This window comes from Blastococcus sp. SYSU D00813 (assembly GCF_054050735.1).
The window spans coordinates 1-56,699 of sequence record NZ_JBJGZX010000009.1; the positions used below are offsets into that span (position 1 = coordinate 1).

At 75.5% G+C, this 56,699-nt stretch carries 52 protein-coding genes and 1 riboswitch (1 of these 53 running past the window's edge); of the genes, 35 read left to right on the top strand and 17 right to left on the bottom strand.

Annotated features, from left to right (window positions below; all coding sequences use genetic code 11):
* The first annotated feature begins 144 nt into the window (after window positions 1-144).
* The 3 genes from ACI8AX_RS08255 (at window position 145) to ACI8AX_RS08265 (ending at window position 3,109) form a co-directional block, all read left to right on the top strand.
* The gene (locus tag ACI8AX_RS08255) at window positions 145-780 is read left to right on the top strand and encodes a TetR/AcrR family transcriptional regulator (protein ID WP_456549315.1); all 636 of its coding nucleotides are present in this window, start codon (window positions 145-147) and stop codon (window positions 778-780) included.
* A gap of 82 nt (window positions 781-862) precedes the next feature.
* Complete coding sequence (locus ACI8AX_RS08260) at window positions 863-2,431, top strand: MDR family MFS transporter (protein WP_456549316.1); 1,569 nt, start codon at window positions 863-865, stop codon at window positions 2,429-2,431.
* Window positions 2,432-2,491: 60 nt separating this feature from the next.
* Window positions 2,492-3,109: a GDSL-type esterase/lipase family protein gene (locus tag ACI8AX_RS08265; protein ID WP_456549317.1), complete on the top strand. Its 618-nt coding sequence runs from the start codon at window positions 2,492-2,494 to the stop codon at window positions 3,107-3,109.
* 7 nt (window positions 3,110-3,116) lie between these two features.
* Here ACI8AX_RS08265 and ACI8AX_RS08270 read toward each other — a convergent pair whose 3' ends face one another.
* Complete coding sequence (locus ACI8AX_RS08270; protein ID WP_456549318.1) at window positions 3,117-4,409, bottom strand: hydroxyacid-oxoacid transhydrogenase; 1,293 nt, start codon at window positions 4,407-4,409, stop codon at window positions 3,117-3,119.
* Window positions 4,410-4,469: 60 nt separating this feature from the next.
* Window positions 4,470-4,871 carry a cupin domain-containing protein gene (locus ACI8AX_RS08275; protein WP_456549319.1) on the bottom strand — a complete coding sequence of 134 codons (402 nt, stop codon included), beginning with the start codon at window positions 4,869-4,871 and terminating at the stop codon, window positions 4,470-4,472.
* Between the two features lie 251 nt (window positions 4,872-5,122).
* Here ACI8AX_RS08275 and ACI8AX_RS08280 point away from each other — a divergent pair, with 251 nt between their 5' ends.
* Window positions 5,123-5,854 carry a class I SAM-dependent methyltransferase gene (locus ACI8AX_RS08280; RefSeq protein WP_456549320.1) on the top strand — a complete coding sequence of 244 codons (732 nt, stop codon included), beginning with the start codon at window positions 5,123-5,125 and terminating at the stop codon, window positions 5,852-5,854.
* Between the two features lie 90 nt (window positions 5,855-5,944).
* On the opposite strand, the gene ACI8AX_RS08285 is transcribed toward ACI8AX_RS08280, so the two are convergent.
* Window positions 5,945-7,192 (bottom strand): lipopolysaccharide biosynthesis protein, encoded by a 1,248-nt coding sequence (locus ACI8AX_RS08285; protein ID WP_456549321.1) that lies wholly within the window; start codon window positions 7,190-7,192, stop codon window positions 5,945-5,947.
* Window positions 7,193-7,259: 67 nt separating this feature from the next.
* Complete coding sequence (locus tag ACI8AX_RS08290; RefSeq protein WP_456549322.1) at window positions 7,260-8,618, bottom strand: glycosyltransferase family 4 protein; 1,359 nt, start codon at window positions 8,616-8,618, stop codon at window positions 7,260-7,262.
* Window positions 8,619-8,692: 74 nt separating this feature from the next.
* On the opposite strand from ACI8AX_RS08290, the gene ACI8AX_RS08295 reads away from it, so the two are divergent.
* The 8 genes from ACI8AX_RS08295 to ACI8AX_RS08330 all read left to right on the top strand — a co-directional run bounded on the left by ACI8AX_RS08295 (window position 8,693) and on the right by ACI8AX_RS08330 (window position 22,129).
* The gene (locus ACI8AX_RS08295; RefSeq protein WP_456549323.1) at window positions 8,693-9,421 is read left to right on the top strand and encodes a class I SAM-dependent methyltransferase; all 729 of its coding nucleotides are present in this window, start codon (window positions 8,693-8,695) and stop codon (window positions 9,419-9,421) included.
* Window positions 9,422-9,523: 102 nt separating this feature from the next.
* Window positions 9,524-10,489, top strand: a complete 966-nt coding sequence (locus ACI8AX_RS08300; RefSeq protein ID WP_456549324.1) for a DUF3068 domain-containing protein — start codon at window positions 9,524-9,526, stop codon at window positions 10,487-10,489.
* An 18-nt stretch (window positions 10,490-10,507) separates the two neighbouring features.
* Window positions 10,508-14,725 carry an alpha-(1->3)-arabinofuranosyltransferase gene (locus ACI8AX_RS08305; protein WP_456549325.1) on the top strand — a complete coding sequence of 1,406 codons (4,218 nt, stop codon included), beginning with the start codon at window positions 10,508-10,510 and terminating at the stop codon, window positions 14,723-14,725.
* A 17-nt stretch (window positions 14,726-14,742) separates the two neighbouring features.
* Complete coding sequence (locus ACI8AX_RS08310) at window positions 14,743-15,996, top strand: DUF4185 domain-containing protein (protein ID WP_456549326.1); 1,254 nt, start codon at window positions 14,743-14,745, stop codon at window positions 15,994-15,996.
* A gap of 70 nt (window positions 15,997-16,066) precedes the next feature.
* Window positions 16,067-17,386 (top strand): MFS transporter, encoded by a 1,320-nt coding sequence (locus ACI8AX_RS08315; RefSeq protein WP_456549327.1) that lies wholly within the window; start codon window positions 16,067-16,069, stop codon window positions 17,384-17,386.
* 60 nt (window positions 17,387-17,446) lie between these two features.
* Window positions 17,447-19,003: a gluconokinase gene (locus tag ACI8AX_RS08320; RefSeq protein ID WP_456549328.1), complete on the top strand. Its 1,557-nt coding sequence runs from the start codon at window positions 17,447-17,449 to the stop codon at window positions 19,001-19,003.
* A gap of 15 nt (window positions 19,004-19,018) precedes the next feature.
* Window positions 19,019-20,500, top strand: a complete 1,482-nt coding sequence (locus ACI8AX_RS08325) for a GntP family permease (protein ID WP_456549329.1) — start codon at window positions 19,019-19,021, stop codon at window positions 20,498-20,500.
* Between the two features lie 54 nt (window positions 20,501-20,554).
* Window positions 20,555-22,129: an FMN-binding glutamate synthase family protein gene (locus ACI8AX_RS08330; RefSeq protein ID WP_456549330.1), complete on the top strand. Its 1,575-nt coding sequence runs from the start codon at window positions 20,555-20,557 to the stop codon at window positions 22,127-22,129.
* A gap of 61 nt (window positions 22,130-22,190) precedes the next feature.
* On the opposite strand, the gene ACI8AX_RS08335 is transcribed toward ACI8AX_RS08330, so the two are convergent.
* The 3 genes from ACI8AX_RS08335 to ACI8AX_RS08345 form a co-directional block, all read right to left on the bottom strand.
* Window positions 22,191-22,811, bottom strand: a complete 621-nt coding sequence (locus ACI8AX_RS08335) for an FMN reductase (protein WP_456549331.1) — start codon at window positions 22,809-22,811, stop codon at window positions 22,191-22,193.
* Window positions 22,808-23,968: an LLM class flavin-dependent oxidoreductase gene (locus ACI8AX_RS08340; RefSeq protein WP_456549332.1), complete on the bottom strand. Its 1,161-nt coding sequence runs from the start codon at window positions 23,966-23,968 to the stop codon at window positions 22,808-22,810. The genes ACI8AX_RS08335 and ACI8AX_RS08340 overlap by 4 nt, the downstream gene beginning before the upstream one ends.
* A gap of 85 nt (window positions 23,969-24,053) precedes the next feature.
* Window positions 24,054-24,803 (bottom strand): TetR/AcrR family transcriptional regulator, encoded by a 750-nt coding sequence (locus ACI8AX_RS08345; protein ID WP_456549333.1) that lies wholly within the window; start codon window positions 24,801-24,803, stop codon window positions 24,054-24,056.
* A gap of 162 nt (window positions 24,804-24,965) precedes the next feature.
* Here ACI8AX_RS08345 and ACI8AX_RS08350 point away from each other — a divergent pair, with 162 nt between their 5' ends.
* The 11 genes from ACI8AX_RS08350 (at window position 24,966) to ACI8AX_RS08400 (ending at window position 36,655) form a co-directional block, all read left to right on the top strand.
* A complete protein-coding gene (locus ACI8AX_RS08350) occupies window positions 24,966-26,243 on the top strand; it encodes an amidohydrolase family protein (RefSeq protein ID WP_456549334.1) in 1,278 nt (425 codons plus the stop codon).
* A 204-nt stretch (window positions 26,244-26,447) separates the two neighbouring features.
* Window positions 26,448-27,719 (top strand): amidohydrolase family protein, encoded by a 1,272-nt coding sequence (locus tag ACI8AX_RS08355; RefSeq protein ID WP_456549335.1) that lies wholly within the window; start codon window positions 26,448-26,450, stop codon window positions 27,717-27,719.
* 150 nt (window positions 27,720-27,869) lie between these two features.
* The gene (locus tag ACI8AX_RS08360; RefSeq protein WP_456549336.1) at window positions 27,870-28,763 is read left to right on the top strand and encodes an enoyl-CoA hydratase; all 894 of its coding nucleotides are present in this window, start codon (window positions 27,870-27,872) and stop codon (window positions 28,761-28,763) included.
* On the top strand, window positions 28,760-29,608 hold the full coding sequence (locus tag ACI8AX_RS08365) for an acyl-CoA thioesterase (protein WP_456549337.1): 849 nt from the start codon (window positions 28,760-28,762) through the stop codon (window positions 29,606-29,608). Before ACI8AX_RS08360 ends, ACI8AX_RS08365 begins: the two co-directional genes overlap by 4 nt.
* Before the next feature lie 262 nt (window positions 29,609-29,870).
* Window positions 29,871-30,656, top strand: coding sequence for a hypothetical protein (locus ACI8AX_RS08370; protein ID WP_456549338.1), 786 nt, complete (start codon window positions 29,871-29,873; stop codon window positions 30,654-30,656).
* 219 nt (window positions 30,657-30,875) lie between these two features.
* Window positions 30,876-31,036, top strand: a riboswitch (cyclic di-AMP (ydaO/yuaA leader).
* Window positions 31,037-31,250: 214 nt separating this feature from the next.
* Entirely contained in the window at window positions 31,251-32,054 is an 804-nt protein-coding gene (locus tag ACI8AX_RS08375) for an aggregation-promoting factor C-terminal-like domain-containing protein (protein ID WP_456549339.1), read from the top strand.
* 49 nt (window positions 32,055-32,103) lie between these two features.
* On the top strand, window positions 32,104-32,736 hold the full coding sequence (locus tag ACI8AX_RS08380; RefSeq protein ID WP_456549340.1) for a class I SAM-dependent methyltransferase: 633 nt from the start codon (window positions 32,104-32,106) through the stop codon (window positions 32,734-32,736).
* A gap of 60 nt (window positions 32,737-32,796) precedes the next feature.
* Complete coding sequence (locus ACI8AX_RS08385; protein WP_456549341.1) at window positions 32,797-33,477, top strand: TetR/AcrR family transcriptional regulator; 681 nt, start codon at window positions 32,797-32,799, stop codon at window positions 33,475-33,477.
* Between the two features lie 111 nt (window positions 33,478-33,588).
* Entirely contained in the window at window positions 33,589-35,088 is a 1,500-nt protein-coding gene (locus ACI8AX_RS08390) for a flavin-containing monooxygenase (protein ID WP_456549342.1), read from the top strand.
* A complete protein-coding gene (locus ACI8AX_RS08395) occupies window positions 35,088-35,927 on the top strand; it encodes an SDR family NAD(P)-dependent oxidoreductase (RefSeq protein WP_456549343.1) in 840 nt (279 codons plus the stop codon). The genes ACI8AX_RS08390 and ACI8AX_RS08395 overlap by 1 nt, the downstream gene beginning before the upstream one ends.
* Window positions 35,924-36,655 carry a DUF72 domain-containing protein gene (locus ACI8AX_RS08400; RefSeq protein ID WP_456549463.1) on the top strand — a complete coding sequence of 244 codons (732 nt, stop codon included), beginning with the start codon at window positions 35,924-35,926 and terminating at the stop codon, window positions 36,653-36,655. Before ACI8AX_RS08395 ends, ACI8AX_RS08400 begins: the two co-directional genes overlap by 4 nt.
* Here ACI8AX_RS08400 and ACI8AX_RS08405 read toward each other — a convergent pair.
* Window positions 36,645-37,013 (bottom strand): DUF2784 domain-containing protein, encoded by a 369-nt coding sequence (locus tag ACI8AX_RS08405; RefSeq protein ID WP_456549344.1) that lies wholly within the window; start codon window positions 37,011-37,013, stop codon window positions 36,645-36,647. The genes ACI8AX_RS08400 and ACI8AX_RS08405 overlap by 11 nt on opposite strands.
* 84 nt (window positions 37,014-37,097) lie before the next feature.
* Here ACI8AX_RS08405 and ACI8AX_RS08410 point away from each other — a divergent pair, with 84 nt between their 5' ends.
* The 4 genes from ACI8AX_RS08410 (at window position 37,098) to ACI8AX_RS08425 (ending at window position 39,109) form a co-directional block, all read left to right on the top strand.
* Window positions 37,098-37,505, top strand: coding sequence for a hypothetical protein (locus ACI8AX_RS08410; protein WP_456549345.1), 408 nt, complete (start codon window positions 37,098-37,100; stop codon window positions 37,503-37,505).
* A gap of 55 nt (window positions 37,506-37,560) precedes the next feature.
* Window positions 37,561-37,770, top strand: a complete 210-nt coding sequence (locus ACI8AX_RS08415; RefSeq protein WP_456549346.1) for a DUF4177 domain-containing protein — start codon at window positions 37,561-37,563, stop codon at window positions 37,768-37,770.
* 221 nt (window positions 37,771-37,991) lie between these two features.
* The gene (locus tag ACI8AX_RS08420; protein ID WP_456549347.1) at window positions 37,992-38,582 is read left to right on the top strand and encodes a pentapeptide repeat-containing protein; all 591 of its coding nucleotides are present in this window, start codon (window positions 37,992-37,994) and stop codon (window positions 38,580-38,582) included.
* On the top strand, window positions 38,579-39,109 hold the full coding sequence (locus tag ACI8AX_RS08425; RefSeq protein ID WP_456549348.1) for a DUF4334 domain-containing protein: 531 nt from the start codon (window positions 38,579-38,581) through the stop codon (window positions 39,107-39,109). Before ACI8AX_RS08420 ends, ACI8AX_RS08425 begins: the two co-directional genes overlap by 4 nt.
* Here the strand turns inward: ACI8AX_RS08425 and ACI8AX_RS08430 are convergent.
* The 4 genes from ACI8AX_RS08430 to ACI8AX_RS08445 are packed head-to-tail and all read right to left on the bottom strand — an operon-like array spanning window position 39,066 to window position 42,925.
* Window positions 39,066-39,482 carry a hypothetical protein gene (locus ACI8AX_RS08430; RefSeq protein WP_456549349.1) on the bottom strand — a complete coding sequence of 139 codons (417 nt, stop codon included), beginning with the start codon at window positions 39,480-39,482 and terminating at the stop codon, window positions 39,066-39,068. The two genes, ACI8AX_RS08425 and ACI8AX_RS08430, sit on opposite strands and share 44 nt — an antisense overlap.
* Before the next feature lie 49 nt (window positions 39,483-39,531).
* Window positions 39,532-39,939 (bottom strand): hypothetical protein, encoded by a 408-nt coding sequence (locus ACI8AX_RS08435; RefSeq protein ID WP_456549350.1) that lies wholly within the window; start codon window positions 39,937-39,939, stop codon window positions 39,532-39,534.
* Window positions 39,939-41,348: a Re/Si-specific NAD(P)(+) transhydrogenase subunit beta gene (pntB, locus tag ACI8AX_RS08440; protein ID WP_456549351.1), complete on the bottom strand. Its 1,410-nt coding sequence runs from the start codon at window positions 41,346-41,348 to the stop codon at window positions 39,939-39,941. Before pntB ends, ACI8AX_RS08435 begins: the two co-directional genes overlap by 1 nt.
* Window positions 41,345-42,925 (bottom strand): Re/Si-specific NAD(P)(+) transhydrogenase subunit alpha, encoded by a 1,581-nt coding sequence (locus ACI8AX_RS08445; protein ID WP_456549352.1) that lies wholly within the window; start codon window positions 42,923-42,925, stop codon window positions 41,345-41,347. The genes pntB and ACI8AX_RS08445 overlap by 4 nt, the downstream gene beginning before the upstream one ends.
* A gap of 286 nt (window positions 42,926-43,211) precedes the next feature.
* On the opposite strand from ACI8AX_RS08445, the gene ACI8AX_RS08450 reads away from it, so the two are divergent.
* Entirely contained in the window at window positions 43,212-45,314 is a 2,103-nt protein-coding gene (locus tag ACI8AX_RS08450; RefSeq protein WP_456549353.1) for a putative bifunctional diguanylate cyclase/phosphodiesterase, read from the top strand.
* On the top strand, window positions 45,311-46,135 hold the full coding sequence (locus ACI8AX_RS08455) for an HDOD domain-containing protein (protein WP_456549354.1): 825 nt from the start codon (window positions 45,311-45,313) through the stop codon (window positions 46,133-46,135). Before ACI8AX_RS08450 ends, ACI8AX_RS08455 begins: the two co-directional genes overlap by 4 nt.
* A gap of 93 nt (window positions 46,136-46,228) precedes the next feature.
* Here ACI8AX_RS08455 and ACI8AX_RS08460 read toward each other — a convergent pair whose 3' ends face one another.
* Window positions 46,229-47,395 carry an acyl-CoA dehydrogenase family protein gene (locus tag ACI8AX_RS08460; protein ID WP_456549355.1) on the bottom strand — a complete coding sequence of 389 codons (1,167 nt, stop codon included), beginning with the start codon at window positions 47,393-47,395 and terminating at the stop codon, window positions 46,229-46,231.
* Window positions 47,396-47,399: 4 nt separating this feature from the next.
* Window positions 47,400-48,575, bottom strand: coding sequence for an acyl-CoA dehydrogenase family protein (locus ACI8AX_RS08465; protein ID WP_456549356.1), 1,176 nt, complete (start codon window positions 48,573-48,575; stop codon window positions 47,400-47,402).
* A gap of 182 nt (window positions 48,576-48,757) precedes the next feature.
* On the opposite strand from ACI8AX_RS08465, the gene ACI8AX_RS08470 reads away from it, so the two are divergent.
* Window positions 48,758-49,168, top strand: a complete 411-nt coding sequence (locus tag ACI8AX_RS08470; protein ID WP_456549357.1) for a TFIIB-type zinc ribbon-containing protein — start codon at window positions 48,758-48,760, stop codon at window positions 49,166-49,168.
* An 88-nt stretch (window positions 49,169-49,256) separates the two neighbouring features.
* Window positions 49,257-50,087 (top strand): hypothetical protein, encoded by an 831-nt coding sequence (locus tag ACI8AX_RS08475; protein WP_456549358.1) that lies wholly within the window; start codon window positions 49,257-49,259, stop codon window positions 50,085-50,087.
* A gap of 13 nt (window positions 50,088-50,100) precedes the next feature.
* Here the strand turns inward: ACI8AX_RS08475 and ACI8AX_RS08480 are convergent, their stop codons facing one another.
* From ACI8AX_RS08480 to ACI8AX_RS08490, 3 genes are read right to left on the bottom strand one after another with little or no spacing between them, the layout of a single operon-like run.
* Complete coding sequence (locus tag ACI8AX_RS08480) at window positions 50,101-51,522, bottom strand: MFS transporter (RefSeq protein WP_456549359.1); 1,422 nt, start codon at window positions 51,520-51,522, stop codon at window positions 50,101-50,103.
* Window positions 51,519-52,694: a 4-hydroxybenzoate 3-monooxygenase gene (locus tag ACI8AX_RS08485; RefSeq protein ID WP_456549360.1), complete on the bottom strand. Its 1,176-nt coding sequence runs from the start codon at window positions 52,692-52,694 to the stop codon at window positions 51,519-51,521. Before ACI8AX_RS08485 ends, ACI8AX_RS08480 begins: the two co-directional genes overlap by 4 nt.
* A 50-nt stretch (window positions 52,695-52,744) precedes the next feature.
* Window positions 52,745-53,515 (bottom strand): IclR family transcriptional regulator, encoded by a 771-nt coding sequence (locus ACI8AX_RS08490; RefSeq protein ID WP_456549361.1) that lies wholly within the window; start codon window positions 53,513-53,515, stop codon window positions 52,745-52,747.
* Between the two features lie 68 nt (window positions 53,516-53,583).
* Between ACI8AX_RS08490 and pcaH the strand changes: the two genes are divergently transcribed.
* The 4 genes in view from pcaH to pcaD are tightly spaced (at most 34 nt apart) and all read left to right on the top strand, a layout consistent with a single transcriptional unit that may run on beyond the window.
* Entirely contained in the window at window positions 53,584-54,354 is a 771-nt protein-coding gene (pcaH, locus tag ACI8AX_RS08495; protein WP_456549362.1) for a protocatechuate 3,4-dioxygenase subunit beta, read from the top strand.
* Entirely contained in the window at window positions 54,351-55,010 is a 660-nt protein-coding gene (pcaG, locus tag ACI8AX_RS08500) for a protocatechuate 3,4-dioxygenase subunit alpha (RefSeq protein WP_456549363.1), read from the top strand. Before pcaH ends, pcaG begins: the two co-directional genes overlap by 4 nt.
* A 34-nt stretch (window positions 55,011-55,044) precedes the next feature.
* On the top strand, window positions 55,045-56,373 hold the full coding sequence (gene pcaB / locus ACI8AX_RS08505; protein WP_456549364.1) for a 3-carboxy-cis,cis-muconate cycloisomerase: 1,329 nt from the start codon (window positions 55,045-55,047) through the stop codon (window positions 56,371-56,373).
* A protein-coding gene (pcaD, locus tag ACI8AX_RS08510) for a 3-oxoadipate enol-lactonase (protein ID WP_456549365.1) crosses the window boundary here: on the top strand, window positions 56,370-56,699 show its beginning. The gene runs 444 nt beyond the window's last position; the window shows 330 of its 774 coding nt (coding positions 1-330); the start codon lies at window positions 56,370-56,372; its stop codon lies off the right edge, out of view. Before pcaB ends, pcaD begins: the two co-directional genes overlap by 4 nt.

Genomic DNA, 56,699 nt, shown 5'->3' on the forward strand with positions numbered 1-56,699 from the left:
CCGGGGGGGGTGGCCGTATGGCCTCACCCCCCACCACCCGCGTCGGGGCGGGGCGGCCCCCCGGCGGGGGGGCCCGGCCGCGTCCGGCGGACGCGACACGCTGCACACTGGGAAACGTTGCAGTGTGTGCAGTGACGTGGTGCCATGGACGGCGTGACGGGGCTGCGCGAGCGCAAGAAGGCCGAGACGCGGGCCGCGCTCGCCGCGGCGACCCTGCGGCTGACCGGCGAGCTGGGCTGGGCGGCCGTCACGGTGGAGCGCATCGCCGCCGAGGCCGACGTCTCCTACCGGACCTTCTTCAACCACTTCGCCTCCAAGGAGGAGGCGCTGCTGCAGCCGCAGGAGGCCGAGCCGGGCCGCTTCGCCCGGCTGCTCGCGGAGCAGGACGCCCGCCTCTCCCCGCTCGAGGCCGCCCGCCGCGTGCTGCGCGCCGAGCTGGCCGAGGCCGCCGTCGACGCGGCCGGGCTGCGGCTGCGGATGGCCGTGGTCGGCACCGACACCGGCCTGCTGGCCCGCGCCGTCGAGACCGCCGCGACCGGCGAGCGGGAGATGACGGCCGCCCTCGCCGCGCGCTGCGGCCAGGACGCCGAGCGCGACCTCTACCCGGCCCTGCTCACCGCGGTCCTCTGCGCCGCCGTCCGGGTCGCCCTGACCCGCTGGGCGGCCGCCGGAGAGGCCCCCGACGAGGCGCCGGCCGGCGCCCACGACCTCCCGGCCCTGCTCGACGAGGCGGTCGACCTGCTCGGCCGCGGCTTCCCGGCACCCGTCCCGCACGGCTGACCCGGCGGGGGAGTGCGGCCGCCGCCGCCCGCCCGTCCCCGCACCACCGCTCACCCCCGAACCGAGGAGTCCCGTGTCCGCGATGGCCGAAGCCGTCCCGACCGATCCGGCGGAGCCGACCGCACCGGCGCCGATGAGCCGCCGCCAGGTGCTGTCGGCGCTGTCGGGCCTGTTCATGGGCATGTTCGTGGCGATCCTGGCCGCCACGATCGTGTCCAACGCCCTGCCGACGATCATCGCCGAGCTGCGCGGCAGCCAGTCGGTCTACACCTGGATCGTCACCTCCGAGCTGCTGGCGATGACCGTGTCGGTGCCGCTGTGGGGCAAGCTCGCCGACCTGGTCAGCCAGAAGCTGCTGATCCAGCTGGCCCTCACCTTCTTCGTGGCCGGCTCGCTTCTGGCCGGGCTGTCGCAGGACGTCGGCACGCTCATCGCCGCCCGGGCGCTGCAGGGGCTCGGCGCCGGCGGCCTCACCGCGCTCGTGCAGATCGTGATGGCGGCGATGATCCCGCCGCGGGAGCTCGGCCGGTACGCGGGCGTCTTCGGCGCCATCTTCGCCGTCGGCACCGTCGCCGGCCCGCTGATCGGCGGCGTCCTCGTCGACACCTCGTGGCTGGGGTGGCGCTGGTGCTTCCTGCTCGGCGTCCCCTTCACGCTCGTCGCCATGGTGCTCATCCAGCGCACGATGCACCTGCCCGCCGTTCCCCGGCGCCGCGTGCACGTCGACTGGCCCGGCGCCCTGCTGCTGACCGCCGGCATCAGCACCCTGCTGATCTGGGTGACGCTGGCCGGCGACCGCTTCGACTGGCTGTCCGGCCCGACCGCGCTCATGGTCGGCGCCAGCGTCGTCCTCCTGGCCCTCGCGGTCGTGGTCGAGGCCCGGTCGCCGGAGCCGGTCATCCCGCTGGGGCTGTTCCGCAACCGGACGGTGACGCTCTCCGTCGTCGCCAGTGCCCTGGTGGGCATCGCCATGTTCGGCGGCACCGTCTTCCTGTCGCAGTACTTCCAGGTGGCGCTGGGCTACTCGCCGACCAAGGCCGGGCTCGTGTCCCTGCCGCTGGTCGCCGGGCTGCTCGTCTCCTCGACCGTCGCCGGGGCGCTCATCACCCGGACGGGCCGCTGGAAGGGCCACCTCGTCGCCGGCGGCGTGCTGATGACCGTGGGCTTCGGGCTGCTGGCGACCATCGACGCCGGCACGCCCATGGTGCTGCTGGGCCTGTACATGGTCGTGCTCGGCACCGGCGTGGGACTGCTCATGCAGAACCTCGTCCTCGCCGCCCAGAACGACGTCCCCGCCGCGGAGTTGGGCACCACCACCTCGGCGGTGTCGTTCTTCCGCAGCCTCGGCGGCACCGTCGGGGTCAGCGTGCTCGGCGCCGTCCTGGCGGCACGGGTGGCCGACGGCCTCGGCACGCCGGCCGGCGGCGGGCACGCCGAGGCCGCGGCGCCGGACCTGTCCGCGCTGCCGCCCGAGGCGGTCGCGCTGATCCAGGACACCTATGCCGACGCGACGGCGGAGCTGTTCCTCATCGCCACGCCGCTGTCGCTGCTCGCGCTGGTGGTCGTCCTGTTCATCCAGGAGAAGGCGCTCAAGACGACGACGGGCGCCGAGCGCCTGGCCGAGGAGCGGCGGGCCCCGGCCCTGCACTGAGGTGCGCAGATCACGCCGGCCGGCGGGCACAGCGCCCCGCCGGCCGGCGTTGTCGCTGACGTGACGCGCTCCCCCCTCCGGCTCGCCGTCCTGGGCGACTCCATCGCCTTCGGCACCGGCGCCACCCGCCCCCAGGACACCCTGGGCCGTCGCCTGGCCGACGCGCTGCGCGCCGACGGCTCCGACGTCGAGCTCACCGTGCTGGCCGTGCCGGGCGCGGTCTCGGCCGACCTGGCCGCCCAGGTGCGGCGCGCCGTCCCCGCCCCGGACCTGGCGGTCGTCGTGGTCGGCGCCAACGACCTCGCCCGGCTGGTGCCGACCGAGCGGTCGGCCGCCGCGCTGGGCGACGCCGTCCGCGCGCTGCGGGCGGCCGGCGCCGACGTGGTCGTGGTCCCGGCGCCCGACATGTCGAGCATCCCCTTCGTGCCGCCGGCGTTCCGCCCGGTCGTCCGGGCGGCCTCGGCCGTGCTGCAGCGCCGGCAGGAGGAGGTGGCCGCGGCCGCCGGGGCGCGGGTCGCCTCCGTGGCCGCCCACGTGGGCCGCTCCTTCGAGACCGACCCGGCGATGTTCGCCGGCGACCGCTTCCACCCCTCCTCGGCCGGCTACGCCGCCATCGCCGCGGCGCTCACCCCGTTCGTCCTCCGGGCCGCCCGGGAGCGGCGCGACGCCGCCGCCTGAACCGGCGTCACCACAGGGACACCGACCGCCGGAAGATGCCGGCGAGGTCGTCCTCGGTCACCGGCTTCGGGCAGGTGGCCAGCAGCCGCTGCTGCTTCATCGACCCCTCGACGAGGTCCGGGACGTCGTCCTCGCCGTAGCCGACGGCGCCGATGCCGGCCGGGATGTCGATGTCGCGCATCAGCCGCACCAGCGCCCGGGGCAGGACCTCGGCCGGCTCGCCACCGTGGTCCCCACGGGGGTCCAGCAGCTCGGCGGCGCGCAGGTGCCGCTCGGGCGCGGCGTCGAAGGTGAAGCGGAAGGCCTCCGGCGCGGTCAGGGAGACCGACATCCCGTGCGGGACCATCGGCTCGTCGGCCGGGTAGTCCTTCGGGTGGAAGTCCCGCACCCGCCCGGCGATCGGGTAGGCGTTGGCGTGCGGGACGTGCACACCGGCGTTGCCGAAGCCCAGCCCGGCGAAGGTGGCGGCCATGGCCATGTCCGCGCGGGCGGCGTCGTCGTCCCCGTCGCGGACCGCGCGCCGGAACGACGTCGCCAGCAGCGACAGCGCCTTCTCCGACCACATGTCGGCGATCGGGTTGGCCCCGCAGTAGGGCACCCGCTGCTCGGGCCGCTTGCGCTCGAAGGTGTCGTAGGGCCGGGCCGTGTAGCTCTCCAGCGCGTGGCAGAGGATGTCCATGCCCGAGGAGGCGGTGACCCCCGAGGGCTGGGTCCGGGTGAGGGCCGGGTCGATCACGGCCAGCGTGGGCCGCAGCCGCGGGTGGCTGATGCCGGTCTTCACCTTCAGCGCCAGCACGTCGAGCACGCAGATGGTCGTGCTCTCCGAGCCGGTGCCCGTGGTCGTGGGGACGGCGACGAGCGGCTTGAGCGGGTTGACCGGCGCGCGGCCGCCGCCGACCGGGGCGTTGACGTAGTCCATGAGCTCACCGGGGTTGGTGGTGAGCAGGTCGACGGCCTTGGCGGTGTCGATGCTGGACCCGCCGCCGACGGCGACGAAGGCGTCCCAGGGGCCGCCGGCCCGGGCGGACTCGACGGCCGCGGCGAGGCTCTCGTCGGTCGGCTCGACGTGGACGCCGTCGAAGACGTGCGCCTCGATGCCGAAGCGGGCCATCTGGTCGGCGACCCGCTGCGGCGAGCCGGTGGCGGCGACGCCGGGGTCGGTGATGACGAGGACGCGGCGGGCGCCGGTCTGGCTGAGGTCGTAGCCGACCTCGTCGGCGGCGCCCGCGCCGAACTTCAGCTGGGGGGCGCCGTAGGTGAACACGCTCTCGGGGCTCGCGGGCGCCGTGATCGAGGTCATGCCCGATCCTGGCGCGCCGGGGCGGGCGGGGCCACCCACGCGGGCGGCCCCGCCCCCTGCTCAGCCGGACGTCGGCGGCTCGTCCTTGCCGGCCTCCTCCAGCTCGTCGGCCTCCTCCTTGGTCTTGTGCACCGCACCGTCGGCGTGCTCCGGCGGGCCGTAGACCGTGTAGAGGACCAGCGGGTTGGGGCCGGTGTTGACGAAGTTGTGCTTCGTCCCGGCCGGGACGACGACCAGGTCGCCCTGCGCCACCTTCTTGGTGGACCCGCCGACGCGGGCCTCGCCGGTGCCGCTGACGAAGGTGAGGATCTGGTCGATCCCCTCGTGGACCTCCTCGCCGATCTCGCCGTCCGGCGGGATGGTCATGATCACCAGCTGGGTCTTCTCGCCGGTCCACAGGACCCGGCGGAAGTCGGCGTACTTCTCGGCCTCGGTGGCGATGGTGTAGTGGATGACGGCCATCGACGGCTCCTCTCTCCTCGGGTGGTCTCGTGGCCGCCCGGGACTCCGGCCCGGACGGCGAACGCCCTGCTCCTGCCCGGTACGGCCGCCCGTTACTCGTCGGCCCGCCGGCGTCCCCCGGCGGTGGGCGAGCGGTCCCGGGCGGGCCGGTGCCTCACCACCTCGGGTGGGTCGGCCGGGCACGGGGCCGCGGCGGGCCCGGCGACGGGTAGCGTCTGCGCGGTTGTGACCCGCAGGTGATGGGAGTGTTGGTGCAGGAGTCTCCGTCGACGTCCTCCTCGGAGGACCGCTTCCCCGAGGTCTGGGCCCTCGCCGACCGCATCCCCGGATGGCTGTCCCGGGACCAGGCCGCCCTGCTCGACGAACAGGCCCGGGCCCTGCCCGCCGGCGCCCACGCGCTGGAGATCGGCTCCCACCAGGGCCGCTCCACCGTCGTGCTCGGCACCGTGCTGCAGGGCAAGGGGGGCCGGCTCTACGCCGTGGACCCCTTCATCGACGGCAAGCTTTTCGGTGGCCGCAAGACCCGGGACTCCTTCGAGCGCAACGTCGCCGAGGCCGGGGTCGCCGACACCGTGGAGCTGGTCTGCGACTACTCCACGGAGATCCGCGGGTCCTGGGAGAAGCCGTTCCAGCTGCTGTACATCGACGGCAAGCACGACTACTGGACGTTCTCCGACGACCTCAAGTGGCGCGTGCACCTGCCCGACGGCGCCGCCGTCCTGGTGCACGACTGCTTCTCCTCGATCGGCGTGACCCTGGGCGTGCTGGCGCACGTCCTGTTCGCCGGGGACCTCCGCTACGAGCGGCGGGCCGGCTCGCTGGCGCTGTTCCGCGTCGGCCGGCCGACCCTGCGCGACCGGGTGCGGATCCTGGGCGAGATGCCGTGGTGGATCCGCAACGTCTTCATCAAGGTCCTGCTGCGGCTGCGGTTGCGGCCGGTGGCGCGGCTGTTCGGGCACGACTCGCCGTACGACCCGTACTGACCCGCGAGGGGCCCCGCACCACGACACCGCCGCGGCGGGCCGGCTGTCCGGCCCGCCGCGGCGGCGTTCGCGCGCGCGTGGTCGCGGGGGTCAGGCGGGGACGGCGGTGTGGGAGCGCCACAGCCGCACGAGGCCGGTGGCGACGAGCAGGACGCTGGCCGCCAGGGCCGTGCCCGCCACGCTCAGCACCGACAGCCGGTCGGCGGCCACGAGCAGCTCCACCGTGACGGCCTCGAGCACGACCGCGCCCCAGACGGCGACGGCGGCCACCCGGTCGGCCGCGGCGATCCCGGAGTAGAGCAGCAGCTGGGCCAGCGCCAGCAGGGTGCCCAGCAGGGCGAAGACCCACGTCCAGCCGCCGAGCGCGGCTCCGTAGTCGGCGCCGCCCACCAGCGGGAGGGCGCGGGCGCCGAGCACCGCGGTCGCGGCCGTGAGCACCAGACCGGTGCCGGAGACCAGCACCACGGCCGCGGGCAGCAGCCGGCGGCGTCCGCCGGCGCTGGCCAGACGGGGCAGCAGCACCACGCTCACGCCCTGGGGCAGCCAGAAGGCCACCTTCGCGAAGATCGAGGCCACGGCGTACTCGCCGGCGAGCTCGCCGGGGAGGTGGTGGCGGGCCAGCAGCACGTCCAGGTTCACCAGCAGCACCAGGCCGAGGAGCGCGCCCGCCGCCCGCGCCGCCGCGAGCACGTGCGGTCGCGCGCCGCGGGCGACGCCGGGACGCCCGGTGACGACCCAGCCCAGCAGCGCGCTCGCGGTGCAGCCCAGCGCCATCCCGACGAGCGCGGCCTCGGGGGTGCCGCCGACCAGCAGGCCGGTGATCCCGCCGCCGGTCTTGGCGACCCCGAACAGGCCCGTGACGACGGCCAGCCGCCCGTACCGGCCCGAGCCCTGCAGCAACCCGTCGTAGCCGCCGATCATCGTGTGCGGCACCAGGACGGCGACCAGCCACAGCACGGTCGAGGGGCTCTCCAGGTGCAGCAGCGACACCAGCGGGCCGACGGCGAGCAGCCCGACGACGCCGACCGACACGGCGCCGGCCAGCATCGCGGCGTGCAGCCGGGCGGTGACCAGCCGCGGGTCGTCCGGGCGCGAGCCCAGCGTGAGCGCGGCCGCCGTCTGCAGGCCGGTCATCGGGACCACGCCGATGAACATGACGCCGAGCAGGGCGGCGAGCTCGCCGTAGGCCTCGGGGGCGAGCAGCCGGGCGGCGACGACGGTGAAGACGTAGGCGAGCCCGTTCACGCCCAGCAGCGCCAGCGACACCAGGGCCGCGGGCACGGCGGCCTGGCGCCGGACCCGGGGGATCCCGGGGACCGTCGCCGGGGCGGCCGTCATCCCGGCGCCCCGCGCCGCGCCGGCCGGCCGGCCGACGGCGCTGGGCCCCCCGGCCGGGCGCCCCGGGTCACGCCGTCCCCGCCCGGGTGACCGGCGCGCCGTCTACCCTGCCGTCCGTGCCCCGTCCCGGCGTCCGCAGGCCGTGCCCGCGGTGAAGAAGCAGCTCGTGGCCCTCCTCCTGGCTCTGGCCGCCGGTGCCGCCGTGGGCGCGGGCGCCGTCGCCGCCGTCGCCGCGCACGACCCCGACCGCGACGCGGTCGAGCGCGCTCGCCAGGTCCCCGAGAGCGAGCTCGGGGTGGGCGCCGGTCGCGGCTGACTCGCGGACCGAGCGGGCCAGGACGCCGGCGAAGTTCCGGACGGTCTCCGGCCACTCCAGCGATGCCGCGTGGCGGACGGCCGCGGCACCCATGGCCTCGCGCTCGGCGTCGTCGGCCAGCAGGCGCGCGGTGGCGGCGGTCATCTCGTCCAGGTCGTCGACGAGCACGCCGCTGACGCCGTCGACCACCGACTCGCGCAGGCCGCCGGCCGAGCGGTAGCCGACGGTCGGGACGCCGTGGCCACCGGCCTCGTTGACGACGAGTCCCCAGCCCTCCTTGATCGAGGGGCACAGGTGCACCCAGCCCGCGGCGAGCAGCTCGTGCTTGGCCTGCTCGTCGACGAAGCCGGCGAAGGTCACCCGGTCGGCGACGCCCAGCCGCTCGGCCTCGGCGCGCAGCTGGTCCTCCCACCAGCCGTCGCCGATGACGGTCAGGGTCATGTCCGGCCAGCGGTCGCTGAGCCGCGCCAGGACCTCGAGGGCGTGCTCCACGCGCTTGTGCGGCACCAGCCGGCCCAGCGCGACGAGGTGCGGGGTGGGGGAGCGCCGCGTGGTCACGGCAGGGAACGGCTCGATGCCCACCGGGACGACGGTCACGCGCGCGGGGTCGATGCCCAGACCCGCCATCTCGCCGCGGGTGGCCTCGGAGATGGTCACGTAGCGGCACCGGCGGTAGATGCGCGGGGCCACCCGCGACTCCAGCCACCAGCCGACCCGGCCCATCACCTTGCCGAAGACGATCGGCCACTGCTCCTTGTGCACGTGGTAGACGACCGCGGTGACCGGCCGGCCGCGGCGCACCAGGGTGCTGCTGAACGGGATGCCGTTCTGGACGTCGACCACCAGGCGGGGGCGGGTGCGCCGGACGAAGGCCAGCGCGCGGGGGTAGACACCGAGCCGGCTGCCGCGCCGCACGATGCGGACGCCGTTGACGACCTCCTCGGCGGGCGCCCGGTCGTGCGCGGCGCAGAAGAGGGTGACACGCAGGCCGGCGGCCGCCAGCCCCTCGGCGACCTGGTGCACGTACCGTTCGGACCCGCCGCCCTCCGGGTGGCTCAGGTCGCGCCAGTTCACGAAGAGGACGTCGGTGTCCGCGGGTCGGTCGAGCACCTGAGGCACGTTAATGCACGTGACACAGTCCATCTAACTCTCGAACACCCTGCTACCCCGAACGGAGTGCCCGCATGGATCGATCGGCCACCCTCTCGCGGTCGGTCACACTCTTCCGGGCGTTCCGGCGCGAGCAGACCGACCCGGACGGGTTCTACGGCGTCCTCGCGGCCGACTCCGTCGCCCAGCTCTCCCGCTGGGCCGCCCTGGAGGGGGCCACGGTGCTCGACGTCGGGGGCGGAGCGGGGTACTTCGCGGACGCCTTCCGCGGTGCCGGGGCGACCTACGTGGGCCTGGAGCCCGACGCCGGCGAGATGGCCGCGCGGGGGGAGCCCGAGCCCGGGACGCTGCGCGCCAGCGGCGAGGAGCTGCCGATCCGCACCGGCGCCGTCGACGTCTGCTACTCGTCGAACGTCCTCGAGCACGTCCGCCGGCCGTGGGTGATGGCCGACGAGATGGTGCGCGTCACCCGCCCGGGGGGCACGGTCTTCCTCTCCTACACGCCCTGGCTGTCGCCGTGGGGCGGGCACGAGACCTCGCCGTGGCACTACCTCGGCGGGCACCGTGCGCGCCGCCGGTACCGCCGGCGGACCGGTGCCGAGCCGAAGAACCGGTACGGGGAGTCGCTGTTCGCCGTCTCGGCCGGCGGGGCGGTGCGGTGGGCGCGCGCGTGCGCCGACGCCGACCTGCTCGCGGTCTTCCCGCGCTACCACCCGTGGTGGGCCGCCTGGGTGGCGCGGGTGCCGGGGCTGCGCGAGGTCGTCTCCTGGAACGTCGTCCTGGTGCTGCGCAAGCGCGGCTGAGCCCGGCGGCTCGTCGGCGGCTCGTCGGCGGCCGCACCCGGTTACCGGGCGGTACTGTGGCGTGGTTCCAGCGGAGGCGGGCACGGCGGCGAGAGGACCTGCATGGGGGCACGTGTCGTCGGGCTGACACTCGTCGGTCTCGGGGGCTGCGCCCTGGCGGTCGCGGTGCTGGTGGGCACGTGGCTGGCGGCCGCCCCGACGGAGCTCGCCCTGGACGAGTCGCACCGCACCGTCGCCGCCGGCGAGGTCACGTACCTGGACCCGGCCTCGCTGACCGTCCGGACGGGCGACGAGGTGACCGTGTCGGTCCGCGTGCGGGGTGACGCGGCCTCCGGGGACGCCGACGGCGACACCGCGGTCTGGGCCACCGAGTCCAGCACCGCCGACGCCGACGGCACGCTGGTCGCCACGACGACGACCGTGGCCTGCCTGGACCGCCGCACCGCCGAGGCGCAGGCGTGCGCCGCCGCGTCCGTCGACGGCGAGCCGGCGCAGCTGGGCGGCCTGGTGCTGGCCTTCCCCCCGGACACCCCCGCCCGGGACCTCGACGTCTGGGACGGCACGACCGGCCAGGCGCTGCCCGCCCGGTACGCGGGCACCGAGGAGTTCCGCGGGCTGGAGGTCCTCCGGTTCGAGCAGGAGGTCCCCGAGCAGGTCGTCGGGACCGCGACCGTGCCGCGCACGCTGGCCGGCGGCGGTGCCGGCACCGTGTCCGCGGACGTGGTGCACCGCAACAGCCGCACGCTGCTCGTCGAGCCGGTCAGCGGCGTGGTCGTGCGCACCGAGGAGAGCCCGGTGACGGTGCTCCGCGGGCCGGACGGCACGCCCGGGGCCGTGCTGCTGTCCGGGACGCTCACCACGACGGAGGAGTCGGCCGGCGACGCCGTGGACCGGGCGCAGGAGGTCCTCGACCAGCAGCAGCTCACCGGCACCGTCCTGCCCTGGACGCTCGGCGGCGCCGGCGTCGTCCTGACCGCCCTGGGCGTGCTGCTGGTCGCCCGCAGCCGCCCGGCGGCCGCTCCCCAGGTGGAGGACGAGCCCGCCCGGGTCCCCGTCCCCACCGCCTGAGCGGCGGGTCGGTCCCCCATGGCGACGATGGTCACCGGCCCGCCCGCGGGTCCCGCGGCGGCGGACGCCCCGCCCCCGGCGCGGTCCCGCGTCCCGCTGCGGACGACGGCCGGCCGGCTGCTGTCCCGGTGGCGCTCGCCGCTGGTCTGCCTCGGCTTCGTCGTCCTCGCGCTGCTGCAGGCGCCGGGACGGGTCGTCGGCGACACCAAGCTCGACCTCGCCGTCGACCCGCTGGGCTTCCTGGGCCGGGCGCTGACCCTCTGGGAGCCGCTCGGCTCGGCCGGGCAGGTGCAGAACCAGGCCTACGGCTACTTCTTCCCGATGGGCCCGTTCTTCGCCCTCGGCGACCTGGCCGGGCTGCCGGCGTGGGTGGTGCAGCGGCTGTGGTGGGCGGCGCTGATGAGCGTCGCCTTCCTCGGCGTCGTCGCCCTCGCCCGCCGGCTCGGGATCGGCACGCCCGGGACGGCGCTGGTCGCCGGGATCGCCTACGCCCTGGCGCCGCGCATGCTCACCGCGATGGGGGAGACCTCGGTCGAGCTCGTCCCGATGGCGCTGGCGCCGTGGGTGCTGGTGCCGCTGGCCGGCGCGGCGCGGTCGGGCCGCGTGCGCCGGGCCGCGGCGCTGTCCGGTCTGGCGGTCTTCTGCGTCGGCGGGGTCAACGCCGTCGCCACCGCCGCCGTCCTCCCGCTGGCCGCGCTGTTCCTGCTCACCCGGCCGGCCGGGCCGCTGCGCCGCCGGCTGGTCCTGTGGTGGGGGGTGGCGGTCGCCCTGGCCTCGGCGTGGTGGCTGGGCCCGCTCGTGCTGCTCGGGCAGTACAGCCCGCCGTTCCTGTACTACATCGAGAACGCGCAGGCCACGACGGGGCCGACCGACGTGCTCAGCGTGCTGCGCGGCACCTCGCACTGGATCGCGGAGATGGCCAGCCCCGCCGGCCCCGAGTGGCCCGCCGGGTGGGCGCTGGTCCACGAGGTGCTGCCCGTGGCCGGCACCGTCGTCCTCGCGGCCGCCGGGCTGGCGGCGCTGTGCTCCCGGACCCTGCCCGAGCGCCGCTGGCTGGCCCTGGGCGTGCTGGCCGGCGTCGGCCTCGTGTCGCTCGGGCACCTGGCCGCCGTCGACGGGCTGTGGGCCGGACCGCTGCACGACGCGCTCGACGGCGCGCTCGCGCCCCTGCGGAACCTGCACAAGTTCGACCCGGTGCTGCGGCTGCCCCTGGCGCTGGGGCTCGCGCACCTGGGCGCGGTGCTGCTCCGGGCCGCGCGCCGCCACGACGGCGCCCCGGCGCCCCGGCCGCGCGGGTCGCGGCTGGTCCGGGGCGGTTCGCGGGCCGTCCTCGCCGCCGTCGTCCTCGCGCTGGTCGCGACCGTCTCCCCGGCGCTGGCCGGCCGGCTGGCGCCGCCGGACGGGTTCGCCGAGGTGCCCTCGTGGTGGCGGGAGACCGCCGACTTCCTCGCCGCCGAGCAGCCGACCGGCCGGGCGCTGCTGGTGCCCGGCTCGTCCTTCGGCACCTACCAGTGGGGCGGGGCGAACGACGAGGTCTTCCAGCCGCTGGCGGAGTCGGCCTGGGACGTGCGCAGCTCCATCCCGCTCAGCCCCGAGGGCCACATCCGGGTGCTCGACGCGATCGAGGAGCGGCTGACCCTGGGGGAGGGCTCGGCCGGGCTGACCCGCTTCCTCGCCCGGGCCGGCATCTCCCACCTCGTGCTGCGCAACGACCTGGACACCGGCGACGCCCGCTCGACCCGCTCCGCGCTGGTGCGCGAGGCGCTCGCCGAGTCCCCGGGCATCACCCGGGTGGCCACCTTCGGGCCGGTGGGCACCGCGGCCGACGTGGGCGACGGGCTGGTCTACGACGCCGGCCTGGACGAGCCGGCGCCGGCGATCGAGGTCTACTCCGTCGAGGACCCGGCGCCGCGGGCCTGGACCGCTCCGCTGTCGGAGGCGGTGACGGTCCTCGGCGGCCCCGAGGCCGTGCTCTCGCTGGAGGACCGCGACCTGGTCACCGGCCGCCCGACGGTCATGGCCGGCGGGGACGTGACCGCCGGCCCGCCGATGGTCACCGACGCCCTGGTGCGCCGGGAGCGCACCTTCGGCCGGCTGGACGGCGCCACCTCCGGCGGTCTGACCGCCGACGACCCGCTGCGGCTCGACGCCCCGGTGCGCGACTACGTGGTGCCCGACGCCGCCTCGGCCGAGAGCGTCGTCACCTACGTCGGCGGCACCCCGACGGCGTCGAGCTCGGCGTCGGACCCCGACGGCTTCGTGGCCACCCGCATGGACACCCAGCCCTGGTCGGCGGTGGACGGCGACCCGACGACCGCCTGGCGGCCCGCGCCGTGGGACGAGTCCGGAGAGGCCCCGTGGTGGCGGCTGACCACCGAACGCCGGTTCGCGGCGAGCACCGTCGTCGTCTCCCTCGGCGTGGAGCCGGGCGTGGCCCGGCCCGCCGAGCTGCGGCTGACCACCGACGCCGGCTCGGTCACCGTGCCGGTCGCCGACACCGGCGAGGAGCAGGTGTTCACCCTGCCCCCGGGCTACACCAGCACGCTCACCATCGCGGCGACCACGGCCGAGGACCCCGAGGCCCTGGCGATCGCCGACGTCCGCATCCCCGGCGTGAGCGTCGCGCGGTCGGTGACCGTGCCCCGCGCCGGCGCCCCGGTGACCGCCTACGCCTTCGACGCCGAGCGCGGCCGCACCGGCTGCGTGACCGACGCCGACGGCGCTCCCCGCTGCGCCGGGGCCCTGGTCACGGGGTCGGAGGAGCCGGTCTTCATGGACCGCTCCTTCACCGTCGAGGCCTGGGCCGACTACGACCTGCGGGCCACCGCGGTGCCCCGGCCGGGCGCGGCGCTCGACGCGCTGCTCACCTCGGTCCGCGGCACCGTGGCGGTGACCGGCAGCAGCTCCGCGGTGGCCGACCCGCGGGGCAGCCCGGTCGCGGCCGTCGACGGCGACCCGGACACCGCGTGGGTGGCCACCGGCGACGACCGGCGGCCCAGCCTCACCCTGACCTTCCCCGAGGTCCGGACCGTCGACTCGCTGCGGGTCGTGTTCACGCCCGGCCTGGCGGCCGCGCGGGCCACCGCGGTCACCCTCGACGACGGCGGCGGGCTCCCCCGCAGCGTGCGGCTGGCCGACGACGGCACCGCCACCTTCGCGCCCGTGGTCACCGACACGCTGACGGTCACCTTCGACCTGCCCGACGAGCTGCGCTCGGTCGACCCCGCCACCCGCTGGCAGCAGGCGCTGGGCGTCGGCGTCAGCGAGCTCGAGGTGGACGGGCCCAACCCGGTCACCGACCCCGGCACGCCGGTCTTCCTGGACTGCGCGAGCCGGCTCGGGCCCACGATCCGGGTCGACGCCGCGGTCATCCAGACCGAGGTCATCACCACCGCCGGCGAGCTGGCGACCGGGCAGCCGATCCGGATCAAGCCGTGCGACGCCATCCCGGCGCTGCGGCTGCCCCCGGGCGAGCACCGGGTCCTGGCGCGCAACAGCGAGAGCCTGGCCGTCGACTCGATCACGCTCACCCGCTTCGGGCGGGCGGTCAAGGAGGGCCCCGGCGAGCGGGAGCCGGCCGAGCTCACCCGCTGGGACGCCGAGCACCGGGTCGTCGAGGTGGCCGAGCGCGACGAGCCGACGCTGCTCGTCGTCCCGGAGAACACCAACCCCGGGTGGACCGCGCGCCTCGACGGCGTGCCCCTGCAGGCCGTGACCGTCGACGGGTGGCAGCAGGGGTACCTGCTGCCGGCCGGCCCGGCGGGCACCGTGCGGCTGGACTACCCGCCCGGGGCCGACTACCGCACGGTGCTGGCCGCCGGCGCCGGGGCGGTGGCCCTGCTGGTCGTCCTCGCGGTGCTGCCCGACCGGCCGCTGCGCGCCGCCGGGCACCGCGGCCGCCGCCGGTCGGCCGTGGCCGCCGTGGCCGCCGCGACGGTCCTCGTCGGCGCCGCCGTCCTCGGCGTGGCCCTGGTCGGCGGGGTCGTCGGGCTGGCCGCCCTGGCGGGGCTGTGGGTGCTCGGCCAGTGCGCCGGCCGGGCGCGCCCGGCGGTGCTGGGCGCGGTCGCCGCGGGCTCGCTGCTGGTCGCCGGCGGGATGCTGCTCGCCGACCCCGACGGGACGGCGACCGCCCAGCAGGTCGCGGCCCTGGTCGCCCTGACCGCGGTGCTGGCCGCCGTGCTCCCGGCGGTGCGCCTGCCCCGGCGGGCGGCCGGCGCCGCCGGCGGGGCGCCGTGATCGGGCACCATGGGGCCGTGTCCCGCCGCCGTGCCCTCCTCCTGCCCGTGGTCGGGCTGCTGCTGGCCGGGTGCCTGCGGCTGGAGGCGCCCTCGGCCGAGGAGGCCGGCGGGCCGGCCGAGCCGCCGCTGCTCGAGGTGACCCCCGGGGAGGACGCCGCCACGGCGACGCTGGAGCCGGGGTGCCCCCCGCCGGTGCCGGGGGAGACGTTCACCGCCGACGACTGGAACGAGGCGTTCGAGGAGCTGGACCTGCCCTACTGGCAGTCGGCCGACCTCGGCGCCAGCGCGGTGCTCGGCGACGGCCGGGTGGTGTGGCTGTGGGGCGACACGATCCGCGAGGAGGAGGTCCTGCCCGAGCTGCCGCGGATGGTCGACAACTCGATGCTGGTCACCTCGGGCACCTGCATCTCGCAGGTCACGACCGAGGCGCGCGGGCCGATCCTGCCGCTGGACCCGAACGGGCTGACCGTCTGGCCGATGTCGGTGCTGCGGCTGGACCCGCGCCCGCAGGACGCGGCCGACGTCACCGACGTCGTCGTCGTCTTCTGCTCCCGCGTGCAGCGCGGCGACCGGATGTGGGACTTCGTCGTCCGCGGGACCACGGTGTCGGTGTTCACCGTCGGCGCCGACGGCGTCCCGCGGCTGACCGAGGCGGCGCAGCTGACCCCGGACACCCCGGACCTGAGCTCCATCCACTGGGGTGCGGCCTCGGTCCTCGACGGGGACTGGATCTACCTGTACGGCACCCGCAACACCGGGGAGGCCTACACCTACGGGCACGAGCTGTTCGTCTCGCGCATCCCGACCGAGCAGTTCACCGACGGCTCGGCGATCGAGTACTGGGACGGCGGCAGCTGGCAGACCGACCCCTCGCTGTCCGCGCCGATCGTGGGCGCGCTCGAGGGCGTCTCCCAGACCCTGTCGGTCGACCTCGTCGACGGGAAGTGGGTCGCCTACTCCAAGCTCGGCGGGGACATCGAGGACGTCGCGGCCCTCTGGGTCTCCGACCTGCCCGCCGGCCCGTTCACCGTGCAGCCGGTGCTGTCCTCGCCGGGCGGGCTGCCCTCCGCCGGCCAGGCCCCGGACGACGACGAGGTCGGGTACCTGCAGTACACGCCGCTCGCGCACCCGGACCTCCCCACCGAGCCCGGCCGGATGCTCGTCTCGGTCTCCCGCAACGTGACCGACTACGAGCTGCTGCTCGACACGCCGCAGGTCGGGCGGCCGCTGTTCGCCGAGGTGCCGCGCCCGGGCTCCGCGCAGCCCTGACCGGCCCGCCCGTGGGCGGGGTCACCGCCGGACCGGGAAGATCGGCGGGGTGCGCAGCGTCCCAGGAGGGGTGACCCCTCCGCCGGCCGTGCGCGCCTACGCCGTCTGGCTGGTGGCCCTGGCCGCGTACGTGGTCGCCGTCTTCCACCGGGCCTCGCTGGGCGTCGCCGGTCCCGAGGCCCAGGAGCGGTTCTCCGCCGGCGCCTCGGCGGTCTCGCTGTTCCTCGTGCTCCAGCTGGCGGTGTACGCCGGCATGCAGGTGCCCGTCGGGATCGCCCTGGACCGGTTCGGCTCCCGGCGGCTCGTGGTCGCCGGCGGGGTGACGATGGCCGCCGGGCAGCTGCTGCTCGCCGTCGCCACCGACGTGCCCACCGCCGTCGCCGCGCGCGTCCTCGTCGGCGCCGGCGACGCGATGACGTTCATCAGCGTGCTGCGGGTGGTCGGCGCGTGGTTCCCCGGGCCCACCGTCCCGGTGATCACCCAGCTCACCGGCATCCTCGGCCAGCTGGGCCAGGTCGCGGCCGCCGCACCGCTGGTCGCGCTGCTGCACGGCATCGGCTGGCGGGACACCTTCCTCGGCGCGGCCGCCGTCGGGGTGCTCGTGGCGGTGCTGGTCCTGGCGACGCTGCGCGACGTGCCTCCGGGCGCCGCCCGCCCCACGCCGCCGGACCTGGCCGCCGTCCGGGAGGGGCTGGCCGCCACCTGGCGCGAGTCGGGCACCCGGATCGGGCTGTACACGCACCTGGTCACCCAGTTCTCCGGCACCGTCTTCGCGCTGCTGTGGGGCTACCCGTTCCTCACCCGCGGCCAGGGCCTGGCGCCGGGGACCGCCGCCGCGCTGCTCACCCTCCTCGTGCTGGTCGGGATGGTCGTCGGACCCGTGCTCGGCCGGCTGTGCGGGCGCTGGCCGCTGCGCCGTTCGACGCTGGTGTTCGCGATCCTCGTCGCCACCGTGGCCGCCTGGACCGTCGTCCTGCTGTGGCCCGGCCGGGCGCCGCTGCCGCTGCTGGTCGTCCTCGTCGTCGTCCTCGGCACCAACGGGCCGGGCTCGATGATCGGGTTCGACTTCGCGCGCACCTGGAACCCCGCCGAGCGGCAGGGCAGCGCCAGCGGCGTGGTCAACGTGGGCGGGTTCGTGGCGTCGCTGCTCACGATCCTGGCCATCGGGGCGGTGCTGGACCTGCTGACGCCGGGGAGCTCCGCCGCCTACGACCTCGACGCGTTCCGGGCGGCGTTCGCCGTGCAGTACCTGTTCTGGGCGGTGGGCGCCGTCGGCGTCGCGCGCCACCGCCGGCTGCTGCGCGCGCGGCTGGCCCGCGACGGCGTGGTGCTCGCGCCGTTGCGCGTCGCCGTGGCCGCCAGACTGCGCGGCCGCTCCGCCCCCCGCTGAGCTGCGGTCGCGGAGGTCCTCCCCGCCCAGCATGATCGCGGTGGGGACGGGAGGTCCGGGGTGGACGTGGTGGTCGGGCTGGACGCCGGCACGACGGCGACCAAGGCCGTCACCGCGGGCACCGACGCGCGGGTCCGCGACCTCGTCAGCGTCGCCTACCCGCTGCTCGTGCCGGCGCCCGGCCGGGCCGAGCTCGACGCCGGCCGGCTCGCCGCCGCGGCCGTCGAGGCCCTCGCCGGCGTGGCCGCCGCGGCGCGGGACCGCGGTGACCGGGTCGTCGGGGTCAGCCTGAGCGCGGCCATGCACGGCCTGGTGGCCATGGACGGGGACGGCCGGCCCCAGGGCCCGCTCGTCACCTGGGCCGACGACCGGGCCGCCCGCTGGGCCGCCGCCCTGGTCGCCGACGGCCGGGCAGCCGGGCTCCACGAGCGCACCGGCACGCCCGTGCACCCCATGTCGCCGCTGCTCAAGCTCTCCTGGGAGCGGGCGGAGGACGCCGAGCGGGTCCAGCGGGTGCCGCGGTGGGGTGGGGTCAAGGAGCTCCTGCTCGCCACCCTCACCGGGGGACCGCACACCCTGGACCGCTCGTGCGCCTCGGCGACCGGGCTCTACGACATCCGCGCGCACCGCTGGGACGCCGAGGCGCTGGAGATCGCCGGCGTGCGGGCGGACCAGCTCGGCGAGGTGGTGCCCACGACGACGGTGCTCCCCCGGCTGAGCGCCGAGGCGGCGGAGGCGACCGGGCTGCCCCGGGACACCCCGGTGGTGGTGGGCGCCTCCGACGGCACGCTGGCCAACCTCGGGGTCGGGGCGGTGCGCCCGGACGTCGCCGCGGTGTCGCTGGGCACCAGCGGGGCCCTGCGCGTCGTCGTCCCCGCGCCGACCGTCGACCCCGGCCGCCGGCTGTTCTGCTACGCGCTCACCGACGACGCGTGGGTGGTCGGAGGGCCGGTCAACAACGGCGGATCGGTCGTGCGCTGGGCCGCGCGGGCGCTCGCCGCCGACGGCGGGGACCCCGAGGGGGAGGCGGCCGACGAGCTCGACGCCCGGCTGCTGGCCGAGGCCGCGGACGTGCCGGCGGGCAGCGCCGGGCTGCTGTGCCTGCCCTACCTGCTGGGGGAGCGGGCGCCGTGGTGGCGCTCCGGGCTGCGCGGCGCCTACCTGGGCCTGCGCCGCGAGCACCGCCGCCCGCACCTGGTACGGGCCGCCGTCGAGGGGGTCTGCCAGCAGCTCGCCCTCGTGCGCGACGCGTTCGATGCCGCCGACCTGCCGGTCCGGGAGGTGCGGGCCACCGGCGGCGCCGTCGCCTCGCCGCTGTGGGTGCGCACCCTCGCCGCCGCGCTCGACCTGCCGGTGCGGGTCGCCGACTCACCGGAGGGCACCGGTCTCGGCGCCTGCCTGCTGGGCTGGCACGCCCTCGGTCGGCTGCCGGACCTCGATGCCGCCACCGCCCTGGTCGAGGTGACCGAGCCCGTGCGGCCCGACCCCGAGGACGCCGCGCTCTACCGGAGGCTGCGGCCGCTCGTCGAACGCTCGACGGGCGCCCTCACCGACGTCCTCACCGAGCTCGACACGCTGGACGACACCCCCTCCCACCCCGCCGGTCAGGCGACCTGAGCCGAGGAGACAGCCATGCCCGAGGTCGACCCCGCGCTCGGCGCCGGGCCGCTGCTGCTCATCGCGGCGGGCGGCGTCGCGCTGCTGCTCTTCCTGATCATGAAGCTGAAGCTGCACGCCTTCCTGGCGCTGATCCTGGTCAGCCTGGTGGTCGCCCTCGCCGCGCAGGTGCCGCTGGAGGACGTCGTCGACACCCTGACCGGCGGCTTCGGGTCGACGCTGGCCAACGTCGCGCTGCTGGTCGGCCTCGGGGCGATGCTCGGCCGGCTGCTCGAGCACAGCGGCGGGGCGCAGGTGCTCGCCGACACGCTGATCCGCCGCTTCGGCGAGCAGCGGGCGCCGCTGGCGCTCGGGGTGGCGGCGCTGCTGTTCGGGTTCCCGATCTTCTTCGACGCCGGGCTGGTCGTCTTCCTGCCCATCGTCTTCACGGTGGCCCGCCGGCTGGGCGGGTCGCTGCTGACCTACGGCCTCCCGACGGCCGGCGCCTTCGCGGTCATGCACGCCTTCGTGCCGCCGCACCCCGGGCCGGTCGCCGCGGCGGAGCTGGTCGGCGCCGACATCGGCCTGGTGCTGCTCTACGGGCTGCTCATCGGCCTGCCCACCTGGGCGGTCGGCGGCTACCTGTTCGGCGTCTGGGCCGGCCGGCGGTACCACGTCGACGTCCCGCCGCCCGACGACGACGAGGGGAGCGGCCCGGAGGCGCCGGCCACCCCACCGTCGCCGGCGGGCACGGTCGCCGGCACCGCCCCGGGGGTGGCCGGCCCCTCGGGTGGGGCGCGCACGGAGACCGCGGTCCGGCGGGCGGGGCCGCCGGCCTTCGGCACGGTGCTGGGCATCCTGCTGCTGCCCCTGGTGCTGATCTTCCTCAACACCGGGATGAGCACCCTGGCCACCGGCGGCGCGGTCGACGAGGGCTCCACGGTGGTCCGCGTCGCCCAGGTGGTCGGCTCGACCCCGGTCGCGCTGCTGGTCACCGTGCTGGTGGCGATGTGGGTGCTCGGCCGGCACCGGGGCGACTCGGCCGAGGAGGTCGAGTCGGTCGTCAACAGCGCGCTCGGCCCCGTCTGCGCGATCATCCTCATCACCGGCGCGGGCGGCATGTTCGGCGGCGTCCTGCGCGCGAGCGGCATCGGCGAGGCCCTCGCCGACGTCCTCAGCGACATCGGGCTGCCGGTGATCGTCGCGGCCTTCGTGATCTCGGTGCTGCTGCGCGTCGCCCAGGGGTCGGCGACCGTGGCCCTCACCACCGCGGCCGGGCTGATGGCCCCGGTCATCGAGGCGAGCGACTCGCTGACGGCCTCGGACCTGGCGCTCGTCGTCATCGCCATCGCCGCCGGCGCCACCGTGCTCTCGCACGTCAACGACTCCGGCTTCTGGCTGGTCAGCCGGTTCTTCCGGATGGACGAGAAGACGACGCTGAAGACCTGGACGGTCATGGAGACGCTGCTCGGCACGATCGGGTTCGTGCTGGCGCTCGTGCTTAGCCTGCTGCTGTGAGGCGCCGCGCGCGCTCCACTGGCCGCCGCGGGTCCCGGCGAGCACTGTGACGGCATGAGAGGACTCGCCCGTACCGCCGCGGCCGGCCTCGGCGCAGTCGTCGCCGTCGCCGCCCGGGACCTCATGCAGCGGCAGCACGCCGTCCTGCGCAACTACCCCGTCGTCGGGCACGCCCGCTACCTGCTGGAGCGGATGGGTCCGGAGATCCGGCAGTACCTCGTCGCCGGCAACGAGGAGGAGCGGCCGTTCACCCGCGACCAGCGCCGGTGGGTCTACGCCTCGGCCAAGAAGCAGAACAACTACTTCGGCTTCGGCACCGACAACGACCTCGAGCACACCGCCGGCTACCCGATCATCAAGCACAAGACCTTCGGCACCGCGGTGCCGCCGTCGCACCCCGCGTCGGCCGAGGACGTGCCGCTGCCGTCGGCGAAGGTGCTCGGCGGACCGCGGGGGAGGCGGGCCGCGTTCCGGCCGTCCTCGGTCGTCAACGTCTCGGCGATGAGCTTCGGCTCGCTGTCGGCGACGGCGGTCGAGGCGCTCAACCGGGGCTCGGCGCTGGCCGGCTGCCTGCAGAACACCGGCGAGGGCGGGCTGTCGGTGCACCACCGGCACGGCGGCGAGCTGGTGTTCCAGATCGGCACCGCCTACTTCGGCTGCCGCGACGAGCACGGGCGCTTCGACCTCGCTCGGCTCCGGGACCTGGTCGCCGGCGCGCCGGTGCGGGCGCTGGAGGTCAAGCTCAGCCAGGGCGCCAAGCCGGGCCTGGGCGGCGTCCTCCCGGCGGCGAAGGTGTCCCCGGAGATCGCCGCGGCCCGCGGGGTGCCGGTCGGCCAGACCTGCGTGAGCCCCTCGCGGCACGCCGAGTTCCGCGACACCGACAGCATGCTCGACTGGGTGGAGCTGCTGGCCGCCGAGACGGGCCTGCCGGTGGGGATCAAGGCGGCCGTCGGCGACATGGGTTTCTGGGACGAGCTCACCGAGCTGATGGCGACCACCGGCCGCGGCGTCGACTTCGTGACGATCGACGGCGGCGAGGGCGGCACCGGCGCCGCGCCGATGGTCTTCGCCGACTCGGTGTCGCTGCCCTTCCAGCTCGGCTTCACCCGCGTGTACTCCACCTTCGCCCGGCGCGGGCTGCACGAGCAGGTGACCTTCATCGGCGGCGGCAAGCTCGGCCTGCCGGACAACGCGATCGTGGCGTTCGCGCTGGGCTGCGACATGGTGAACGTCGGCCGCGAGGCGATGCTGGCGATCGGCTGCATCCAGGCGCAGAAGTGCCACACCGACACCTGCCCGACCGGCGTCGCCACGCAGAACGCCTGGCTGGCCCGCGGCCTGGACCCCGAGCTCAAGTCGGTCCGGCTGGCCAACTACGTGGCCACGCTGCGGCGCGACCTGCTCAAGGTGGCCGAGGCGTGCGGCGTCGAGCACCCGGGCCTGATCGGCACCGACGCGGTGGAGCTGCTCGACGGCCGGACGTCGTCCACCCCGCTGGGCCGCGTCTACGGCTACGAGCCGGGCTGGGGCCTGCCCTCGGCGGCCGACCGCGCGGCGATCGCCTCGATCATGCGCGGGGAGGCCCCGCAGGGCGGCTCGGCCCCGGCGTCCGCGGGCGCCATGGCCTGACGAACGGCCCCGTCCTCCCCACCCCTCGCAGGCCCGGGGCGGTGACCTGGACGGGGCCGGGTCAGGTGCCGCCGAGGAGCTGGTCGAAGGGGACGAAGTCGGTGAAGGGGTCGGCCGGGGCCCGCGCCGCCCGGACGGGCCGGCCGGCGACCAGGCCGGCCAGCTCGCCCGCGGCCCGCTCGACGCGCGGGGTCAGCGCGCCGCCGTCCCCGTCGGCCCAGTCCTCGGCCGCGGCGAACACGGCGGTGGGGACGGCGACCGCGCGCAGGTAGGAGAACAGCGGGCGCATCGCGTGCTCGAGCACCAGCGAGTGCCGGGCGCTGCCGGCCGTCGCGCCGAGCAGCACCGGGGTGCCGGTCAGCGCGTCGCGGTCCAGGACGTCGAAGAACGTCTTGAACAGCCCGCTGTAGGAGGCGCTGAACACCGGGGTCACCGCGATCAGCCCGTCGGCGCCGGCGACGGTGTCGAGGGCGTCGCGCAGCCGGCCGGCCGGGAAGCCGGTGACCAGGTGGTCGGCCAGCTCGCGGGCGTGCTCGCGCAGCTCGACGACCTCGACGGTGGCGTCGTCCCCGCGCAGGCGCAGCGCGTCGACGGTGGCCGCGGTGAGCCGGTCGGCCAGCAGCCGGGTGGACGACGGCGTGCTCAGCCCGGCGCTGACGACGGCGAGGGTCCGGGTGCTCATCGGGCGCCCGCCTCCTCGGCGACCTGCTCCACGGTGCGGCCGGTGACGTCGTCGCCGACGGCGTGCACGGTGCTGTCGACGGCTCCGCCGCGGGCGGCGACCCGCGACGCGTGCGTCGGCGCGTCGGGGACGTGTGCCGGCTTGAGGGCGGCGAACTCGCGGCGCAGCACCGGCACGACCTCCTCGCCGAGGAGGTCCAGCTGCTCGAGGACGGTCTTCAGCGGCAGGCCGGCGTGGTCGACCAGGAACAGCTGCCGCTGGTAGTCGCCGACGTAGTCCCGGAAGCCCAGCGTGCGCTCGATGACCTGCTGGGGACTGCCGACGGTCAGCGGCGTCTCCCGGCTGAACTCCTCCAGCGACGGGCCGTGCCCGTACACAGGCGCCTCGTCGAAGTACGGCCGGAACTCGGCGACGGCGTCCTGGCTGTTCTTCCGCATGAAGACCTGCCCGCCCAGGCCGACGATCGCCTGGTCGGCGCTGCCGTGGCCGTGGTGCTCGAAGCGGCCGCGGTAGAACTCGACCATCCGCTGGGTGTGCTCCTTGGGCCAGAAGATGTGGTTGGCGAAGAAGCCGTCGCCGTAGTACGCGGCCTGCTCGGCGATCTGCGGGCTGCGGATCGAGCCGTGCCACACGAAGGGCGGGACGCCGTCCAGCGGCCGCGGCGTCGAGGTGAAGCCCTGCAGCGGCGTGCGGTACCGGCCCTTCCAGTCGACGACCTCCTCGTCCCACAGCCGACGCAGCAGCGCGTAGTTCTCCACGGCCAGCGGGATGCCGTCACGGATGTCCTTGCCGAACCACGGGTAGACCGGGCCGGTGTTGCCGCGGCCCATCATCAGGTCGACGCGGCCGCCGGACAGGTGCTGCAGCATCGCGTAGTCCTCGGCGATCTTCACCGGGTCGTTCGTCGTGATCAGCGTCGTCGCCGTCGACAGCTGCAGCCGCGTGGTCCGCGCCGCGACGTAGGCCAGCGTCGTGGTGGGGGAGGACGAGAAGAACGGCGGGTTGTGGTGCTCGCCCAGGGCGAAGACGTCGAGCCCGACCTCCTCGGCCTTCTCCGCGATCCGCAGCACGGCCTGGATGCGCTCGGCCTCGCTGGGGGTGCGGCCGGTGGTGGGGTCGGTCGTGATGTCGCTGACCGTGAAGATCCCGAACTGCATCCGTCTCGCCCTCTTCGGTTGAAGTCTCAACTACTGTCGCGTGCAACCGGCCGGGCGGCGGGCGCATTCCCCGGCGGGGGAGGCGTCACCCGGCGGGACGGGCCCGATCGCCGGCACGGGCCCGGCCGCCGGGACGGGCTCGGTCGCCGGGACGGGCCAGGGCGCTGCGGACGATGTCGAGGAACTCCTCGAGCGGGATGCCGTCGGCCGCTTCGGTGATCTCCGGGTCGACCTGTGCCTGGGCCAGCACGAGGCCGCCGACGAACTGCGCCAGGTGACGCGGGGTGCCGGCCCGGACCGTGCCGTCGCGCTGGCCCTCGGCGATCGCCTCGGCGTAGGCCTCCAGGACGGCGCGCAGCGAGCCGCGGTCGGCGGTGGCGTCGAGGTCCGCGGCCATGGACGAGAGGGTCAGGCGGGCGTGCCGGGGGTGGCCGCGCAGGTCGTGCACGGCGGCGCGCGCCATGGCCAGGACCTTGTCGATGCCCGTGGGCGCCGCCTCGGCCGAGGCGCGGAACGAGTGCCCGAGGGAGGCGCCGTGCCGCTCCAGGGCGGCGGCGTAGAGCGCGTCCTTGTTGCGGAAGAAGTTGTAGATGCTGCCGACCGAGAAGCCGCAGCCGGCGGCGATCTGCTCGAGGCTGGTGCCCTCGTAGCCCTGCTCGACGAACAGCCGCTCCGCGACGGCGAGGATCTCCCGCCGTCCGCTCTCCAGGCGCTCGAGCCGCCGGCGCTCCCGGGCGGCGGCCGCGGCGTCCCGCAGGGGGGAGTCGGACCCGGCGGAGGCGGGGGACTGGTGCTCGATCGGGGGGCGGGGATCGGCTCCCGGGGCTGCCGGCACGGGGTCGAGTCTGCCAGGGACGGACGGCCGCTGAGGAGCCTTCAGGGCGTTGAAGGTAACTCAGGCCACCCACTAGGGTTCGGTCGCCCCGGCGCGGAGGCGTGCCCGGCCGGGTGCGACCTGTCCCCCCGGCCCGCCGTGCTGACGACGAGGAGAGGCCCTGTGTCGAGACGGCTCGACTTCCCGGTGTTCGACGCCGACAACCACATGTACGAGACGACCGACGCCTTCACCAAGTACCTCCCCGAGGAGTACGAGGGCCTGGTCAAGTACGTGCAGGTCAACGGGCGGACCAAGATCGCGCTGAAGAACACGATCAGCGAGTACATCCCCAACCCGACCTTCAACAAGGTCGCCCCGCCCGGCGCGCAGGAGCTGGAGTTCCGGGCGAAGAACCCGTCGTCCAAGCACGTGCCGGTCGGCGGGGCCGGGCAGTTCCTGGAGAAGAAGGCCGGCGACGAGAAGATCGCCGGGATGCCGCCGAAGTACATCGAGTCGCCGCCGGCGTTCTTCAACCCGGCCGACCGGCTGCCGCTGCTCGACGAGCTCAACATCGACCGGGCGATCATGTGGCCCACGCTCGCCTCGCTGCTCGAGGAGCGGCTGGCCGACGACCCGGACGCCACGCACGTGATGGTCCACGCGCTCAACGAGTGGATGCACGAGCACTGGACCTACAACTACGAGAACCGGATCTTCCCGACCCCGGTCATCACGCTGCCGCTGGTCGACGAGGCGATCGCCGAGCTCGAGTACGTCGTCGAGCGCGGGGCCAAGGCCGTGCTGATCCGCCCGGCGCCCGTCCCGGGCTACAACGGCCGCCGCCGGTCGTTCGCGCTGCCGGAGTTCGACCCGTTCTGGGCCCGCGTCCAGGAGGCCGGCGTGCTGGTCGGGATGCACTCCTCCGACGACGGCCAGCAGCGCTACCTCAACGAGTGGGAGGGCCACGTCGGGGAGTTCCTGCCCTTCGGGCAGAAGCCGTCGGGCTTCTCCAAGATCCTGATGGCGCAGTACCGCGGCATCAAGGACACCGTCACCTCGATCGTCGGCCACGGCCTGGCCACCCGGTTCCCCGACATCCGGTTCATGCCGGTGGAGAACGGCAGTGCCTGGCTCAAGCCGCTGATGACCACGATGGAGAAGGTCTACGGCCGCAACCCCGGCGCCTTCGACGAGGACCCGCTCGTGGCGCTCAAGCGGTCGATCATGATCCACCCGTTCTTCGAGGAGGACATCCTCGGCGTCGTGGACGCGATCGGGGCCGACAACGTCGTCTTCGGGTCGGACTACCCGCACCCGGAGGGCCTGCACGACCCGACGAGCTTCATCGACGAGATCGAGACCCTCCCGGTGGCGGAACAGGCCAAGATCATGGGCGGCAACCTCAACCAGCTGCTCGGCTTCCCGGCCGACAGCGGCGCCCTGCCCGCCGCGGCGTGACGCGCCGGCCGGGCCGCGCGCCCCGCGGCCCGGCCGGCGTCTCGGCGCAGCGGACAGTTCGACGTTTTTATCTGAATCACATTCAAGACCTTGAAAGTGACTCAGGGCACCGATACGTTCAGGGCGCCGCTGTTCAGCCGCGCGTCCCTCCAGGCCCGCCCGCCCGGGCCTGGTGCGCGATCCGACCGATGAGGGAGGGGCCTCGTGGCCCGACGACTCGACTTCCCGGTGTTCGACGCCGACAACCACTTCTACGAGACCACCGACGCCTTCACCAAGTACCTGCCGGCCGAGTACGCGGGCCTGGTCAAGTACGTCCAGGTGAACGGGCGCACCAAGATCGCGCTGCGCAACGTCATCAGCGAGTACATCCCGAACCCGACGTTCAACAAGGTCGCGCCCCCCGGCGCCCTGGAGCTCGAGTTCCGCGCGAAGAACCCCTCCTCGAAGCACAAGCCGCTGAGCAACAAGACCTCGTTCGGCGAGACCACCAACGAGGAGCGCAAGACCATCGAGGGCATGCCGCCGAAGACCATCGAGTCGCCGCCGGCGTTCTTCAACCCGGCCGACCGGCTGCCGGTCCTCGACGAGCTGGGCCTGGACCGCGCGGTCATGTGGCCGACCCTGGCGTCGCTGCTGGAGGAGCGCCTGGCCGACGACCCGGACGCCACCCACGTCATGGTGCACGCGCTCAACGAGTGGATGCACGAGCACTGGACCTTCAACTACGAGAACCGGATCTTCCCGACCCCGGTCATCACCCTGCCGGTCCTGGACAAGGCCCTCGCCGAGCTCGACTACGTCCTCGAGCGCGGCGCCAAGGCCATCCTGATCCGCCCGGCGCCCGTCCCCGGCTACAACGGCCGCCGCCGGTCGTTCGCGCTGCCGGAGTACGACCCGTTCTGGGCCCGCGTCCAGGAGGCCGGGATCGTCGTCGGCATGCACTCCTCCGACGACGGCCAGACCCGCTACCTCAACGAGTGGGAGGGCCGCCAGGGCGAGCACCTGCCGTTCGTCAAGAACTCGGGCTTCCACGCGCTCGTCTCGGCCGAGTACCGCGGCATCAAGGACACGGTGGCCTCGATCGTCGGCCACGGCCTGGCCACCCGGTTCCCCGACATCCGGTTCATGCCGGTGGAGAACGGCAGCTCCTGGCTCAAGCCGCTGCTCGGCACGATGGAGAAGGTCTACGGCCGCAACCCGGGCGCCTTCGACGAGGACCCGACCGTGGCGCTGCGCCGCTCGATCATGCTGCACCCGTTCTTCGAGGAGGACGTGCTCGGCGTCATCGAGGCCATGGGCGTCGACAACGTCGTCTTCGGGTCGGACTACCCGCACCCCGAGGGCCTGCACGACCCGATCGAGTACATGAACGAGCTCGAGGGCCTGTCGGACGAGGACAAGGCCAAGGTCATGGGCGGCAACCTGAACAAGCTCTTCGGCTTCGCCGCCGACGACAAGGCCATCGCCGCCTGAGTCGCACCGCGCAGACGCACCAGCACGACCCGAGGCGCCGGCCGGACGAGTTCGACCGTCCGGCCGGCGCCTCGGCCGTGTCCGCACCACCGAAGGCACCCGATCGGACCGACCCCGGCGAGGACGCCGGGCGCGAGAGGCGGCACCCGCATGGCGGAGTACCAGTTCATCACCACCGAGTCCTACGACGACGGCGCGATCGTCCGGATCAACCTGAACCGGCCCAGGCAGCGCAACGCCCAGAACCGCGGCATGCTCGTCGAGCTCGACGAGGCCTTCCGGGCCGCCGAGATGGACGACCGGGTGCGCGTGGTCGTCCTGGGCGCCGAGGGCACCATGTTCTCGGCCGGCCACGACACCGGCTCCAGGCAGTCGATCGCCGAGTGGTCGCCGGGCCCCGACCAGCACCCGACCGTGCGGATCGACGGCGGGACCCGGCTCGGCCCGGAGAAGCTGTTCCTCCAGGAGTGGCACTACTACTTCCAGAACACCCGCCGCTGGCGCGACCTGCGCAAGATCACCATCGCCGAGGTGCACGGCAACGTGATGTCGGCCGGGCTGATGCTGATGTGGGCCTGCGACCTCATCGTCGCCGCCGAGGACGCCGTCTTCTCCGACGTCGTCGGGCAGCGGCTGGGCATGTGCGGCGTGGAGTACTTCGCCCACCCGTGGGAGTTCGGCCCGCGCAAGACCAAGGAACTGCTGCTCACCGGCGACTCCATCGACGCCCGCGAGGCGCACGCCCTGGGCATGGTCAGCAAGGTCTTCAGCCGCGAGGAGCTCGCCGAGGGCACGCTCGCCCTCGCCCGCCGGATTGCCGCCCTGCCGACCGTGACCGCGCTGCTGATCAAGGAGTCGGTCAACCAGAGCCAGGACAACATGGGCTTCCAGAACGCGCTCAAGGCCTGCTTCACCCTGCACGAGCTCAACCACGCCCACTGGTCGACGATCCACGAGGACGGCTTCCCCGGCGCCCGCGCCGAGGACGGCATCCAGGGCACCATCCAGGCCGAGAAGGCGGCCGCGAACGGGACTCCGGCGTGAGCGCGAGCGAGACCGCGGCCCGCCCGACCGTCGACGGCGTCCTGCGGGTGCTGGAACTCGAGTCGCAGGGGAACGGCCGCTACGTCGGGCAGTGCCTGGCCACCGAGGGGCCGGTCGTGGCCGGCGCGCAGATGGTCGCGCAGGCGATCGTGGCGGCCACCGCCGAGGCCGGCGGCAAGCGGGTCACCTCGGTGCACTCGACCTTCGCCCGCACGGGCCGGGCCGACCAGCCGGTCACCCTCGACGTCGAGCGGTTCCACGAGGGCCGGTCGCTGGCCAGCATCTCGGTGACGGTCAGCCAGGGCGAGCGCCGCCTGGCCCGGTCGCTGCTGCTGCTGGGCGCCGACGAGCCCGACGTCATCCGGCACGGCAGCCGGCCGCCGGCCGTCGGCCGCCCGGACGACGCCCCGGCGCAGCAGAGCTGGCTGGAGGGCCACGAGCAGCGCACCGTCGGCGGAGTCGACGTCTTCGACCCCGCGCTGACCGGGCCGCCGGAGCTGCAGTACTGGTCACGCTGGGCGACCGACCGCACCGAGCGGGAGGTCTCCCAGGCGCTGCTCACCTGGGCCAGCACCAACTCCTTCCTCGGCGCCGCGATGCGCCCGCACGAAGGGGTCGGCCTGGCCCTGGCCCACCGCTCGCTGTCGACCGGGGTGCTCAGCCACGCGCTGTACTTCCACGACGACGTCGCCGCGGGGGAGTGGCTGCTGTACTCGCTGCGGAGCACCTTCACCGGCGGCGGCCGCGCCTTCGGGGTCGGGGAGGTCTTCACCGAGGACGGCCGGCTCGTCGCCACCTGCACCCAGGAGTCGATGATCCGGCCGATGACCGGCGGGGCGCTCTGAGCGTCGCCGTCCGCGCCGACGGCAGGGGAGCCGGGTCCGCACGGGCCCGGCTCCCCGGCCGTGCACCGCGCTCGCGTGACCTGCCCGTGACCTGACGACCGCGCGCCGTAGCGGGCCGGGCACGGGCCGCTGGAACTACGCCGGTGTCGTCCCGCACGGGCCTGCGACGGTCCCGGACGGCCGCCGCGGTCTGCCACTGTTCCCCCATCGGGCCGCTCGCGGGGCCCGGACCGTGTCGGCCAGGGGGACCAGGGGGCGCCGGATGTCGCAGCGGACGCACGCAGAGGGAGCGCTCGAGGGGGAGCCCCGGGCGCCGGGCGGGCTCGACGGGCTGCTGAGCACGGCGCCCACGTTCTCCGGCGCGCTGCGCGGCTACGACCGGCTCCAGGTCGACAACTACGTCGCCTGGGCGGAGGCGGAGATCGCGCTCGCCCGCCGCGAGGCCGACCACCTCCTCAGCCGCTACGCGGCCTGCTCCGCCGAGCTGCAGAACGCCCGCTGCCGGCTGGCGCAGCTGCACCGCGAGCGGGAGACCGCCGAGGGCCGCGGGCTGGCCGAGGAGGTCCTCGCCCGCGCCGCCGAGGAGGCCGAGGCCCTCACCGCCGGGGCGCTGGAGGAGGCGCAGCGGACGACCGAGGAGGCCCGTGCCGAGGCGCAGGCGCGCCTGGAGAAGGTCGAGGCCATGCGGGCGGCCGCCGTCGCCGAGCGCGACACCGCGCGGGTGGAGGCGCGCGGCCTGCGCCAGCAGGCCGCCCTCGTCCTCGCCGCGGCCCGCGACGAGGCGGCGGCGCTGCTGGCCGAGGCCGAGCGCCGGCGGGACGACGAGGACGCCCGCGCCCGCCAGGACCGCGAGGCCGCCGAGGCCGCCTCGGCCGCCCGGCTGGCCGGCGCCCAGGCCGAGGTGGACGACCTGCGCCGCCAGCGGGACGAGGCGCGCCAGTCGCTGCGCCGGCTGACCGGGCAGCTCGAGGACGTGCTCTCCTCGGTCGCCGGCGGCTCGGCCGACCTCGTCGTCCTCGGCGACGGACGGCGCCCCGTCGCCTCCTGACCTGCGCCCCCGGGCCCTCTGACCGGGGACCCGACCCGCGACCCCGCCGGTGCCCCGGCCGTGACGCAGCGTCGTCCCGGTGCGGCACCCGGGGACGCCCGGGACGAGTGGGGCGAGATCCGTCACGCAGCGAGTTCGGCCCGTGCCATTGTCACGGGCCGGTAACGGCACCTACCGTGGCTGCGTCCGGCCGGTCGTCTCACCCCACCCGGGGAGTTCGGCCGGACGCCGCCGAGTCGCGACCGCAGCAGCGGGAGCGAGCCGGGGACCCACCGCAGTCCTGGGGTGAATCCCGCGCGCCGACCTCCGTCGGTGCCCGGGTAGGGCTTCTTCCCGCCCGAACCCGTCAGCTAACTCGGTAGGCGGCCACGGAAGGAACGGAGAGTCTCCGCATGCCCCGCCTCCGGGCTCCCGCGGCCCGCAGGTGCCGCCGGTCGCGCGTCCCGCTCGCGTAGCCGCCCCCGCACCCGCCCCGCCCCCGCCGACGGCGCCCCGCCGCGCCTCCGGGACCCCCGAAGACACCCAGCACCGCCCGCGCCCCCTCCGGGAGGGGGCCGGCGCCGCGTGCGCAGCCCCACTCGGAGTACTCCCCGCATGTCCTCGCAGCACACCACCCGCTCCCGCCGCCTGCGCTCGGCGCTGACCTCCCGCCGCCCCGGCCTGCTGCTGGCCGCGGCCGCCGCCGGCGGCGTCCTCGTCAGCGTCGTCGCCACCGGCGAGACCCCCGCCACGGCCGAGGCCGCCCCCGTCAGCGAGACGGTGAGCGTCGCCCAGGCGCTCGGCGTCGACCCGGCCGCGGCCGCCTCGCCCGACCTGTCCGGTCTCGGCGACCTCGCCGCCTCCCGCTCGGAGCGCGGCACCTCGGCCGTCACCGCCGCGCAGGCCCAGCAGGCCGCCGACCAGGCCGAGCTCGACCGGCTGGCCGCCGAGGCCGCCGCCGCGGAGGCCGCCGCCCGTGCCGCCGCCGAGGCCCAGGCCGCCGCCGAGGCCGCGGCCGCCGCCGAGGCGCAGGCCGCGCAGGAGGCCGCCGAGCAGGCCGCCCAGCAGCAGACGACCAGCGCACCCGCGCCGTCGTCCTCGTCGTCGTCCTCCTCGTCCTCGGGCGCGAGCCGGGGCTCGTTCAAGGACTACGCGCTGGCCCAGGTCGGCAGCGCCGCCGAGTTCTCCTGCCTCGAGCGGCTGTGGGGCCGGGAGAGCGGCTGGAACCCCAACGCGCAGAACCCGACCAGCACCGCCTACGGGATCGCCCAGTTCCTCGACTCCACGTGGGCCGGGACCGGCATCGCCAAGACCAGCGACGGCTACCGCCAGATCGACGCCGGGCTGATCTACATCAACAACCGCTACGGCAGCCCCTGCGGCGCCTGGTCCCACTCCCAGTCGACCGGCTGGTACTGAGCCGGGCGGGGAGCCGGCCCGACACCCCCGGCGTGGTGGACTGGGCCGCGTGATCCCCTCCGGCTTCGTCCGCGCGCACACGGCGGTCCGCCGTCCGTCCTCGGTGCCCGAGGTGCGGCTGCACGTGGCCGACGACGTCGTCGCCCTGTGGGAGGCGATGGAGGTGCGCGCCGGGGGAGCGGGGGAGGCGCCGCCGTTCTGGGCGGCGGCCTGGCCCGGCGGCCAGGCCCTCGCCCGGTTCGTCCTCGACGCCCCGGAGGTCGTGGCCGGCCGCCGGGTGCTCGACCTGGGCGCCGGCAGCGGGCTGGTGGCCGTCGCGGCCGCCCTGTCCGGGGCCTCCCGGGTGCTCGCCAGCGACGTCGACCCGTTCAGCCGGACGGCGGTCGGGGTCAACGCCGGCCTCAACGGCGTCCCCGGCATCGGTGTGCTGGGCGACGTCCTCGGCCACCCGGTGCCGCCGGTGGACGTCGTCCTCGCCGGGGACGTCTGCTACGACCGGGTGATGACCGAGCGCGTGCTGCCCTTCCTCGACCGGGCCCGGGACGCCGGCTGCGCGGTCTACGTCGGCGACCCCGGCCGGCCCTACCTGCCGTTCGACCGGCTGGTCGAGGCGGCCGTGTACGAGATCGCCGAGACCGAGGGGCCGGGTGTGCGCCGGACGACGGTCTGGCGCCTGCCCTGATCGGGGTGCTCGTCGCTCGACGGAGTGTCGACTCCCTCGACACCGGCTAGCGTCGAGGGCATGGCTGCCCCCCTGCACGGCGACGGCACGGGCGACGGCACGGGCGACGGTGCGGGACCCACCCGCGGCCGGCGGGTGCGCCGCACCTCGGGCGACGACCGCGAGCGGGCGCTGCTCGCCACCGCCGAGCGCCTGCTGGAGCAGCGGCCGCTGGCCGAGATCTCCGTCGACGACCTCGCGCGCGGCGCCGGCATCTCGCGCTCGACGTTCTACTTCTACTTCGCCTCGAAGGAGGCGGTCGTCCTCGCACTGCTCGACCGCGTGGTCGGCGAGGCCCGCGCGGCCCGGTCCGCGGCGCTGGCCGGGGCCGCCGGGGCGCGGGCCGCGTGGCGGGCGGCGCTGGTCACCGTGCGCGACACCTTCCGCGACCACCGGGCCCTGACCGCCGCCGCGACCGAGCTGCTGGCGGCCAGCCCCGAGGTGCAGGCGCTGTGGTCGTCGGTGATGGAGGACTTCGTCACCGAGACCGCGGCGGCCATCGAGGCCGAGCGCGCCCGCGGCGCCGCGCCGCCGGGACCGCCGGCCCGTGACCTCGCCGTAGCCCTGAACTGGATGAACGAGCGCGTCATCCAGCTCTCCCTGGCCGGCCGGCAGCCCGCGCTCGCCGAGGACGCCCTGCTCGACGTCCTGCTGACCGTCTGGCTGCGCGCCATCTACGGCACCGACGAGGTCCCGGCCTGACGACCCGCACCCATCCCGCCGACACGTCGTTGAACCTCTCGACACCGTGTCGACAACGGCGTCGGCACGGTGCACGATGGCCGGAGCAACCGAGGAGAGCGGGAGTCCCCTGTGAACGCAGAGACTGCGGGAACTGCAGAGCACGTCGACGTCCTGATCGTCGGGGCCGGCCTGTCCGGCATCGGCGCCGCCTGCCACCTGGAGGACGAGCGGCCCGGCACCACCTACGCGGTCCTCGAGTCCCGCGAGGCGATGGGCGGCACCTGGGACCTGTTCCGCTACCCGGGGATCCGCTCGGACTCGGACATGTTCACCCTCGGCTACTCCTTCCGGCCGTGGACCGACCCGCAGGCCATCGCCGACGGCCCCTCGATCCGCCGCTACATCCAGGAGACCGCCCGCGAGTACGGCGTGGACTCGAAGATCCGCTACCGGCACAAGGTGCTGTCGGCCGAGTGGTCGTCGGACGACGCGCTCTGGACCGTCACCGCCGAGCGCACCGACACCGGCGAGCAGGTGGCGTTCACCTGCTCCTGGCTGTCGGTCTGCTCCGGCTACTACCGCTACGACGAGGGCTTCAGCCCCCGCTTCGAGGGCGCCGAGACCTTCCGCGGGCAGGTCGTGCACCCGCAGCACTGGCCCGAGGACCTCGACGTCACCGGCAAGCGCGTCGTCGTGATCGGCAGCGGCGCCACCGCCGTCACCCTCGTGCCCAGCCTCGCCCCGCAGGCCGCGCACGTCACGATGCTGCAGCGCACCCCCACCTACGTCGTCTCGCTGCCGGGCCGCGACAAGCTCGCCGAGTCGCTGCGCCGCTTCCTGCCCGAGCGCGTCGTCTACCCGGTGATCCGGTGGAAGAGCGTGCTGGTGTCGATGGCCTCCTACCAGCTGTCCCGCCGCCGGCCCGCGGTGATGAAGAAGGTGCTGCGCAAGGCCCAGGAGCAGCAGCTGCCGGCCGGCTTCGACGTCGACACGCACTTCACCCCGCCCTACGACCCGTGGGACCAGCGGCTGTGCGTCGTCCCCGACGGCGACCTGTTCCGCGTGATCCGCGACGGGAAGGCCTCGATCGTCACCGACCGGATCGCACGCTTCGACGAGACGGGCATCGCGCTCGAGTCCGGGCAGCACCTCGACGCCGACGTGATCGTGACCGCGACCGGGCTGAACCTGCTGCCGATCGGCGGCATGACCCTCACCGTCGACGGCGCCCCCGTGGAGCTGTCGGAGACCGTCTCCTACAAGGGGATGATGATCTCCGGCGTCCCCAACTTCACGATGACCATCGGCTACACCAACGCCTCCTGGACGTTGAAGGCCGACCTCGTCGCCCGCTACGTGACCCGGCTGCTGGCGCACATGGAGCGGACCGGCACGGCGATCGCGACCCCGCTCGCGCCCGCCGACCCCGAGCGCGAGCCGTTCCTCGGGCTGACCTCGGGTTACGTGCAGCGCAGCCTCGCCGCGCTGCCCCAGCAGGGCGGCCGGGCGCCGTGGAAGCTGTACCAGAACTACATCCGCGACCTGGTCCTGCTGCGCCGGGGCCCGGTGGAGGACGAGGGCATCCGCTTCTCCGCCAAGCAGCCCGCGCGCGTGCAGGCGGCCGCCTGATGGAGGCCTACCGCTTCGCCGGGGGGACGGCGGTCGTGACCGGCGCGGCCAGCGGCATCGGCGCCGCCCTCGCGCCGCTGCTGGCCGCCCGCGGCAGCGACCTGGTGCTCGTCGACCGCGACGCCGAGCGGCTGGCGGACGTGGCGGCGGGCGTGCGCGCGGCGCACCCGGGGGTCTCGGTCGCCACCGCCGTCGTCGACCTGGCCGACCCGGTGGCCACCCAGCGGGTCGCCGACGAGCTGGTCGCGGCCCACCCGGACGTCACGCTGCTGGTAAACAACGCCGGTGTGGCCCTCGGTGGCCGCTTCGACCAGGTGACCCTCGACGAGTTCGACTGGGTCATGGAGATCAACTTCCGCGCCGTCGTCCGGCTGACCAAGGCGTTCCTGCCCACGCTCAAGGCCCACCCCGGCTCGCACGTGGTCAACCTGAGCAGCCTCTTCGGGCTGATGGCGCCGGCCGGGCAGGCCGCGTACAGCTCCAGCAAGTTCGCCGTGCGCGGGTTCACCGAGGCGCTGCGCCACGAGCTCGCCGAGGACGGCGTCGGCGTGACCAGCGTGCACCCCGGCGGCATCCGCACCCGGATCGCCGAGACGGCGCGGGTGGCCAGCGGCGTCGACGCAGAGGAGGCGGCGCAGGGCAAGGCCGACTTCGCCAAGCTGCTGACCTTCCCCGCGGAGAAGGCGGCCGCGCTGATCGTCGACGCCGTCGAGCGGCGCCGGCCCCGGCTGCTCATCGGCGTCAGCGCCAAGGTGCCCGACGTGCTCGTGCGGGTCGCGCCCGGCGGCTACGGGAAGCTGCTGGCCGCCGTCACGAAGCTGGCCGGGATGCGCCGCTGACCGCGGTCCACGTCGGGACCTCCGGCTGGAGCTACGACCACTGGGACGGCGTCCTCTACCCGCCGGGGACGCCGCCCCGGGACCGGCTCGCGCACTACGTGCGCCGGTTCGGCACCGTGGAGCTCAACGCCAGCTTCTACCGCTGGCCGCGGACGGCGACGTTCGCGGGCTGGCGACGCCGGCTGCCGCCGGGGTTCCAGCTGTCGGTCAAGGCGCCCCGCGGGCTCACCCACGCCAAGCGGCTGTACGCCCCGGAGGTGTGGGTCCAGCGGATGGCCGAGGCCTGGCACGAGCTCGGCGACAAGCGGGCGGTGCTGCTGGTGCAGCTGCACCCGGCGCACGAGCGCGACGACGAGCGGCTGCGCTTCTTCCTGCAGCGGCTGCCGGCCTGGATGCGCGTCGCCGTGGAGTTCCGCCACCCCAGCTGGCACGCCGACGGGGTCTTCGACCTGCTGGAGCGGCACGGCGCCGCCTACGTGGTGATGAGCGGCGCCGGCCTGCCCTGCGTGCTGCGGGCGACCGCGCCGTTCGTCTACGTCCGGCTGCACGGCCCCGACCGCGCGCACCTCTACGCCGGCTCCTACCCCGACGACGACCTGCGCTGGTGGGCCGACCGGGTGGGGGAGTGGCGGGCGCAGAACCGCGACGTCTACGCGTACTTCAACAACGACGGCGAGGGCCACGCCGTGCGCAACGCCGAGACGCTGCGGGCGTTCGTCAGCGGCTGAGCGCCGGCCGGCGGCGGGTCAGCAGGAGCCCGTAGCCCACGAGGTTCGCGCCCAGGGCCACGGTGTACATCCCCACCTGCACCGCGGTCGCGTGCACGTCCAGGCCGACGGGGCTGAAGACGTAGTGGCCCAGCCACCCGCCGGAGAACCCTGCCGCGCCGGCCTCGGCCCGCAGCGCCAGTTCCAGCTCGGTCAGCGGGCACGGCATCCCGGCCAGGTTGACCGCCAGGACGGCGCCCGCGACCGGCGCGTGCACCCACGCCAGCCGGGGCCGGCGCAGCGCCAGCAGCGCGCCGGTCAGCATGAACGCGACCACCAGCGCGTGGACGACGGACGCCGCGTGTGCGAGCAGCAGCACCTGCCCAGCGTGGCACGGCGGCGCCGCGGCCGGGGCAGACTGTGCGACGGGGACCCGCGCCGGGCGGGTCGAGAGGGGAGCGCGGTGAGCGAGCAGGAGCCGGCGGGCGGCAACCGGGTGCCCCGGTCCGTCGAGGATTTCGTGGCCCAGCTCCGGACCTTCACCGAGCGGGCCCGCGGGCTGGCCGCAGGTGCCGTCCCCGGCGGCTTCTCCCTGCCCCGGCTGCCCTCGCCGCCGGGCGCCATGTCGGCCGCCCAGCTGCGCGCGATCGACCAGGCGGTGCGTGGCCAGCGGCAGCTCATCGCCGGCATGGTCGCCCAGCTGCAGGCCTTCGACGAGCAGCTCGCGGTGTTCGAGCGGCTGCTCGAGCCGCTGGTCGAGTGGAGCGCGACGTGGGCCCGCCTGGAGGGCGCCGTGGCCGACCTGGTGCGTCCCCCGGCCGCGGGTCCGGGGACGCCGCCCGAGGGGGAGAGCCCGCCGCCGGCGCGGTGACCGGGCAGACTGCGGGTCCCCGGGTGCGTGCCCGGGCGACAGCGAGGAGCGCGCCATGGCCGGCCGGTACGAGTACAAGGTGGAGGAGCTCCGCGAGGGGCTGCTCGGCGGCAAGATGTCGGGGGACAAGCTGGAGAAGGTGCTCAACGAGCACGCCCGCCAGGGGTGGCAGCTCAAGGCGATCACCGCGGTCGAGGTGAAGGGCCGCATCGGCCCCGGCGGCGTCGAGGGCGTCCTGGTCACCTTCGAACGCCCGGTCGCCTGACGCGCGCCCCGGAGGGAGCGGGAGCGCTCCCGGACGACGACCGCGCCCTCCTGCACGCCGACTGCGCGCGCTGCGCGGCGCTGTGCTGCGTCCTGCCGCCGTTCGCCGCGTCCGCGGACTTCGCGATCGACAAGCCGGCCGGCCGGCGCTGCCCGAACCTGGCCGGCGACGACCGCTGCACGATCCACGCCGAGCTGCCCGCGCGCGGCTTCCCCGGCTGCGTGGCGTTCGACTGCTTCGGCGCCGGCCAGCAGGTCGTGCAGGTGACCTACCGCGGGCGGGACCCGCGGGGCGAGCCGGAGGCGCTCGCCGTCCTCGACGCGATGCGGCAGCTGTCGGAGCTGCTCTGGTACCTGGCCGAGGCGCTGGCCCGGCCGGCCGCCGGGCCGCTGCGCCCGCGGCTCACGGCCGCCCGCGACCGGGTGCGCGCCCTCCGGGCCGCCGGCGCCGCCGAGCTGGCCGGCCTGGACACGGCGGCGCTGCGCCGGGACGCCGGGCCGCTGCTGCGCGAGGCGAGCGAGCTGGTGCGGTCGGCACTGCCCGGCCCGCGCCCGGACCGCTCGGGGCACGACCTGGTGGGGGCCGACCTGCGCGGCGCCGACCTCCGGGCCGGTTGCCTGCGCGGGGCGCTGCTCATCGGCGCGGACCTGCGCCGGACCGACCTGCGCGGCGCCGACCTGCTGGGCGCGGACCTGCGGGGGGCCGACCTGCGCGGGGCGGACCTGCGCGAGGCGCTCTTCCTGACCCTCCCGCAGGTGGCCGCCGCCCGCACCGACGCGACGACCCGGCTCCCGGAGGGGCTCCCGCGGTGACCTCCGCGGCCGGCGTGCTCGCCCTGTTCGACACCCTCGAGCCGGTGGCGCCCGAGGAGCTCGTCGGCCGCTGGCGCGGCGCCGAGCTGCCGACGGGGAGCCGGCTCGACGGCCTGCTGACGCTGCACCGCTGGTGGGGCAAGGAGGTCGTCGACGTCGAGACCGTGCACCCGCTGCTGTTCGCCGGCCGCTCCGGCGTCCCGCGGCCGGTCGCCCCCTGGCCGGCGCCGCTCGGGCTCCTGCGCCGCGCGCCGGGGCTGGCCCGCACGCCGGTCGCGCGGGCCGGCTTCGCCGCCGTCCGGCCGCTGCTGCGCGCCCGCCGGCCGGGCGCCCGGGTCCGCGCGGTGGCCTCCCGCGGGGTGGTGACCGCGGCGATCGTCTACGACGCGCTGCCGGTGGTGGACGTGTTCCGCCGGGTCGACGAGCGGACGCTGCTCGGGCTCATGGACATGCGCGGGCTGGACGAGCCGTTCGCCTTCGTCCTCACCCGCTCTCCCGGTTCCGGCGAGGCCGCAGCATCCCGGTGACCGACTCCACCCGCGACTGGGCCTGACGCAGCCCCGACACGATCGGCAGCAGGTCGTCCGAGAGCCGGCGCAACGTCTCCGGCAGCGAGTCGACCACCGGGTCGTCGAGCACCTTCCCGACGCGGATCAGGCCGGGCCGCAGCGCGCGCACCGGCTCCTCCAGCTCCTCCACGAGGGCCTCGAGCCGCTCGGCGGTGCGCTGCGCGGAGGAGATCGCGGCGGTCGCCGTCCTCGTGGCGGCGATGAGCTCGCGGACGGCGCCGTTGAGGTCGGTGAGCGTGCGCGGCAGCGAGGCCAGGGCCTCGGTCTGCGTCTGCAGCAGCGAGACGAGGTCGGACAGCCCGGGGATGCGCGGCAGGCGGAAGGGGTCCACCCGGCCACGGTCGACGCCCGGACCGCCGTCCGCAAGCGAGGCGCGCCCGTCAGCCCGGCAGGACCTCCCGCCAGAGCCGGCCCGCGGCCCGGCCGGTGCCGATGTCGGCCAGGCCGCGCAGCGCCTGGACGTCGTGGACGGTCCCGGCCGCGCCGCCGAGCAGCGCGAACACCCCCACCCCGGTGGCGAGCATCGAGGGGTGCGGCGGCGGCATGCCGTTGGGGCGGACGAACGTGATCTTCCAGCGCTGCCCGGCCGCGGTGAGCTTGACGCCGCCGCCGAACCACCACCACGGCCAGGACACGTCGGTGACCTGCCGCAGGGGGACGTCGAAGACCGGCTCGTCGCTGACGAAGGTCAGCCCGCGGCGGTCGGTGGCCAGGTAGCCGGGCACGTTGCGCAGCCCGCCGATCAGCCAGGCCGGGCTGACCAGCAGGCCGGGGCCGGGAGCGGTCATCAGAGCGCCTTCAGGATGTCCTCGACGCGCTCGCGGGCGTCGCCGAAGAGCATGCGGGTGTTGTCGCGGAAGAACAGCGGGTTCTGCACGCCGGCGTAGCCGGTGTTCATCGACCGCTTGAAGACCACGACGGTGCCGGCCTCCCACACCCGCAGCACCGGCATCCCGGCGATGGGGCTGCCCGGGTCGTCCTGGGCGGCGGGGTTGACGGTGTCGTTGGCGCCGATGACCAGGACGACGTCGGTGGCGGCGAGGTCGTCGTTGATCTCGTCCATCTCCAGGACGACGTCGTAGGGGACCTTCGCCTCGGCCAGCAGCACGTTCATGTGGCCGGGGAGGCGGCCGGCGACGGGGTGGATGCCGAACCGGACGTCGACGCCGCGGTCGGTGAGCTGCCGGGTGAGGTCGGCGACCGGGCCCTGGGCGTGCGCGACGGCCATGCCGTAGCCGGGGGTGATGACCACCGAGCGGGCGTCGGTGAGCAGCTCGGCGACCTCGGCGGCGGTGATCTCGGTGTGCTCGCCGTCCTCGCCCCCACCGGAGGCCGCGGCGCCCTCGTTGCCGAAGCCGCCGGCGATCACGGAGACGAAGGAGCGGTTCATCGCCTGGCACATGATGTAGCTCAGGTAGGCACCGGAGGAGCCGACGAGCGCGCCGGTGATGATCAGCAGGTCGTTGTCGAGCAGGAACCCGGCCGCGGCAGCGGCCCAGCCGGAGTAGCTGTTGAGCATGGAGACGACGACCGGCATGTCGCCGCCGCCGATCGAGGCGACCAGGTGCCAGCCCAGCGCCAGGGCCAGCGCGGTGAGCACCGCCAGCACCGGCAGGTTCGGGCTGATGACGAAGACGACGGTGAGGACGGCGAAGGCGGCCAGCGCGCCGAGGTTGAGCAGGTTCTTGCCTGGCAGCACCAGCGGGTTGCTCTTGATCCGCGCCGACAGCTTGAGGAAGGCGACGATCGAGCCGGTGAAGGTGACCGCGCCGATGAATACGCCGATGGCGACCTCGGCGGAGTGGATCTCCACCGCCAGACCGAGCTCCTCGGCCTCGCCGGCGGGGGCGCCCTCGACCGACAGGTAGCCGTTCCAGCCGACGAGGACGGCGGCCAGCCCGACGAAGCTGTGCAGCAGCGCGATCAGCTCGGGCATGCCGGTCATCTCGACCCGGCGGGCCCGCCACAGGCCGATCACCGCGCCGACGGCCATGGCCACGACGATGGCCACGACCGCGGCGGCCTCGAGGTCGTCGGCGGCCAGCACGACGGTGGCGATGAGCGCCAGCGCCATGCCGGCGATGCCGTAGGCGTTGCCGGCCTTGGCCGTCTCGTGCCTGGACAGCCCGGCCAGGGAGAGGACGAAGAGCAGGCCGGCGACCAGGTAGGCCGCCGACGCGGCGCCGGTGAGGGTCATCGGTGCGCTCCCGCGGCCGTGCGGGCAGCGGTGGTCCCGCCGCGGGTGAACATGCCGAGCATCCGGCGGGTGACGGCGAAGCCGCCGAAGACGTTGATCGACGCCAGCAGCACGGCGATGAACGCCAGGACGGTCACGACCCCGCTGACGTGGCCCAGCTGCAGCAGCGCGCCGACCACGATGATCCCGGAGATCGCGTTGGTGACCGACATCAGCGGCGTGTGCAGGGCGTGGTGCACGTGCCCGATCACGTAGAACCCGACCACCACCGACAGCGCGAACACCGTCAGGTTGCCCACCAGCTGGTTCGGCGCGAACGCCGTCGCCAGGAACAGCAGCGCCGCGGCCAGCCCGACCAGCGCGCCGCGCCGCGCCGGGGTCGTCGCCGCCTTCTCGCGCTTGACCAGCGGCGCCGGTGGCGGTGGCGCGGCGGTCGCCGGGGCGGCCGACACGGCCACCGGGGGCGGCGGCCACAGCACCTCGCCGTCGCGCACGACGGTCATCGCCCGCTGGACGACGTCGTCCAGGTCCAGGACGAACACGCCGTCCTTGCCCGGGGTGAGCAGCTTGACCAGGTTGACCAGGTTGGTGCCGTACAGCTGCGAGGCCTGGGCGGGCAGCCGGCCGGGCAGGTCGGTGTAGCCGATGATCGTGACGCCGTTGGCGGTGGTGACGACCTGGTCGGCCACGGAGCCCTCGACGTTGCCGCCCTGGGCGGCGGCCATGTCCACGATGACCGAGCCGGGCTTCATGGAGGCCACCATGTCGGCGGTGATCAGCCGCGGCGCCGGCCGGCCGGGGATGAGCGCGGTGGTGATGACGATGTCGACGTCACGGCACTGCTCGGCGTACATCACCGCCGCGCGGGCGTTGTAGTCCTCGCTGGTGACCGACGCGTAGCCCGTGCCGCCCCCGGGCTGGGCCTCGTCGGCGGGCACGCCGACGTACTCCCCGCCCAGGGAGGCGATCTGGTCGGCCACCTCGGGGCGGACGTCGGTGGCGCGCACGATCGCGCCCAGGCTCGACGCCGCGCCGATGGCCGCAAGCCCCGCCACCCCGGCGCCGGCGACCAGCACCTTGGCCGGCGGCACCTTGCCCGCCGCCGTCACCTGCCCGGTGAAGAACCGGCCGAAGGCGTGCGCGGCCTCGATCACCGCCCGGTAGCCGGCGATGTTGGCCATCGAGGACAGCACGTCCAGCGACTGCGCGCGGGAGATGCGCGGGACGGCGTCCATCGCCAGCGCCGTGATCGGCCGGGCCGCGAGCGCCGCCACCATCTCCGGGTCCAGCGCCGGGGACAGCAGGCTGACCAGCACCCCGCCCGCGCGCAGCAGGTCCAGCTCGGCCGCCGACGGCTTGGCCACGTGCAGGACCAGCTCCGCGCCCCACGCCTCGGCGGCGGTGCCGATCCGGGCGCCGGCCTCGGCGTACTCCTCGTCGGGGAACGACGCCGCCGCGCCCGCGCCGGACTCGACCACCACCTCGTGGCCCAGCCCGAGCAGCTGGCGGACGGTGGCCGGGGTGGCGGCCACGCGGGTCTCGCCGGGGGACGTCTCGCGGGGGACTCCGATGAGCACGCGCACTCCAGTGCAGGTCGGTCCGGCAGCGCTGCCGGGAGGGGCCTGGGGGCGGGGAGGCCGCGCGGGGTGGCGGGTCCGTCCGGGATTTCCTACCAGCCGCGGCCGTCACCCACCGCTGCCGGAGGTGTGAGAGCCAGCACGTCGGGCGACCGGACCTCCCCCGTCGGGGTGGCCGGGGGTCGTCCGGGGTCCAGTGCGCGGCCGCGGTGGCCGTAGACCGGGATGCGGGCGGGAGACGACCGGCCGCACCGGAACACCAGCACAGCAGGACGGAGGGAGGACCGTGACACCCGTCCCGACGGCGACCGCCGACGCGCGCGTGGCCCCGGACATCGTGTCCTCGGTCTTCTACGGCGCCGCGGTCAGCAACAGCCTGGCCCTGCTCGTCGCCGAGACGTCGGGGACCGGCGCCCGGGTCACCTGGGGCAACGAGGGGGCGGTGCACCTGCTCGGGTACGCCCTGGAGGACCTGCGGGACCTACCGGTGGCGCACCTGCTGCCGTCGCTGCGCGGCGGGGAGCTCAAGCTGCTGCTGCGCCGCGAGCGGACCGCCCGGATGAACCTGCCGGTCCGCACGGCCAGCGGCGTCTTCACCGAGTGCGTCGTCCTGTGCACCCCGACGCCGAGCGGCCGCATGTGGAACCTGCGCTTCGTCTCGGCCGACAACGAGCAGGAGCGCGCCCTGCGGGCGACCGCCGACGCCCACGAGCGCCGCTTCGCCACGCTGACCGAGCGGTCGCCGATCCCCACCCTGCTGTCGGAGCAGGGCATGCGCCTGGCGCACGTCAACGACGCCTTCTGCAGCCTGGTCGGCCAGCAGTCCGAGCAGCTCCTGGGCACCGGCTGGATGGCCTGCGTCCACCCCGACGACCTGGACCACGTCATCGAGCAGGTGGCCGTCGTCCTCGGCGGCGGGGACGGCGAGGCGCACGCCCGGCTGGTGCAGCCCGACGGCGCCGAGCGGCGGACCGTCATCCGCTTCGCCCACCTGTTCACCCCCGGCGTCGGCGCCGGGTTCGTCGGCACCATCGAGGACATCACCGAGCGGCTGGCGTTCGAGGCGCGGCTGGCCCACCAGGCCAACCACGACCCGCTGACCGGGCTGCCCAACCGCACCCTGCTGGCCGAGCACGTGGCCGAGCGCTTCGTCCGCGGGCAGGGCGGCCTGGCCTGCCTCTTCCTCGACCTGGACAACTTCAAGGTCGTCAACGACTCCCTCGGCCACGCGGCCGGCGACGAGCTGCTCGTCGAGGTGGCCGACCGGCTGCGCGCCGTCGTGCGCCCGGGCGACCTCGTCGCCCGGTTCGGCGGGGACGAGTTCGTCGTCGTCTGCGAGGACGTCGGCACCGACGACGCCGTCGCCCTGGCCGAGCGCATCGGCGAGGTCCTGGCCGAACCGGTGGGTCTGGGCGGCGTCGACGTCCGCCCGCACGCCAGCGTCGGGGTCACCGTGCAGGCCGAGGAGCACGCCAGCGCCGAGGACCTCATCCGCGACTGCGACATCGCGATGTACCAGGCGAAGAACGGCGGCAAGGGCCGCATCACCGTCCTCGACCACGTGGCCCGCGCGGAGGCCCGGGACAAGCTGCGGCTGGTCGCCGACCTGCGCGACGCCGTCGAGCGGCGGGAGATCACGCTGCTCTACCAGCCGATCTTCGCCACCGCCGACGGGTCGTCGACCGCCGTGGAGGCGCTGGCCCGCTGGGACCACGAGGACCGGGGCCCGATCAGCCCGGCCACGTTCGTGCCGCTGGCGGAGGAGAGCGGCCTCATCGGCCCGCTGGGCTCCCTCGTGCTCGACGAGACCTGCCGCCAGGTCGCCGAGTGGGACCGGCTGCTCGGGCCCGACGCGCCGCGCCGGGCCAACGTCAACGTGTCGGCGCTGCAGCTGGACGGGAACCTGCACGCCCTCGTCGTCGCGGCGCTCGAGCGGCACGAGCTGAGCCCGGCCCGGCTCTCGATCGAGATCACCGAGTCCGCGCTCATGAAGGACCCGGCCTCGGCCCGCACGGTGCTGCAGCAGCTGCGCGACCTCGGCGTCCAGATCGCCATCGACGACTTCGGCACCGGGTACTCCTCGCTGGCGTACCTGCGGCACCTGCCGGTGGACTGCCTCAAGGTCGACCGGTCGTTCGTCGCCGAGCTCGCCGGGGGCCACGCCGAGATCGCCACCGCCGTCATCGCGCTGGCCGGCAGCCTCGGGCTGAGCACCGTCGCCGAGGGCGTGGAGGACATCCAGACCGCCGTCGCGCTGGCCGGCCTGGGAGCCACCTACCTGCAGGGCTTCGGCCTGGCGCAGCCCATGACCGGCACCGGCCTCGCCGCGTGGCACGCGCTGCGCTCCGACACCCCCCAGCCACCCCTGACCGCCCCGGAGCCGACGTGACCGCCCCGCAGCTGAGCCCCGTGCCCGCCTTCGACCTGGAGGAGGTGCTGGCCAGCATCGACACGATGGCCGCGCAGAAGCCCGTGGCCGCGCAGATCGTGTCGGTGGCCAACTCCGACGACACCAGCGCGAGGGCCCTGGCCGACATCCTCGCCGCCGACGTGGCCCTGGCCAGCCGGGTCATGAAGCTGGCCAACAGCGCCTACTTCGGCATGCGCGGCCGGGTGACGTCGCTGCAGTTCGCGGTGACCGTCGTCGGGTTCACCACGGTGCGCACCATGGCGACGGTCGCCCTCACCGACCTCGACGACGAGTCGCGGCTGCCGCAGGACTTCTGGGTCGGCACGACCAGCGTCGCCCTGGCCGCCTCGCTGCTCGCGCCGCGGTTCGGGGAGCGGCCGCAGGACACCCTCTGCCTCGGCCTGCTGGCCCAGGTGGGCGTGGCGCTGCTGCACCACAACGACCCCGCCGGGTACCGCGAGCTGCTGGCCCAGGAGGAGACCTTCGCCGGCCGGCGGTCGGCGGAGGTGCGCCGCTACGGCATCTCCGGCACGCGGCTGACCAGCGTCGCCCTGGAGCAGTGGGGCTTCCCGCACAGCATGGTCGGCCCGCTGACGGCGGTCGACGACCCCGCGTCGGCCGACGGCGCGCTGCTGCGGGCGGCGTTCGAGATCGCCGCGCGGCTGACCCAGCCCGGCTACGTGCCGGTGGACGTCGCCCAGCTCACCGCCGGCCAGGTGCGCGAGGACGCCGTCGGCCCGGTGCTGGAGCAGGTCGCCCAGGACGCCGACGAGCTCCGCCGCGCGATGCTCGACGGCTGACGCTGCGCCGACCGGACCCGCGCGAGATCTGCACACTCGTCGCCATCAGCGGCTGATGGCGCCGAGTGTGCAGATCTCGCCGAGGGGGACCGCTCAGGCGACGCCGGCGCCCGGGGCGTAGGGCTCGCCCAGCGGGTCGACCGTCGGGTGGTCGCCCACGGTCGCGGCCAGCCGGTCGAGAGCCCAGTCACCGTCGCCCAGCACGTGGTCGATGGCGGTGAGCCGGCTGGTGTAGTGGCCGACCTTGTACTCCGCGGTCACGCCGATGCCGCCGTGCAGCTGGATGGCCTCCTTGCCGATGTGCCGGCCGGCGCGGCTGGTCTGCAGCCGGGCGCGGTCGGCCGCGGCGACGACGTCCCCGCCGGCGTCGGCGACCATGCTCGCCCACAGCGCGGTGCTGCGGGCCAGCTCCAGGGACACGTACATGTCCGCGGCGCGGAAGGTGAGCGCCTGGAACTTGTTCAGCGTGACGCCGAACTGCTTGCGCTGCGTCAGGTACTCCGACGTGGTGCGCAGCGCGGTCTCCATCGCGCCCACCGACTCGTTCGCGTAGGCGATCCGCGCGAGCGCGAACGCCTTCTCGATGTCGGCGGTGCGGTCGCCGGTGCCCTCGCCGAGCAGCCGGGCCGGGGTCGACGCGAAGGTGACGTTGGCCGCGCGGCCGCCGTCGTGCGTGCGGTAGCCGGTGCGGGTCAGCCCGGAGGCGTCCCCGTCGACGACGAACAGCGCGGTGCCGCCGTCGACGACGGCGCTGACCACGAGGACGTCGGCGCGGGCGCCGCCCAGGACCGGCTCCTTGACGCCGGTCAGCGTCCAGGAGTCGCCGTCCTGCGCGGCGGTGACGCCCTGGGCCGCGGTGCTCCACCGCGTGCGGGGCTCGGCGTGCGCGAACGCCAGCACGCTGCTGCCCTCGCTGAGCGCACCGAGGAGCTCGGCGCGCTGCTCGGCGGTGCCGACCGCGGCGACCAGGCCACCGGCCAGAACGACGGCCTCGACGAACGGCTCGGGGGCCAGGACCCGGCCGATCTGCTCGGCGACGATCGCGACCTCGACGGGGCCGGCGCCCATGCCGCCGTCCTCCTCGGCGAACGGCAGCCCGAGCACGCCCATCTCGGCCAGCTGGCCCCAGGTCTTCTCGTCGAAGCCCGGGTCGTTCTTGGTGACCTGGCGCCGCTGCTCGGCGTCGCCGTAGGCGCGCTCGAGCAGGCCGCGGACGGCCTCGCGCAGGTCGTTCTGCTCGCTGTCGAACTCGAAGTTCATCTGGTCACAGCCCCAGGATCGTGCCGGCGATGATGGTGCGCTGCACCTCGTTGGAGCCTCCGTAGATGGAGACCTTGCGGTAGTTCAGGTACTCCGGCGTGGCCACGCGGGCCCAGTCGGGCACCTCGGAGCCGCCGTCGGCGAACGAGGCCAGCGAGAGCGGGCCGGCGATGTCGACCAGCAGCTCGGTGGCCGCCTGCTGCAGCTCCGAGCCGCGGAGCTTGAGCACCGAGGACGCCGGGTGCGGCTTGCCGTCGGCGGAGTTGGCGACCACGCGCAGCGCGGTCAGCTCCAGGGCGAGCAGCTCGTTCTCCGTCTCGGCGATGCGCCCGGCCATGCGCGGGTCGTCGAGCAGCGGGCGGCCGCCGACGGTCACCTCGCGGGCCAGCTCCTTGGCCAGCTTGAGGTAGTGCTTGGTGGTGCCGACCCGGGCGATGCCGACCCGCTCGTTGCCGAGCAGGAACTTCGCCATCGTCCAGCCCTGGTTCTCCTCGCCGACCAGGTTCTCCGCGGGGACGCGCACGTCCTCGAAGAAGACCTCGTTGACCTCGTGGCCGCCGTCGAGCAGCTCGATCGGCCGGAGGGTGACGCCCGGGGTGTCCATCGGGAACAGCAGCATGGAGATGCCGCGCTGCTTCTTCTCCGCGGTGGGGTCGGTGCGGACCAGGCAGAAGATCCAGTCGGCGTGCTGGCCGAGCGTGGTCCAGGTCTTCTGCCCGTTGACGACCCAGTCGTCGCCGTCGCGGACGGCGGTGGTGCGCAGCGACGCGAGGTCGGAGCCGGCGTCGGGCTCGGAGAAGCCCTGGCACCACCAGATGTCGAGGTTCGCGGTCTTCGGCAGGAAGCGCTCCTTCTGCTCCTGGCTGCCGAACTGCGCGAGGACCGGGCCGATCATGCTCGTGTTGAACGCCAGCGGCTCGGGGACGCACGCCAGCTGCATCTCCTCGCGCCAGATGTGGCGCTGCAGCGGCGTCCAGTCCTTGCCGCCCCACTCGACCGGCCAGTGCGGCACGGCCAGGCCGCCGGCGTTGAGCGCCCGCTGCGCCCGGACGTAGTCGTCCTTGCCCAGGTGGCGGCGGGCGGCGACGGTGTCCCGGATCTCCTGGGGCACCTGCGTGGTGAAGAAGGTGCGCATCTCCTCCCGGAACGCCTCGAGCTCCGGGGACAGCTGCAACCGCATCGGACCTCTCTCCTGACGCCGGCCGCCGTGGCCGACGCCCTCTCGTGCGTGGTGACGACGACGATCCCACACCTGTTACCCGCCGGTAGCACGGACCGGCCGGGTCCGCGCGCGGGGAACCCGGGGACGGCGGCGGCCGTTGCCGCGGCATGGAGCTGACCTGCCCGAAGTGCCACGGGTCCATGCGCACGTACGAGCGCAACGGCGTCCACGTCGACCAGTGCAGCGACTGCCGCGGCATCTTCCTCGACCGCGGTGAGCTCGAGCGCCTGATCGACGCCGAGAACGCCTGGCACGGTGAGGAGCGCCGCCCGGCCGCGGCGGCCGCCCGCGACGACCGGCACCGCGAGGACGACCGGTACCGCGAGGACGACCGGTACCGCGAGGACCGGTACCGCGAGGAGGACCGGTACCGCGAGGAGGACCGGTACCGCGAGCAGCACCGCCCGTCGACGTCGTCGTCGGGCGGGCTGGGTGCCGTGGTGAACGAGGTGCTCGGCCAGGTGCAGGGCCGGTCGCACTCGAGCGGCCACCACGGCCAGCCGTACAAGAAGAAGCGCAAGGAGTCCTTCCTGGGCGAGCTGTTCGGCTGACGCCCGCCCGACGGCCCCTCCGCTCGGCGCGGGCCCCGGCAGGCGGGCCGTTCCGGCACCCGCTGTCCGGGCGGGGGAGGCTGGAGGGGTGTTCGACGTCGACTGGATGGGCCTGCTGTGCCGGACGGTCCTGCGCGAGCGGACCGCCGCGCTCGTCGCCGAGGCGTGCGCGTGGTCGGTGGGGCTGTCCGACCGTCCGCACCACCTGCGCCGCCGCGGCCGGCTGGTGGAGACCGGCGGGACGATCGGTGACCGCGCCGCGACCGGTCAGATGCTCAGCGGCGACGAGGACGGCCGGCTCGACCTCGGCGACGCCCGGCCGGGCAGCTTCGCCGACGCGCTGAACGCCGTCGGCGAGGACGGCGTCGTCTTCGCCGACCGCTTCGACCGCGAGGTGATCGAGCCCTTCGTGCTGCAGACCTGCGTGCAGGCCGCCGAGCGGGCCCGCGACACCCGGCCCGCGCAGTGGCGCGACCTGCTCGACGACCTGGGTGAGGACGGGACCGACCTGCCGGCGGTCGTGCACGCGGGGGAGTGGGACGTGCCGCTGCGGACCGAGGCCGAGCACCTGGTGCTGGCCGCCCTGGGCGCCGTCCCGCTGCTGCAGGTGGAGGCCGAGGGGCTGCCGCTGTCGCTGGTCCGGCGGGCCGAGGCGCTCACCCGGGAGGCCGCCGCCCCGCCCCTCCCGGCCGCGCCGGCGGAGGACCCCGCGGCCTCGGGCGCGGTGTTCCTCGCCCGCGCCGCGCTGGCCGCCGGCGGACCGCCGGAGCCGGTGGCGCCGGCCGACGCCGACCGGCTGCTCGCCCTCCTGCTCGCCGAGGGCATCGAGCCCGAGGAGGTGGCGGCCGTGCTGCCGCACCTGCCGCTGGCCCCGGGCACCGCCGACACGGTGCTCGGTCTGCTCGCCGCCGGCGGCTGACCCGGCGCCGGGGTCAGCGGTCGGCCGCAGCCGCTCGGGGCGGCAGGAGCCAGGTCAGCAGCGCCGTCCCGACCGCGACGGCGCAGCCGGCCAGCGCGAGCACGGTGTAGCCGCCCGCCGAGGGGTACGCCGCGCCGGCGGGCGTGGCCGCGGCGAGCACGGCGGCGACCAGGGCGCTGCCGGTGGAGAAGCCGACGTAGCGCAGCACCTGGTTGAGGCTCATGGCGCTGCCGGTCTCCCGCGCCGGCACCGCGCTCACGACGAGGGCGGGAAGCACCGCGAAGCAGGCGCCGACGCCGAGTCCGGCCACCGCCATCACGCCGCCGAGCGCCCAGAGGCCGGTCGGCGTGAGCGCGTACAGGCCCAGGGCGACCGCCAGCAGGAGCGCGCCGACCGGGAGGGACACCTGCGGGCCGGCGCGGTCGGTCAGCGCCCGGGCGGCACGGCTGGCCGCGATGCTGAGCAGGGAGAACGGCACGAGGACGAGGCCGGCACCCACCACCGAGGCCCCGGAGCCGTAGCCGGAGGCCTCGGGCGTCTGCGCGTACAGGGGCACCGACGCGAGCAGCAGGTAGTTGGCGAGGCCGACCAGGAGCGAGGTCAGGTGCGCCGTGGCCGCCGTCCGCCCGCGGGCCAGCCGCAGGTCCACCAGCGGCGCCGGCGTCCGCAGCGACCAGGCCACCCACGCGGCCGCAGCGAGCAGGCCGCCGGCGGCCAGGCCCAGCAGGGCCGGCGAGGTCCAGCCCCACGTGTCGCCCTCGCCGAGGACGAGCAGGCCGGCGGCCAGGGCGGCGCCCAGGAGCACCGCGCCCACGGCGTCGAGCCGGCGCGGCGGGCGGTCCGGCGGCGGCGGGAGCACCACGGCGCCGGCGGCCAGGGCCAGGCCGCTCACCGCGGCGCCCAGCCAGAACGCGGCGTGCACCCCGCCCAGGTCGGCGACGAGCCCGGCGACCGGGTAGCCCAGGCCGACCCCGGCGACGACGGTGATCGACAGCGCCGCGACGGTCGCGCGCTGGCGGGCGCCGGTCAGCGCGTCCCGCGCGGTCGCCATGGCCAGCGGGGCCAGGCCCAGCCCGAGGCCCTGCAGGGCCCGGCCGGCCAGCAGCCAGCCGAACCCGAGCGGCAGGGCGGCCAGCACGCTGCCCACCAGGACGGCGGTGAGGGTGGTGAGCACGACGGTCCGGCGCTGCCGCCCGTCGCCCAGCCGGCCGAGGACCGGGGTGGCCACCGCGCCGACCAGCAGGCTGATGGTGAGCGACCACTGGGCGTCGTGGAGCGGGACGTCGTAGGTGTCGGCGATGGCCGGGACCAGCGGCGCGCCCAGGCTGCTGATGACCGCGACGACGGCGACGCAGAAGACCAGGACCGGGGCGAGGACCCGGCTCGTGGTCCGCCCCGTCGTCTGCTCCGTCGCCTGCGGAGGGGCCGCGCTCACCCCTCGATCGGCAGACCGGTGTAGTTCTCCGCCAGCTCGCGCGCGGCCGCCTCCGATGAGCAGACGCGCTGCAGCTGCGACAGCTGGAGCTGGGCGTCGAAGTCGTCGCCGGACGTGTGCAGCATCGAGGTCATCCACCAGGAGAAGTGGGTGCACCGCCACACCCGCCGCAGCGCGGTGTCGGAGTAGGCGTCGGCCAGGTCGGTCTGCTTCTCCTGCAGCAGCCGGACCAGCGCGGTGGCCAGGAGGGTCACGTCGGCGACGGCGAGGTTGAGGCCCTTGGCGCCGGTGGGCGGCACGATGTGCGCGGCGTCGCCGGCGAGGAACAGCCGGCCGCGGCGCATCGGGGCGCTGACGAACGAGCGCATCGGCAGGATCGACTTCTCGGTGATCGGTCCGGTGCTGATCTCCCAGCCGTCGAGGGCGAACCGGGTGGCCAGGCCGTCCCAGATCCGGTCGTCGGACCAGTCCTCGATCTTCTCCGACGGGTCGACCTGCAGGTACAGCCGCGACACCTTCGGCGAGCGCATCGAGTACAGGGCGAAGCCCTCGGGGTGCCAGGCGTAGATGAGCTCGTCGGTGGCGGGGGCGGCGTCGGCCAGGATCCCCAGCCAGGCGTAGGGGTAGGTGCGCTCCCACACCCGCGCGCCCCCGGCCCCGGCCGCGACGACCGCGCGGGAGGGGCCGTGGAAGCCGTCGGTGCCGGCGACGACGTCGCACTCGAGCACCTGCGGGGTGCCGTCGGCGTCGGTGAAGCGGATCCGCGGGCTGTCGCCGTCGACGTCCTCGGGGGTGACGTCGGAGACCTCGAACAGCAGCGGCGGGCCGCCGTCGAGCTGGGTGGCGATGAGGTCCTTGGTCACCTCAGTCTGCCCGTAGACCCACACGGTGCGCCCGCACAGCTCGGGGAAGTCGAGGGTGTGCCGGGTGCCGGGGTACTGCAGGTGGATGCCGGAGTGCTCCAGGCCCTCGCGGTGCAGCCGGTCGCCGACGCCCGCGGCGGTCAGGGTGTCGACGGTGTGCTGCTCGAGGATGCCGGCGCGGATGCGGGCCTCCACGTAGTCGCGGGAGCGGTTCTCCAGCACCACCGAGTCGATGCCCTGCAGGTGCAGCAGCCGCGACAGCAGCAGTCCGGCCGGCCCCGCCCCGATGATCCCCACCTGAGTGCGCACGCCGCCGAGTGTGACCGCGGGCATGCCGGCGGGGAACCCGGCGCTCCCGCTCAGTGGAAGTCGCGCACCCGCGCCAGCTGACGGCCGATGCCCCGCGCGGCCACCTCGAGCACCGGTGCCAGCCGGGTGACGTCCCGCCGGGAGGAGGGGACGACGACGCCCAGCGCGGCCGCGACCACCGCCGTCCCCTCGACCCGCACCGGGACGGCGACCGAGTGGGTGCCCAGCGACATCTCCTCCGCGGTGCGGGCGTACCCGCGGCGGCGGACCTCGGCCAGCTCGCGGCGCAGCCGGCGCGGGTCGACGACGGTGTGGCGGGTCTGGCGGCTCAGCGAGCGCAGCACCTGGTCGACGACGTCGTCCGGGGCGGAGGCGAGCAGCACCTTGCCGACTCCGGTGGCGTGCAGCGGCAGCCGGCTGCCCACCTGGCTGACCACCGGCACCGACTCGCGGCCGGAGATCCGCTCGACGTACAGCGCGGCCGGCCCCTCGCGGACGGCGAGGTGCACGGTGTCGCGGGTGGCGGTGTGCACGTCGAGCAGGAAGGGCGCGGCGACCGACCGCAGCTCCGCCTGCACCGGGGCCAGCAGGCCGAGGTCCCACAGCCGCCGGCCGATCTCGTAGCGGCCGTCGGCCCGCCGGGCCAGACCGCCCCACTCGGCGAGCTCGGCGACCAGCCGGTGCGCGGTCGACAGCGGGGTGCCCGAGCGCTCCGCAATCTCGGTGAGCGTCAGGCGGGGTGCCTCGGGGGCGAAGGCGTCGAGCACCGCGAGGGCGCGCGAGGTGACCGACCGCCCCGGCGCGGCGGCGCCTCCGGCCACGGCGGGCTCCTTCCGTCCAGTGGGAGCACGGGCTTGGGCAGCGTAGTGCCCGGACCTACGGTCGCGGCATGACGCGGAGCACGTCCGACAGCGCGCTGGTCCTGCCGCGCTACCTGCGCGAGGACCCGTCCCAGCGCGTCCCGCTGGCGTACCCGGAGTACCGGAGCACCGCCCTGCGCGCCCCGCTGCGCACGCCGGTCGACCTGCCGCACCGGCTCACCGAGGTCACCGGTCCCGTGCTCGGCGAGGACCGGGTGCTGCCGCACGACGCCGACCTGACGTGGCGCAACGGCGGCGAGGCGCTCGGGCAGCGCATCCTGGTGCACGGCCGGGTGCTCGACAGCGACGGCCGTCCGGTGCCCGGCGCCCTGGTCGAGGTCTGGCAGGCCAACGCCGCCGGCCGCTACCGGCACGTCGTCGACACCTGGCCGGCGCCGCTGGACCCGCACTTCGACGGCCTCGGTCGGGTGGTCACCGACGGCCTGGGGCGCTACGAGTTCCTGACGGTCAAGCCCGGCGCCTACCCCTGGGGCAACCACCACAACGCCTGGCGGCCGGCGCACATCCACTTCTCGCTGTTCGGGCGGGCGTTCACCCAGCGCCTGGTCACCCAGATGTACTTCCCGGACGACCCGCTGTTCGGGCAGGACCCGATCTTCAACGCCATCCCGCCGGCGGCCCGCCACCGCGCGATCAGCCGGTTCTCCCTCGAGCGGACCCAGGACAACTGGGCGCTGGCGTTCGAGTGGGACATCGTGCTGCGCGGCGTGGAGCAGACCCCGTTCGAGGCCCTGTCCGGCGGAGACGACCACGGCGACGACGACGGAGACGTGGCATGAGCACCCCGTTCCCGGACCCCCTCGACGTGCCGGCCGACCCGCCGGGCCCCTTCCAGCCCCGGTCCGGGCAGCGCGGGTCGGGCTTCCTCACCGGCCCGCTGCGGCTGGGGACCACCCCCAGCGCCACCGTCGGGCCCTACCTGGCCATCGGGCTGACCTGGTCCGACGGCGAGTGGGCCGCGGCCGAGGGCACCGACGGCGGCATCTGGATCCGCGGCCGGGTGCTGGACGGCGCCGGCGACGTGGTGCCCGACGCGGTGGTCGAGACCTGGCAGGCCGACCCCGACGGCCGGTTCCCGTCGCCGGAGGACCCCCGCGGCGCGGTGTCGTACCCCGGCTTCCGCGGCTACGCCCGCGCCCAGACGCGCACCGGCGAGTTCGCCGTCTTCACGCTCAAGCCCGGGCGGGTGCCCGACGGCGAGGGCGGGCTGCAGGCGCCGCACGTCGACGTCTCGGTCTTCGCCCGTGGCCTGCTCGACCGGGTGGTCACGCGGTTCTACTTCGCCGACGAGGAGCCGGCCAACGCGGAGGACGTCGTGCTGCGGGGCCTGCCCGCCGACCGCCGGTCGACCCTGCTGGCCACGCCCACCGACGACGGGTACCGCCTCGACGTCCGGCTGCAGGGCGAGGCCGAGACCGTCTTCTTCGCCGTCTGAGCGGGGGACCGGTGCGGCTGGTAGGCAGGGCGGCGTGACAGGGCTCCTCGACGGCACCTTCGCGCGGGGCGGCGTCCCCGCCGCGGTCTCCGGGGACGCCTGGTTCCGGGCGCTGCTGGCGGTGGAGGCGGCGCTGGCCCGGGCCGCCGCGCGCGCCGGCCTCGTGCCGACGACCGCGGCCGACGCGGTGACCGCGGCCTGCGCCGAGCCCGCCCGGCTCGACCTCGCGACCGTGGTCGCCCGCGCGGCCGACGCCGGCAACCCGGTGCCGCCGCTGGTCCGCGCGCTGGCGGACGCGGTGGGCGAGCGGGACGCGGTCGCGGTGCACGTCGGCGCCACCAGCCAGGACGTCGTCGACACCGCGCTGCTGCTGATGGCGCGCGAGGCGGTCGCGGTGGTCGACGGCGACCTGGCGGCCGCGGCGTCGTCCGCGGCCGACCTCGCCCGCGCGCACCGCGACGACGTGCTCATGGGCCGCACCCTCGTGCAGCAGGCGCTGCCGACGACGTTCGGGCTCAAGGCCGCCGGGTGGCTGGCCGCGCTGGACGGCGCCCGGCTGCGGCTGGCCGAGGTGGTCGCGTCGCTGCCGGTCCAGTACGGCGGCGCGGTCGGCACGCTGGCCGCCAGCGGGGGCGCCGGGGTGCAGGTGCGCGCCGCGCTGGCCGAGGAGCTGGGGCTGGTCCCCACCGCGGTGCCGTGGCACACCGTGCGGCTGCCGGTCGCGGACCTGGCCGGTGCGCTGGGGACGGCCGCGGGGGCGGTGGCCACGGTCGCCGTCGACGTCGTCCTCCTGGCCCAGTCGGAGGTCGCCGAGGTGGCGGAGGTCGCGCCCGGCCGCGGCGGCTCGTCGGCGATGCCGCACAAGGCCAACCCGGTCGCGGCGGTCTCCGCCCGGGCCTGCGCCCGGCGCGCGCCGGGTCTGGTGGCGACGCTGTTCGCGGCGATGGAGCAGGAGCACGAGCGGGCCGCCGGCGCCTGGCACGCCGAGTGGCCGACGCTGACGGAGCTGCTGGTCACCGTCGGGTCGGCGACGTCGTGGCTGGCCGAGTCGCTGGCGTCGCTGCGGGTGGACACCGGGCGGATGGCCGCGACCGTGGCCGCCGCCGGCGAGGGCTCGCTCGCCGCCGCGCTCGCCGAGGCACTGACGCCGTCGCTCGGACGCTCGGCCGCGCACGACGCGGCCGCGGCGGCGACCCGGGAGGCGCGGGCGGCCGGCCGGTCGCTGGCGGACGTCGTCGCCGGCCGCACGGACGTCGACGGCCCCGCCGTCCTGGCCGCCGCGGCGCCGGACGTGGGCGAGGCCGGGGCCCAGGTGGACGCCGCGCTCGCCGAGCACGCGCGGCTGACGGAGGGAGAGGCATGACGGCCGTCGAGGTCGCGTACACCGAGGACGGGCCGGCCGACGCGCCGGTCGTCGTCCTCTCCAACTCGCTGGGCGCCACGCGCGCCATGTGGGACCCGCAGGTGCCGGCGCTGGCCGAGCGCTTCCGGGTGGTCACCTACGACACCCGCGGGCACGGGGAGTCACCGGCGCCGGCCGGGCCGTACACGCTCGACGACCTGGTGGACGACGTCGTCGCGCTGCTCGACCGCCTCGGGGTCCGGCAGGCGCACGTGGCCGGGCTGTCGCTGGGCGGCATGACGGCGCTGCGGCTGGCCGCCCGGGAACCGGCGCGGGTGTCGCGGCTG

Excerpts from the sequence above, each read along its gene's own strand:
- ACI8AX_RS08255 (WP_456549315.1), top strand. The coding sequence starts at position 145 with ATGGACGGCGTGACGGGGCTGCGCGAGCGCAAGAAGGCCGAGACGCGG.
- ACI8AX_RS08260 (WP_456549316.1), top strand. The coding sequence starts at position 863 with ATGGCCGAAGCCGTCCCGACCGATCCGGCGGAGCCGACCGCACCGGCG.
- ACI8AX_RS08270 (WP_456549318.1), bottom strand. The coding sequence starts at position 4,409 with ATGACCTCGATCACGGCGCCCGCGAGCCCCGAGAGCGTGTTCACCTAC.
- ACI8AX_RS08275 (WP_456549319.1), bottom strand. The coding sequence starts at position 4,871 with ATGGCCGTCATCCACTACACCATCGCCACCGAGGCCGAGAAGTACGCC.
- ACI8AX_RS08285 (WP_456549321.1), bottom strand. The coding sequence starts at position 7,192 with ATGACGGCCGCCCCGGCGACGGTCCCCGGGATCCCCCGGGTCCGGCGC.
- ACI8AX_RS08295 (WP_456549323.1), top strand. The coding sequence starts at position 8,693 with ATGGATCGATCGGCCACCCTCTCGCGGTCGGTCACACTCTTCCGGGCG.
- ACI8AX_RS08300 (WP_456549324.1), top strand. The coding sequence starts at position 9,524 with ATGGGGGCACGTGTCGTCGGGCTGACACTCGTCGGTCTCGGGGGCTGC.
- ACI8AX_RS08305 (WP_456549325.1), top strand. The coding sequence starts at position 10,508 with ATGGCGACGATGGTCACCGGCCCGCCCGCGGGTCCCGCGGCGGCGGAC.
- ACI8AX_RS08325 (WP_456549329.1), top strand. The coding sequence starts at position 19,019 with ATGCCCGAGGTCGACCCCGCGCTCGGCGCCGGGCCGCTGCTGCTCATC.
- ACI8AX_RS08330 (WP_456549330.1), top strand. The coding sequence starts at position 20,555 with ATGAGAGGACTCGCCCGTACCGCCGCGGCCGGCCTCGGCGCAGTCGTC.
- ACI8AX_RS08335 (WP_456549331.1), bottom strand. The coding sequence starts at position 22,811 with ATGAGCACCCGGACCCTCGCCGTCGTCAGCGCCGGGCTGAGCACGCCG.
- ACI8AX_RS08340 (WP_456549332.1), bottom strand. The coding sequence starts at position 23,968 with ATGCAGTTCGGGATCTTCACGGTCAGCGACATCACGACCGACCCCACC.
- ACI8AX_RS08360 (WP_456549336.1), top strand. The coding sequence starts at position 27,870 with ATGGCGGAGTACCAGTTCATCACCACCGAGTCCTACGACGACGGCGCG.
- ACI8AX_RS08370 (WP_456549338.1), top strand. The coding sequence starts at position 29,871 with ATGTCGCAGCGGACGCACGCAGAGGGAGCGCTCGAGGGGGAGCCCCGG.
- ACI8AX_RS08375 (WP_456549339.1), top strand. The coding sequence starts at position 31,251 with ATGTCCTCGCAGCACACCACCCGCTCCCGCCGCCTGCGCTCGGCGCTG.
- ACI8AX_RS08385 (WP_456549341.1), top strand. The coding sequence starts at position 32,797 with ATGGCTGCCCCCCTGCACGGCGACGGCACGGGCGACGGCACGGGCGAC.
- ACI8AX_RS08395 (WP_456549343.1), top strand. The coding sequence starts at position 35,088 with ATGGAGGCCTACCGCTTCGCCGGGGGGACGGCGGTCGTGACCGGCGCG.
- ACI8AX_RS08415 (WP_456549346.1), top strand. The coding sequence starts at position 37,561 with ATGGCCGGCCGGTACGAGTACAAGGTGGAGGAGCTCCGCGAGGGGCTG.
- ACI8AX_RS08435 (WP_456549350.1), bottom strand. The coding sequence starts at position 39,939 with ATGACCGCTCCCGGCCCCGGCCTGCTGGTCAGCCCGGCCTGGCTGATC.
- pntB (WP_456549351.1), bottom strand. The coding sequence starts at position 41,348 with ATGACCCTCACCGGCGCCGCGTCGGCGGCCTACCTGGTCGCCGGCCTG.
- ACI8AX_RS08460 (WP_456549355.1), bottom strand. The coding sequence starts at position 47,395 with ATGAACTTCGAGTTCGACAGCGAGCAGAACGACCTGCGCGAGGCCGTC.
- ACI8AX_RS08465 (WP_456549356.1), bottom strand. The coding sequence starts at position 48,575 with ATGCGGTTGCAGCTGTCCCCGGAGCTCGAGGCGTTCCGGGAGGAGATG.
- ACI8AX_RS08470 (WP_456549357.1), top strand. The coding sequence starts at position 48,758 with ATGCGCACGTACGAGCGCAACGGCGTCCACGTCGACCAGTGCAGCGAC.
- pcaH (WP_456549362.1), top strand. The coding sequence starts at position 53,584 with ATGACGCGGAGCACGTCCGACAGCGCGCTGGTCCTGCCGCGCTACCTG.
- pcaG (WP_456549363.1), top strand. The coding sequence starts at position 54,351 with ATGAGCACCCCGTTCCCGGACCCCCTCGACGTGCCGGCCGACCCGCCG.